Genomic DNA, 57,671 nt, shown 5'->3' with positions numbered 1-57,671 from the left:
GGCGCACAAGCCAGTTCTCCGTGCCGGGCTCCGAGAACAAGGCCGGTCATAAGCCCGCGTGCGCAGGAATCGCCTCCGGCCATAACGTTTTCAATCAGCGCGGTCTGCGGTTCTGCCTCGTAGTGGGTGACAAGGTGCACAACGCCGTGGAAGGCGCCCTTCATGCCGCACGACTGTCCGAACCGGGCAATGGCCATGCGGGCGTCTTCGTCCGCAGACATGTAGGTGAAAGCGAGCCAGTCTTCGGCGGGCAGCTGGCGGTATCCGGCCTCGGCTGCCGAATCGAGCCCTTCACGCACGGTGGCACCGTGGAGAATGGCGTATACTGCCCGTGCAAAGAACTCTGCACCGTCCGCAACCAGCTCCGAATTGTGCGTCATCAGCGTCTGGGCACGGGCGGCGGCAACAAGACCGGCAAGGTCGTTCAGATATACGGTGAACAGCGGGGCTATGCGGGCTGCTGCGGAAAAGTCGGAAGACTGCGCACCGGAGCTTTCCGGTGGCATGCCTTCTTCAAAATTGCGCAGGGTTTCGCGTGTTGCGCGGTCGAGATAGCCGTCGTAATTCTGCATGCGGGCAAGCCACGCATCACGGAAGGCATGGAGGTCGAAGCGGCCGTTGGCCGTGACGGAATCGAGGAGCACCAGCACCTGATCCCCATAATGGGAAAGATCACCTTCCCCGCGGTTGGGATGGAACTGGTTGCTCAGTTTGGGGGGCAGAAGGGTGGTGACCCTTCCGAGGGCATCTTCAATGCGTTTCTGGTCATATTCCCAGTGCGCGCCAAGCGCCAGCGAATCTGCGGCGAGCGAGGTGAGAAGGGCGGCATGTAAATGGGGCATTCGCGATCTCCGTGGTCTGGCCCGAAGTACAAAAGGGACTCAGGGCATACTGGTCTGACCGTAACGCATTATGCGTGTTATTGTCACGGAAAACCGACCCATAAGACACAAAAATCTGACCTCTCCGCTTAAAAGTGCAACATTCTTACTTTTGGCTCAGGTAAACGCCGACCAGAACCAGGCCGGAAGCAGCGTACTGCGGGGTGGTGAGTGATTCGTTCAGAAACACATGCCCCATGATGAGCGCAGCAACAGGAATGAGGTTGCCCCATGCGCTGGCCTGCCCTGCGGGCAGCTTGCTGACACCGTAATTATACAGCCCGTATGCGCCGATGGTGATGACCGTGCCAAGATAGGCGGTGCTGATTATGGCCGGTATATCAACATGCGTGGGAAGCTCGGTAAAAGGCATGAACAGCAGGGGGACAAAGAAGATTGTTCCTGCAAAACACTGGGCAGCCGTGATGAATACAGGGGGGTAGTGTGCTGAGAGGCGTTTGGCAATGATCACATAGACCGAGGCGGACGCCATGGCCAGGGCTTCCAGAGTGTTGCCGAGAAGGGGGTTGGGGGCTGTTTCCGTGGCAACGCTGCCGAGGGATAGCCATATGACACCGCCCATGGCAATGAAAAATCCTGTCCATACCCGTGCGGAAAGCCGTTCACCAAGAAAGAAGAAAGCGCCGAGAGCCACGAAAATGGGGAGTGACGAGACAATCATGCCTGCCTGCGATGCGGTGGTGTAGCGCATGGCATAGCCTTCCAGAAGAAAATAGATGCAGGGCTCGCACAGCGCCATGAGCAGCAGCGGCTTCCAGTCCTGACGGCGGATGCGTATGTTGCGCAGATAGCGCCACCCGAGAGCAAATGTGCAGCTGCCGAGGAAGAGGCGTCCGGCCATGACAACCATAGGGTGATAGGCGGTTACGGCCACCTTCATGGCGATGTAGGAGCTGCCCCAGAGGATCATGGCTGTGCACAGGGCAATGGAAGGAATCATGGCGGCATCTGGTCTGCGCATGGAACTATCATCCGTCGATATATGGTTGAGCGGGAGAGTCGGGCGGCTGCACCCGTAAAAATACCCCCGACCGTCATTCCGGAGACAGGGGCGTAAATGTGCGCAAGCGAAGGGGATGGGCGGGAAATGCAATCCTGATCGCGTAGGGTGAGCATACACTTTTGTCGTCGCATCCGTCCATCATGATTTGGCGGAATTGCCGTTTTCCGATTCTCCTGCCGACAGCCGGGAGCAACCCGATGTGGCGTTGCCTTGCGCATCGGCGTATCCTGCGGTACAGCGCCACTGCACGGTTTGTGCGAATGAAGGAAGGTGACATGCAGTTCGAGAATACGACTATCTATCTTGCTCCCCGTGGCTATGAGGAAGATCTTGCCAAGGAGCTGTCCAACGTGGTTGCGCAGCGCGGCCGCCTGTTCGTGGCAGAGGGAGCACCGCAGCAGGTGGTCTGGGCGCAGAATGTCTGGCTCGAGCCGCAGGCGATCACCATTGACTCCATCGGTGATGCTGCGCGCAAGCTCAAGGCCATTCAGCGTAACTGGTGGCTGCATAGCGCGGACCACCATCGCCGTGCCAAGCTCATACAGGACAAGCTGCCCCATGTTTCCGCCAAGCCGCTGACGTTCGGCACCCGTCCGCCGGAGGGGCAGCTCGGTTCGTGGACGTTGTGGGATGAGAATCTTGTGGTGGCATCCGCCCGTTGTTCCAGTCCCTTCCCTGACGGCGAAGTGATTTTTGTGGAAGACAAGGACGTGCCGCCCACCCGTGCCTATCTGAAGCTGTGGGAGCTGTTCACTCTTCTGGAAGTGCGCCCGCAGCCCGGTGAGCTGTGTCTTGACCTTGGCAGTTGTCCCGGCGGCTGGTCGTGGGTGCTTGCCGAGCTGGGGGCAAAGGTGTTCAGCATAGACAAATCACCGCTGGCTGACCATATCGCCCGCAACCCGAACATCAACTGGTGCAGCGGCAGTGCCTTTGCGCTGGACCCGCGCCATGCGGGTAAGGTGGACTGGCTGTTCTCCGACGTTATTTGCTACCCCGACAGGCTTCTGGAGATGGTCCGCCGCTGGATGGAGTTCGGCGAATGCCGCAACTTCGTCTGCACGGTGAAGCTGCAGGGTGATGATTACATGACTGCGGTACGTGATTTTGCCGCCATTCCCGGTTCCCGCCTGATGCACCTTTCTGCCAACAAGCATGAGCTTACGTGGGTGAAGCTGGGGTAGCCTGCCGCAGGTATAGTATCCACTTTTTGCCGGATAAGCGGCACCTTCTCCCTTACACAAATAAAACCCCCGTCCGGGATAACCTCGGACGGGGGTTTTTCATTGATTGCGTATGACGGCTATCGCTTCTTTTCGCGCTTGGTGTGGCTGGAACGGAAGCGCACGCGCACGGGGGCGTGTTCGATCTTGAACATCTTGCGCAGTGAACGTTCCATATAGCGGATGTAGGCATCCTTCATCCTGTCCGCATCGTTCACGAAGAAAACGAAGGTGGGCGGATTGGTTTCTGCCTGCGTCATGTAGAAGAATTTGGGACGCACGCGGTTCACCACGGGCGGTTGCTGTTTGGTGACAATGGCTTCCAGCGTGCGGTTGAGCAGGCCGGTGGGCACGCGCACATGGCACTCGCTCCAGATCTGCTCGGCAAGCGGGATAATACGCTTGAGGTTGGCTCTGGTCAGTGCGGAGACATACAGGATCGGAATATGCGAGCTGTAGCTCAGTGCGTCCTTATACACCTTTTTCACGGCGGCCAGTTCGTTCTGCTTCACAAGGTCAATTTTGTTGACCACAACCATGAAGGGGGTCTTGCGCTCATCAAGCAGGTCGATAAGGCGCTTGTCCTGCTGGGTCAGGCCTTCCTGCCCGTCAAGAACAAGCACGGTCACGTGGGCCTTGGTGCTGGACTTGATGGAAGAGTTGACGCTGTAGCGTTCGACGGAGTCGACAATCTTCGAGCGGCGGCGCACGCCTGCGGTGTCCACAAAGGTGTAGCGCTTGCCGTCTATGGAATAGGTCACGTCCACCGAGTCGCGGGTGGTGCCTGCAACGTCGGAAACGATCATGCGGTTGCCGCCGGTAATGGAGTTCACCAGCGAAGACTTGCCCGCGTTGGGGCGTCCCAGCATGGCAATCTTGAGGCCCGCTTCTTCTTCCTTTGCTTCCCACTCGTCTTCGGGGGGCAGCAGGCTCTGCAGGTCTTCCTCGAATCCGCGCATGTTGAAGCCGTGCTCGCCGGACATGGCAACCATGGGCAGGCCCAGCTCGTGAAATTCAGCCGTGAGCATGTCTTCCAGCTCGCCGCCGTCCACCTTGTTTACAGCCAGCAGTACCGGCAGGCCGCTTCTGCGCACGTAATCGGCAAGGCGGCGGTCAAAGGGCAGCAGGCCGTCACGGCCGTCCACCACAAGGCACAGCGCCACGCATTCGGACATGGCTTCCTGCGTCTGGCGCAGGATTTCCGCCTCGAATCCGCGCAGTTCGATGGGACCTTCGGTGGCGTCGTGGTTCTCATCCAGATGGATGCCGCCGGTATCAATGACGGTCCACGTGCGGCCGTTGCGCTTGACCGTGCCTTCCATGCGGTCGCGGGTAACGCCCGGACGGTCATGGGTTATGGCGCGATTGCTGCGGATGAGTCTGTTGAACAGGGTGGATTTGCCTACGTTGGGGCGTCCGATGAGTGCTATTTTGGGATACATTATATTTTCCGGATAAGAGGATGGGCGCAGGAATGTTGAGAAATGGCACGCCCGTTGTGGTATTGCAACGAACACAGGGTACGTTGTCCCGCGTGTTCATGCAAGTGGGGAGATGGCCTTACCCTAAACTGCGCGAGGATGCAAGCCGGAATGTGCGAGTGCTGCATACAGGCAGGTTGCCCTGTTTTGCGCAACATATTGATTTGTCATGCCCTGACGCGCTACAAGGGAAATACGAAATCCGCAGAGGAGACTGTCATGAAGCATCTGCTTTCTACCAAAGAAGTAGCCAAATATCTCGGCGTGAACGAGAAAATGGTATACGCGCTCATTTCCGAAAAAGGCTTGCCCGCCACCAAGGCCACAGGCAAATGGCTGTTTCCGTCACATCTGGTGGAACAGTGGATCGAGTCGCGTACCATGAATTACCCGCGCCGCATGGAATCGGCAGCGGTGGAGGGAGAGGTGCTCGTGGTTGCAGGCAGCAACGACATACTCCTCGACAGGATGCTCAAGGTGTTCATGGAGCGCCACTCCGATTATCTTGCTGCGTTCTGCAATCTTGGCAGTCTGGGCGGCCTCAAGGCTGTCAGGCGCGGGCAGTGCCATATTGCCACAAGCCACCTGATGGAAAATGCCGAGGGGGAATATAACTTCGCCGCTGCGGCACAGGAGCTTGATGAAAAGCCCGCCGTGGTGAACTTCTGTTACCGCGAGCAGGGCTTCGTTGTGGCAAAGGGCAATCCCCGGAGCGTTGCAGGCGCTGCCGATATCACACAGGGCCGACTGACTGTGGTGAACCGCCCCCTTGGTACCGGAACACGCCTGCTGTTTGATACCCTGCTCACGCAGGCGGGAGCCGATCCGCACACCGTGAAGGGCTATGAGAATGAAGCGGGCAGGCACATGGACGTGGGCATAGAGGTGCTTGCAGGCAGGGCGGATACGGGCATGGCCATCCGCACGGTTGCCGCGCGTCTTGATCTGGGTTTTGTGCCTGTGCAGTGGGAGCGGTTTGACCTGATAATTCCCAAGGAACATTTTTTCGACAAGCCCGTGCAGCTCTTCCTGGGCCTGCTCAATGAGCCGGAGTTCCACAAGGCAGCGGAAGAGCTTGAAGGGTACGATACTTCCCGCTCCGGCAGGGTGGTGTATCCCGGTGAGGCCGTGAAGCCCTAGTCCGCTGTTGTCACGAAGGCAAGATGCGGTTGTGCCTCTAAGGGGCTTATCAGGTTGATACCAAACCTAGTTTCTCAATAGGCGAACTCCGTTAAGCCGGGACTGAGATTAAAAACGGATTCACATCGCTTATACGAGGTGCAGGAACGTTAGGTTCCTGCCCGGCGGAGCCAAAAACAAATTTAGAATGACTTTGCCAGCAACAAGAGAAGGCCGCCCGAAAGGGCGGCCTTCTGTATGGAGGAAACGCTCCCCGCCCTGTGGGCGCAGGCTAGGGGTGGTTCTTGAATTTGTTCTGGGTGTGATCGGTTCCGGAATGACAGGGGGTGCAGTCCTGCTTGCCCTTGAGCAGCGGAGATTCCTTGCCCTTGCCGTGGCAGTCGCCACAGTATGCAACGGAATCCTGCTTGGCGAATGCGCCTTTGAACGTGCCGTCGATCTTGGCGTTCATGATTTCGATGGCCTTCATGGCCACGTCTGCTGTCAGGCGGCCGCAACGCTCGGAGCGGACCTTGGAGTTGGCGTCGATGCGGTAGACAACGTATACGCAAGCGAGTACGAACCTCTTTCGAAATGCAACGTCGTTAACCGAGCTCGTTGCTTGCACCAAAAGCTTGCCACCAGCTTCTACTTGAGCGATAATCAAACACTCTGCCACCAGGTGAAGAATAGGCTGCGGCAGGCTTGCGTGTTGCAACTATACAACATTCTTTGACGTAACAACTAGCACACAATCGACCTTGCCTGCGTATATTGACATGCGAAGGGCGGATGATATCTGGCAATTAATATTATGAATATTGTTTTAATTTCAGCGCATTATTGCAAGTCAAAGAGAAGAGCAGGGTTTCACTGGCTTGCCCAGGCTTTTTGGGAACAGGGCCACTCTGTAACGTTTGTCACAACTGGAATTAGTTGGCTTTCGTATCTGATTCACGATCATCGCCTTCAGTATAAATCGTTACGTCGAGAGGCAAACAGGCTTGTTCAGATAGAAGATCGCTATTTCAGCTACGTTTATTTTCCGCTTTGGCATCCGATTGCGATGCCTTTGTCTAGTCTTGAGCATATTGTAAAGCCTTTGTGGGACAAGTATCCGTTGTTTCCTATGGACCCCTTGTTTATTGATAAGATACATCAAGCTGATATGGTTATCTATGAAAGCATGAATGGTCTTTTTTTGTTCGATAGGCTTTCAGGGCTGAATCCTGCAGCTAAAAAGGTATACAGGGCTTCGGACGATATTCGTACGCACCGCTCCACTTCGCAGCGTCTTATAGAGATAGAAGAGTCCTTGCTTGATAAATTTGACTTGATAAGTGTTCCGCATAAAACGCTTATTGAAGGAAAATTTAAAAACTCTTCCAATGCAAAGCTCCAGTATCACGGGGTAGCGACATCGCTTTTCGACGCACCTTCTGCATCTCCATACACTCATTCTCCCAATTGCGTTTTTGTGGGTGTTTCCTTGCTGGATGAGAACTTTATTGACATTGCGAGCAGTGAATTTCCTGAGTGTACATTTACGATAATTGGTCCTTTTTCCGCTAAGATTCAGAAGGGTAACGTTAAATATACTTCAGAAATTCCATTTGAAGAAACAGTCCCTTATATAAAGCATGCAGATGTGGGTCTAATTACTCTGCAAAAAAAGAATCAGCACGCTTCTTCATTTAGCGACACGCTAAAAGTGCATCAATATAGATATGTAGGACTTCCCATAGTTGCCCCGGAGTTTATTGATATACATAGAGATAATGCTTTTTATTATACTCCTGATGACGTTGGGAGTATCGTTGAGGCGATGGAAAGTGCCCTTGGGGCGCCCAAGAGCAAGAATAGCAAGTCAGAAGTTAATGACTGGAATGCGGTTGTACGGCAAATCGTAGAGTCGGTTGCATAGGGTTGTGTTGCGTGATGTAGATATGTTCACGTTCAAAAGCGAAGACAGCTTGTTGCTACAACGTTACGTTTTTTTTATTGCAGTTTCTATAGCTCCGCTACAGATTTATACTGTTTCCATATTTGGGGTTTATTTATCCCTATCAATGCTTGCTGCGTATGTGTGCTACGCATTTGTTCCTGTATTTGGGCTTTCTTCTGCGCACAAGGTCACAATTCCCCTGTTGGCTATGTTTGCGTGGATGGTCTTGGTCCTGCCTGCGCACCAAGAGAAAGATTATTTGCTGAAGGTGATGTTTTACAATATGCCGTTCGTATCTATTTTGATATGTGGCTATTATTTAGCATCAAGCAAAGTGGAATGGCGTCTTCCATTCTATACTGCTATTGCTTTTTCCTCAATAAATGCTGTTCTCATTATCCTTTTTCGGGTTCACCATCCTGCAGAACAGTACTTTTATCATCTACCAATCGCAAAAATTTTTATTAACCCAAACAGGGTTGATTATATTTTAAGAGCAACCGAGTTGGCGAATTCATACATGGATTCTAGAAAGGCTGGGGGTGTTTTCCCCAATGCCAATTATGCTGCTGTGTTCACAGGCATTTCCTGTTTGGCAAGCTATGGCCTCTACAAGGCAACATCTAGTAAGATTCTTCTCATCGCCAGTTTGCTACTTCTCACTGCAGTGCCAGCGACAGGGTCTAAATCTGCGTATGTTGCGGCCTTGGTTATCGCCCTGTGGATGTTTATCCGTGAAAGAAGAAGTTGTCGTATTTTCATAGCCACGTGCCTTTGCGTCAGCTTGGTAATTTCGTTCACTACAGGGAATATTGTTAAGCAATTCAATGCCCCTACGGTTGTGAATGCTGCAAAGCAGTCTCAAAAAATGCTGACATACCATGCAAACAATACGGCTGCTAACTATGGTACACGGTTACAGCTCTGGAAGCATTCATACAGCCTGCTTTTACAGCGACCTCTGCTGGGAAATTCTCCTAATCAACTGGAAGAGGTTGGCGGGGTGAAATTCAGAGTCATGCAGTCTCACAACGTGTATCTGAAAATCGGGGTTTATTTCGGTATCCCTGCTCTTATTTTTGCAGTGTTGTTTCATCTAGGTATGCTTCACAGTCTATTCAGGGCGACTCAAGTCCTCTCTTCCCCGTATAAAGATTTTGCCTTTTGTACTTTTTTGTCTTTTTTTTGGATGGTAGCACAGGGGCTTGTCTCTAATGCAGAGCCGGTAGGCGAATTTCATAGTGCGGCTTTGTTGGCAGGGATGAGTGGTGTAACTTTGGGGCTAGCCTTCCCTACAACGCAGGATTAGGTTGTGAAAGTAGCTATATATAGGCACCAGTTGTTTGCAGCATCTGAGCCTTTCATTACAACACAGGCTGGCCATACGTCCGGTTTCGATCCTCTCTATGTCGGGACAGAACTTCTTGGCCAAGTTCCTGATGGCGCAGTCGCGTTTGCAGCTGCCAAATGCCGGTTTTTGCAGCGCCTTACTCGATATAATTCAGCTTTAACGTCATGGTTGCATGCCCAGCAACCAGACTTGATACATGCCCATTTTGGGATAGACGCAGTTTACGCTCTGCCTATAGCCAGGAAGCTGGGACTGCCGCTTGTTACAACTTTTCATGGAATAGATGCGACAGCGTCGACCAAAACGCTTCTCACGAGTGGGAAAATCGCTTGGTTAACATACCTTCTCAGAAGATCCGAGCTTCGTCGCGAGGGCGCTTTATTTCTCTGTGTGTCCGAGTTCATCAGGGAACGAGTGTTACGTCTTGGTTTTTCAGAATCTCGCACGGTTACTCTCTATACGGGTATTGATACTCAGCAATTTGTGAGAACCTCTCCGTATGGTGCCACCGGCCTAATTCTTCACATTGCCAGACTGGTTGAAAAGAAAGGTACAGAAGATGTTTTGCAGGCTTTTGCAAAGCTTCCAAAGCAGACGGCCTCTAGTCTTGTAATTATTGGTGATGGGCCTCTCAAGGGAGAGCTCCAAGGGCTTGCAGCGCGATTGGGGATTGCCGAGCAGACGCACTTTAAGCCCTTTTGCTCACAGGACGAAATTAAGAACTGGTTATCCAAAGCCGCCCTTTTGTGTGCCCCTAGCAAAACCGCTAAAAGTGGAGACTCAGAGGGGCTCGGTCAAGTTGTACTCGAGGCTCAGGCCATGGAGGTGCCTGTAGTTGCAACCCATCATGCAGCTTTCAATGAAGCCGTTAAGGATGGTGTGACAGGTTTTCTGGTGCCAGAAGCAGCCCCGGAGTTGCTGGCAGAGGCCATGAAGGCGGTTTTGTCCAATCCGACGAGGGCCGCTGAAATGGGTGTTGCCGGTAGAGAGTACATGCTTTCCCGCTTCGATGCGAGAGTGCAGGGCCGAATGCTCGCGACGCTATATAAAAGCATATTGAGCTAGCAGGAACTGCTCCATGCGCCGATTTTTCTTTACGTTTTTCTTTTGGGGAGTTCTCGGAAAAATTCTCGGCTTGCTGCGGGAATTGTTCATGGCGTCTATGTTCGGGACCGGAGTGGCCGCTATGGCCTGCAGGCTTAGCCTGTCCTGCGTCACTATTCCCGGAAAGCTGCTAACGTCAGAGCCGGTCACTGGCGGGTTCATGCCTTTGTTCGGGAAAGCCTGGTCTGACAAAGATGAGGCCAAAGCCGCTTGTATTTTCTGGTTTTTTTTGAGTGTTACCCTCATTTTTTCCTTATGCGTCTCTGTCTTATTACATCTTTATGCCCCGTTCTGGATACAGTCCTTGGCCCCGGGGCTTAATGGTGATGAGCATGAGCTCGCTGTTGACTTTCTGCGTATTACCTCTTTAGGTCTGCCTGCGTTCGTCATGGCCGTGACGCTTTCCATTCTTGAAATGGTCCGAGGCAATTCACTTATTGCAGCGATTCAGGCTTCTCTCCAGAGTCTTGGGCTTCTTGCCGGCATTGTTCTCTTCTCTTTTTTCAGCGAAGTCCGGCTGCTTGCCTGGGGCTTAAACGTGGGGTGGTTTAGCCATTTGCTCATAGCGCTTTACAGAACCCGCGCACTTATTCCTCCGGTTTCCATGCCAATTTTGCGATCCCGTGTGTGGATATTGGCTGGAACGTTTTTCAAAACGACTCTCCCGCTCCTTCCCGTTCCGCTGCTGGTGCAAGGCAATCTCGCGTTGGAAAGGATTGTTGCTTCCCATATGGGTGGCAAAACCATTCCTGCCCTCGATTACTCGCGGTTCATTTGCGAGACGGGTATGGCGCTGGTTGCTATGCCTTTGGGCTACGCCATTCTTAGCCATTTAAGTCACTATGATATTGAACGTCTGCGGACCCGACTGATAGAAATTATTGCCCCCATCCTGTTGGTCGGGAGTCTTTGCTCATACTGGCTTTTTGCCTCCAGCAACCTTATTGTGGAACTGCTATTCGGACGCGGAGAGTTTAGTGAGGCTGACGTTGTCCTTACGGCCTCTATACTCTCATGGTCCATATTGGGGTTGTGGGCGCATGTTGCAGGCTATGTCCTGTTGCGTGGGTTGAATATATCACTAAAGAATAGGAGTTATTCTTTTTCTCTTTTGTTATCGACAATAGTTAGCATGGTTACTAATTGGCTGTTGTGGCCTTATTACGGCCCTGCAACTCTCGGTATTTCCTATTTTTTATACTCAGTAACGTTGTTTTTTTCGACAATTACACTGTTGAGATTGTGGAATGCATTTATAATGCGTTGCCTTTATCTGCTTATTCCGTATATGGCAATCTATTTGCTGCATTCGATAAACATCGCAGATATTCAAAATGACATCGTCTTTCGGACATGTATAGTTATTGTCATGGGAAGTGTGCCATTTGCTTCGCCTAAAATACGGCGTCAGTTCCGCCTTTTGTTTGCCTCTCGGCAGTAGCTCCTTGCGCAGGGAAAGGTGTATTATGGCGCTCGTTTTGCTTCGTTGATTGGATAACTAGAGAAGGCCGCCCGAAAGGGCGGCCTTCTGTATGGAGGAAACGCTCCCCGCCCTGTGGGCGCAGCCTAGGGGTGGTTCTTGAATTTGTTCTGGGTGTGGTCGGTTCCGGAGTGACAGGGGGTGCAGTCCTGCTTGCCCTTGAGCAGCGGAGATTGCTTGCCCTTGCCGTGGCAGTCGCCACAGTATGCAACGGAATCCTGCTTGGCGAATGCGCCCTTGAACGTGCCGTCGATCTTGGCGTTCATGATTCCGATGGCCTTCATGGCCACGTCTGCTGTCAGGCGGCCGCAACGCTCGGAGCGGACCTTGGAGTTGGCGTCGATGCCGGTCTCGTAAGACCACTTGGATACGGAGACGTGACAGAGCACGGAACCGGCCACGTTGGTGGGAATGGCGTCGGGAACGCGGCTGTCGGCACCGGGGTTGTATACGGGCAGGGCGGTCTTTTCATACCAGCGGAACAGCTCGTCAACCATGGGATCGCGTTCCTTGCGGCCCCAGAACATGGCAAAGGCCGAAGCCGCACCCAGCAGGGCGCCGCATATGGTACCCCATTCGGAAATGCCGCTCTTGCCTACTTCCATCATGTGGAAGGGGAACTGATTGTAGGGCGCGCCGTATTTTTCACCCATGGTGCCGACAATGCTGTAGAATACGCCGTAGCAGCAGCCATAGCCGTTATGCCAGTATCCTTCGTGGGCATAGGGGGCGCAGGCAACGGGATCGAGCTTGTGGGGCGTCCATACCTGTCCCATGGGCAGTGTGGGGGCGGCCACTGCGGGCATGGCGGAAACAAGGGCGCCGCCGACCACGGCACCACCGAGAGCAGTCAACATCTGACGACGAGAAATACCTTTAGTCATTGCTTTTCCTTCTCCTTCCTCATGGTTCTGACCGAGCCACACGCCCGGATGCTTTGTGATATTTCAATGATTGTGCCATTTTTCACAATCTCCAATTGGCTGGAATCGTATGATTTTTTGACACAGCCCAGACGTTTTGGTGCAAAGTGAAGTGTGCACTCGCAAAGGTGAGTTTTCATATGGTGTGTCAGGAGCATGCCTTCCAGTGCGGGCGGCTGCGGGAGAAGAACGGAGGAATATGGTGTGAGGGGGCGTTTGCGTCTTGCAAACGGTCGGGCAGATGGTACAAGAATCCCGGATGGATGAAACAGATGTATGTGTCGAGCCTGTCAGTCTGTCTGGTTGCCCGCACTGGTTACCCTGTTCGGGTTGCGGATCGATACAGGCTTTTCTTGCCTTATTTCACAAAAAAGTGATATTTTGATCCTGATTTCGCAATGCATGTGCGGGAGCGATCTTCCGGACGGGGATGGCGAAGCGGGACTATAATTCAATGGAGGTTCGGTTTCATGAGCAACTATCCGGTATTCAACTGCAAGAACGGTGATGACGTTATCAAGGCCGTTAAGGAGTTTCATGTAAGCTTCGTGCAGTTCTGGTTTGTCGATATTCTCGGCAACCTGAAGAGCTTTCAGGTGACGCCGAGCGAACTTGAAGCCGCCTTTGAAGAAGGTATGGGCTTTGACGGCTCATCCATTCTCGGATTCACCCGCATTGAAGAATCCGACATGGTCGCCTATCCCGACGCAACCACCTTCCAGATCTGCTCGTGGCGTCCGCTTGAGCGGCCTGTGGCCCGCATGTTCTGCGATATCAAGAGCCCCGACGGCACCCCGTATGAAGGCGATCCGCGTTACATCCTGCGCAAGCTGGTGGAGCGTGCCGCGCAGAAGGGCTACACATATTATGTGGGACCCGAGCTGGAGTTCTTCCTGTTCGCAAGTTCCACTTCGCCGCAGCCGCTTGATTTCGGAGGCTATTTTGATGCCCCGCCGCTTGACCTCGGGAACGACGTGCGCCGTGAAATCATCTTTGCGCTGGAGCGCATGGGCATTCCGGTGGAATACTCCCACCATGAAGTCGCCCCCTCGCAGCACGAAATCGACCTGCGCTACAACGAAGCCATGAAGATGGCCGACATTGCCATGACCTACAAGGTTGTGGTCAAGGAAGTGGCCCGCAAGCACGGCTGCTACGCCACCTTCATGCCCAAGCCCATTTTCGGCGAAAACGGTTCCGGCATGCATGTGCATCAGTCGCTGTTCAAGAACGGCAAGAACGCCTTCTTCGATCCCAACGACCCGCATCACCTTTCCGGCGAAGCCCGCGCATACATTGCAGGTCTGCTCACCCACGCCAAGGAATTCACCTGCGTTACCAACCAGTGGGTAAACTCCTACAAGCGTCTGGTGCCCGGATATGAAGCTCCCGTGTACATCGCATGGGCGCAGCGCAACCGTTCTGCGCTGATCCGTGTCCCCATGTACAAGCCCGGTAAGGAAGCTGCCACCCGCATCGAACTGCGCAGCCCCGATCCGGCAGCCAATCCCTATCTCGCCTTTGCCGTTATGCTCGGTGCCGGTCTTGAAGGCATTGAAAAGGGCTATGAGCTGCCCGCCGCCGTGGAAGAGAACATCTTTGCCATGGAGAGCGAAGACCTGACCGCCAAGGGCATCGATTCTCTGCCCGGTTCGCTGTACGAAGCCGCCATGCTGATGAAGGACTCCAAGCTGGTGAAGAGCGTGCTCGGCGAGCACATGCACCGCAACCTTGTGGGCAACAAGCTCATCGAGTGGGATGGCTACCGCACCCACGTTTCTGAATACGAAATCAAGAACTACCTGCCTATTCTGTAAGCGTTGACCGCGGGCAGACAGACGAAATTGAACAGGCCGGAATCACACTGTGGTTCCGGCCTTTGTTGTGAATAAGAAACAAACGGACTTAAGCTGGGGCTGAAGTCAAAAAACATAAATGTATCGCTTATACGAGGTGCAGGAGCGCTAGGTTCCAGCCCGCCGGAGGCGAAAAATAAAAATTCTCTTCGCCAACAATCGGAAAGGCGCTCATGTTCAGTAATGCCGCATTTCCGTTAAGCCGGAACTGGGGTCCCTCCAACGGATTTGCATCGCTTACACGAGGTGCAGGAACGTTAGGTTCCTGCCCGCCGGAGGCGAATAAAAACAAAACGTTCTTCAATTGAAAGGCCGGAGACACATATGTGCCTCCGGCCTTTGTTGTTTTGTCTGGCGGGTGGGTTATTGGGCTTCAAGCTCCGTGATGAGCTTGCGCAGCTCTGCGGCCTGCTCGCTCAGCTCGTTCATGGCGGCCTCTGCGAGGCGCATGGCCTGTGCGGTGTCGTCGGATATGCGGCTCACGTCGCCCACGGAATGGTTGATCTCTTCCGTTGCGGCGGACTGCTGCTCCGCTGCGGTGGCAATGGTGCGCACCTGATCCGATGCATCCAGCGCAAGCGCCACGATGCTGCCAAGCAGGTCTTCCGCTTTGCTCACACCGGCAACGGACTTGGCCAGCACGCCTTTGTTCTGGTCCATGCTGGAAAGGGTGCTGCGCACGGCATACTGAATGGCGTTGATGGACTGCCCCACTTCCTTGGTGGCGGTCATGGTCTTTTCCGCCAGCTTGCGCACTTCGTCGGCAACCACTGCAAAGCCGCGTCCGGCGTCGCCCGCACGGGCCGCTTCAATGGCGGCGTTCAGGGCAAGCAGGTTGGTCTGGTCGGCAATGTCCTCGATGGTCTGGGCAATGGCGCCGATACCGTCGGCCTGACGGCTCAGTTCGTCCACGGAACCATGGATGGACTGGAAGCCCTTTTCCACCTCGGATACGTCGTTGAGGACTATCTTGAACTGGTCAGAACCGGCTTCGGCGGCCTTGCGCGATTCTTCTGTCAGCGTGGAGGTGTTTTCGGCATTGCGGGCAATTTCCATGACCGAGGCGCTCAGCTCCTCGATGGAGGTGGCCGTCTCGCTCACGCGGGCGGACTGTTCTTCCGCTCCACGGCTGGATTCGTCTATCTGGGCGGCAAGCTTGTCAGAGGCGGAGGAGACGATCTCCACCACGCCGCGCAGACGCTGTGCGGCCTGATGCATGCCTTCGCGCTTGGCGCTTTCAGCTCTGCGGGTGGCTTCTTCCGCCACCAGTTTGGCCTGTTCAGCCGCCTGCGCGCTTGCCTCAGCCTGTTCGGTATGGCGCTCGGCCTCGTGCATCTTCTCTTTCAGTGTTGCCACCATGGAGAACATGGAGTTTTTGAGCTTGCCGAATTCGCTGTTGTAGGTGCCTGTTATCGTCGCATCAAGATTGCCCTGCGCAACCGAGGCCGAATAGTCGGCAAGGTTGAGAATGGGGCGGATGACCATGGCGTTGAGCACCATGAGAATGACGCCGGAGAGCACCAGCAGCGCGGCAATGGCCCCGATGGTGGTCATGGTGTTGGCCTTGGCGATGGCATAGACTTCTGCAAAGAGTTCGTCGTCCGGCACCACAACGCCGAGGCCCATGCCCGTGGGGGTTACGCTGTAGTAGACGGACTGGGAGCGGCCGTTGATTTCGGTGGTGAAGTGTGTGCGCTCGCCTGCCTTGAGCTGCAGCGCTTCCGCGACCTGATTGTAGAAGGGAAGCTGACTGGTGGGCTGGGTGACGAGGTCATCCTCTGCGGGGTAGGCGGTGATGAGTCCGCTGCGGGTATCAACAGCGAAGGCCTGTGACGATTCTGTGATGCGGATGTTGCCCACGACCTCTTTGAGGTTGTTCATGTTCAGGTCGAAGGTGGACATGCCCTCTATGCGGCCGTCCGGGCTGTACATGATGCCGCCCACGGTGATCATCAGCGACTTGGTGCCGCCGGTATCCAGATAGGGTGCCGACCAGTAAACCCGCGAATCGCGGCGTTTGTTGCGGTCCCAGTTTTTGGGAATGGCCTGCGTGTACCAGTCCTGATTGTGGTAATCATATTCCGGCGTGTTGTATTCCATGGTGAATACGGTCTTGCCGCCGTCCCAGTACACATAGGGGCCGAAATATTTTTTTTCTTCTGCAAAACGGTCGGGTTCGTACCACAGGCCACAGCCTATGGCATTGGGATACTTGGAGATGATTGAGGTGAGGTAGGCCTGCACCTGCGGGGCGATGTCTGTGCCGTTTGTCTGGGCGGCTGCGCGCTGGACAAGCTGTAAACCTTCACCGCCGGAGGCGATGTTGTCTGCAACATTTTCCATTACCGCCATGTAGGTGTTGATTTTTTCAGCTTCGGTGGCGATGCGGTTTTCTATGGCAACGCGGGCCTGCTGTTCATGCTGGACCTCCATTTTGCGGATGTTGCCAAGCAACAGCACGTATCCTGCGAGCGCCACCAGGATGGTTACGGCTATGAGAAATAGAATTTTGTACCGTACCGACAGGTTCATTGTACTTCCCCTCTGCTAATGATTCATAACCCCGCTAAGTTGGCATTTTTCGCCATATATAAATGTAGCGGTGTGATTGAGCAGACAGTTGCATGGTTGAATTTGTTTGTCACGAAAATTGTAAGGTTGAAAATGTCGCTATTTGTTCAAAAAACACAGGGCAGGCTGGTGCCTGCCCTGTAAATACAAGATGCGCTGTCTGTTATTGCTCATGTGGTGAGCGCGTTGCATGCTGCTGTCAGCCTTTCCGCCCCAAAGCAACACAGGCACCCTGTGCCGGAGCATTGGGAGTGTAGATGAATTCCATGTCCTTGAAGAACACGCCGCCGCATCCCGGACGGGTTGTCCATGTTTTCAGCCAGCGGGAGATGCGTTTTTCGCTGTCCATGCTGGAGGTGTGGAAGTACTGCACAGGGCGGGTATAGACGGTTTGACGGTCTATTCGGGCAAACATGTCTGCCAGCAGGTTTATCTCCCGCCACAGCGTTACCGGAGCAGCGTCCGCGGGGGTGAAGATGTCGTATATGCGGAAGTGCGGGTTACCCTGCTGCACGGGTATGAGCACGCCGTCCAGATGGATAGGGCAGCCGAGCTCTGCTTCTGCATGCTGCAGCACCAACTGGAATTCAGGGGTGAGGTGATCCAGTCCGGACATGCTCACGCCTTCTTCTGAAATGAACTCGCCGGTGCTGCTGTCCCACAGGACACGGGAGCCCATATACCGCGCACAATGCATGGTGCCGCCCAGATGCCCGCCCCGTCCGGCAAGAAAGGCGTCCAGATCGGTGGGGTACTGCATCTGCCGCAGGGGGCTTTTGGCCATGGTAGCAATCTGCATGGTCGGCAACCTGCTCTCTAGCCCTTGGCCTTGTAGCCGATCATGCGCAGAAAGCCCTTGCGCTTTTCAATGTCTGCCTCGGTTTCCACCCCTGCGGGGCTGAAGCCGTCGATAACGCCCATGACGCCGCGGCCCTGTTCGGTTTCCGCAACCACAACCTGCAGGGGGTTTGCGGTGCAGCAGAACAGGCGGACCACTTCAGGCACGGCCATGATGGTGTTCTTGATATTGATGGGGAACATGTCGCGCATGAAAATGAAGAAGGTGTGGCCTGCGCCCACGGCCTGTGCGTTCTTTTTTGCCAGTTCAATCAGGGCTTCGTCGGTGCCGCTCCAGCGGATGAGGCAGTCGCCGGAAGCTTCGCAGAAGGCGATACCGAATTTGGCGCCGGGCACAGCGCAGGTTATGGCTTCGTGAATGTCTTCCACGGTCTTTATGAAATGGGACTGGCCGAACATGAGGTTCAGGGCATCGGGATTTTCAACGGAAACAAGCTTCAGTTCCATGTGACCTCCGTTTCGCGAGGTTGATTCGCGAGTATTGCGTTATGTCGGGGCGGCGTTTGCCGCCCTGTCATTTTTGCCCGCGAAGCCGAAAAACCGCAAGGAAAAGCCGTTGCGCGCCACTATGGGAGCCTGATTGCGAAGCTGTAGAGTGCACGGAACGAGAGCGCGCCGAATGTGCCGGAACAATGCCCTTATGTATGGGGCAGAAATGTGCGCCAGAAAAGTACAACTGAAACGAGCGCTAAATTGTGCGCTAAAACAATCGCCCGAAACGCGTGCCGAAATGTGTGTCCGAAAAGGGCCTCCGGACCAGCCCCGCTCCGGCGGGGTATTCCGGAGCGGGGCCTGCATCCTTCCTGCCTTGCCGCATGGCGGCAAGAGTTTGTCGCGCAGGCCGGATGTTACCGGATGCTGCCGGATGCAGCCGGAAGCTGTCGGATGTTACCGGATACTGTCGGAACAATGGAGTAGACGCGGTGATTATCCGGCTGAAATGTCTTGCCGTGTTTCCTGCCCGTCCTGTTCATGAAGGCTGATGAATCGTGCTGCGGCTTCCTTGCCCATGTATCGGGCAAGCATGTTGGCGGGGGCCTGCGTGAGGTCTATGAGCAGAAAGGCATCGAGTGTGCCGAAGCTGCTGTCCACATGGAACGCGCCTATTCTGCCGCCCAGCTTCAGGTAGTGCTTAAAGAGGATTGGCAGGGTGCGCCCGTCTTCCATGTCCTTTACCAGCCCGTTCAGGCCGGAGAAGGACAGGTTCTCTATATTGATATCGTGGGTCACACCTTTGGGGGGCTTCAGCTTAGGCTGCTTGCGGCCAAGGACCATGGTGGCAAGCTCCCTGTCCGTATGGTGGGTGTCGAGATACCGCATGGTCGTGGAAAGGGTGTAGTGGTTGAACACCAGCGGCAGGCTGCACGGGCCGAAGAGATAGCGCAGTTTGGGGCGGCGCAGCACGAACTGGCCTATGCCCTTCCAGAGCAGCATGAGCGGGTTGTAGTCGCGCTGGTAGTCGGGGTGCACAATGGCGCGGCCCAGTTCCACGGAATCGCCGTATTTCGCGAAGAAGGGCTTTTTCAACTTGAACAGAGATGAGCAGTACAATCCCTTGGAGCCTGCCGTGGTGGTGAGCTTGCGCACCTGCCCCAATCTGTATGCTCCGGCTATCTGCTGGTCCGCATCATTCCACAGGATGATGTGGTTGTATTCATAATCGTATGGATCAAGATCGAGATCACGACCGGAGCCTTCGCCCACGGGGCGGAAGGTGGCTTCGCGCAGGCGGCCGAGTTCGTGGAGTATGTTGGGCATCTGAAAGGCCCGTGCCTCGAAGACGGTATAGCCGTTTTCGCGCAGCAGAATCTGTTCCTGCGGTAGCTCGTCCATCTCTATGAGCAGGCTCGCCTTGGGGCGCGCAAGGGCAATGGGCATAGGCTCCGGTGCCTTGCGCACAAAGGGCAGGGCAAATATGCGGCGTTCTTCGTGCTGGCGCATGGAGTAGCTGCGTACCCGCAGGTAGTTGGTGACATCGTCTTCCGAAGCAAGGCCGTGCTGGCCTGTCAGCAGGGAGGATGGGATGATCTTGCCTACACTGAGCTTAACCGAGGAGCCCTGCTTCTTCAGCAGCTCGCGGGGCAGCAGTGCGGTGCGCGCAAGCGGATGCATGAGGCCCATGAGGTTGAACATGATGCTGTTGCGGCCATGGAAGTAGAGGGGCAGCACATCCGCCCCTGTCTTGCGGATGATCCGGGCCACGTTCCTGTTCCATTGCGGGTCCATTATGCCGCGGTGGGCGGGCTGCAGGTGCGAGACCTCGCCGGAAGGAAATACCGCAAGGCTGTTGCCTGCGCCCACGTGGCTTATGGCGCTGCGCAGCCCCCTGATGTTCTTTGTGCGGGCATCGCGGGTATTGAAGGGGTCCACATCGATGACCACGTTTTTCAGTTCGGGGATGATGCCGAGCAGCGAGTTGGCAAGAAACTGCATGTCGGGCCGCACGGGCAGCAGCGTGGCCATGAGCACCAGCCCTTCCAGCGCGCCGAAGGGGTGGTTGGAGACGACCACCAGCGGGCCTGTTTTCGGGATGCTGTCAAATCCCTCGCCTTTCAGCTTGATGCTGACATCAAGAATATCCAGTGCCTCGCGTGCGAATGCCAGCGGGCAGGTGCGCTGTGTCATGCCGCTGTAGAGCGTGAACAGCCGGTGCAGCTTGGATATGTGCAGCAGCGGCATTTTGACAGGTGCAAGCAGGCGCTTTGTGGCGGGGGGAATGAAGTCGAGGTTCAGTGTGTTTTCCTGAAAAACCTGATCCAGCATACAGAGTACCTCGTGGCGGTTTTGCGGTTGCAGGTGCCGGCCATAGGGTCTGACGGCGGTTCTCCGCCAGTATGCCTGCCCGTGTATCTGTTTGGCCGTTTGCCATTGGCAGCCGGTCCGGATCACCTGATGCGCCAGATGTAGGCTGGCAATGTGTGCATTTGGTTAAGCGGCGGTGACAGTTGAGCGGCATTGAAGGATGAAGGGAAAATGTAACCGAACCGTTGCCGGAGTAGTGTGTTTTGTCACCGGAGCGTCATGTCCGGGGGCGGTTTTCATGGCATAGACACTGCCCATCGGAAACCATTTCACCCGTGAGGAGAATGCCATGACTGACAGTCAGCGTCGCGAGATAGAACGCCATCTGGAAGATACCCTTTCCGCCCTGCGTCTTCAGGATCGTACCGGCTCCGATCAGGATATGTATTGCGCCGATGAAAATGAATTTGCCTCCCGCCTGAGCGAACTGCGCATGAACGTGGCTTTACAGGCCCGCATCCGCAAGCAGATCAGGGCGGTGGAAGAGGCCCTGCACCGCATAGACGTGGCTGATTTCGGCATATGCGCCGAGTGCGGGGAAGATATTCCCGTGCAGCGTCTCAAGATCACTCCCACGGCCACGCTGTGTGTGCATTGCCAGCAGGAGCGGGACAGTGCGCCACGTCCTGCGGGCATGATGCATCCGACAATGGGCCTGAGCGCGTAGCCCGGGCATGAGCGTGTAGATTGGAGATGCACGTGTAGATTGGGCCTTTTGCGTATCAGCAGCCGGTAATGGCGGAATATGGATGGGCAGTGCGCAGCGCTTGCATATGAACGGGCAGGAGAAGGCCGATGCCGTCTTCCTGCATTTTTAGCATTGAGCTAATGTTCAACACCCTGTATGCAAGGCATCGGAACATTGCCGCCAAGAACCTGTTGTCAGGGCTGTGAGCGGTACTTCATATCTCACCGCAATCAGCGCCGGAGCATCCGGCATCAGGATACGCATCTGTGAACCCCAAGAAAAAAGACGTCCTTCTTCCTCCGGCCCGGGCCGTTGCCCTTGAATGTGTGAACGAGATTCTGGAACACGGTCAGGATTTGCAGGCCGCGCTGGACGCAAGATTGCGGAGCGTGCGCATTTCCATGGTGGATGCCGCCCTGTGTACGGAGCTTGTTTACGGGTACATGCGCCTGAAAGACAGGATTGCCGCGCTGCTCTCCCGTTTTCTCAAGGACGATTCCAAGCTGCCGAACAAGTGCCGCATAGCGATGGGGCTTGCCGCGTATGAAATGCTGTATCTTGACCGTATCCCTGTCTACGCTTCCGTGGACTGGTGTGTGAACTACGTGAAGCGTCAGTTCTCGCAGGGGCTGGGCAAGCTGGTGAACGCCGTACTGCGCAACCTCGACCGCATGGGCGGCGAAGCGCATGACATGCAGGCCCTGACTGCTGGCATGCCGCGTTCGAAGCAGCTGGCCGTGTGGTATTCCTGCCCTGAATGGATCGTGCAGATGTGGCTTGCCGCGTATGGCGAAGAAAATACGCTCGCCTACCTGACGGCGGGAATTTCTTCTGCGCCAGTGGGCCTGCGTGTGAACCGCACCAAGCCGGGTGCCGATACTCTGATTGAAGAACTTGCGGCGCATCCCGATTGTCTCAAGCGCAATGGCTACTCGTTGCTGTTCCCTGCCGGTGCTGCGCCCGTGGGCATGAAATCCATGCTTTCGGAAGGGCAGATATCCCGTCAGTCGTTTGCCTCGCAGGAAGTGCTTGCCGTGACTGAGCCGGAAAAGTGGCAGGGTCCTGTGTGGGATTGCTGCTGCGGCCGCGGCGGCAAGACTATCGCCCTGCTTGAGGCGGGAGTGCCTGTGCGTTATGCCAGCGACACCTCCCGCGAGCGCCTGCGCGGTATGCGCGAAGAACTGGAGCGGCTCGGCATTGAACCGCCGTTCTCGCTGCTCCGTTCTGCTGCCGACCCTGTTGCTCCGGAAGTATGGGAAGAAGTGGGCGAAGTCGCATTCCGTACCATTCTTGCCGATGTGCCGTGTTCCGGTCTGGGCACGCTTTCCCGTCGGCCGGATGCCCGCTATCACCGCACACCTGAAGGCGTGCGCGACCTTATCGCCACGCAGGCGGCCATTCTTGACAATATCGCAGGCCATCTCGCTCCGGGGGGCAGGTTGATCTATGTGACCTGCACCGTGAACCCCGACGAGAACGAGCGCCAGATAGCCGCCTTCCTTGAGCGGACAGAAGGCATACGGCTGGAGCGTGAATGGCAGAGCCCGCAGGATTCGCCCTACATGGAATTTTTCTACGCGGCCATGCTGCGCAGGGCGTAGGCCGCTTCAGGCACCCCGCGCCGCTGCCCCAGTGTGGCAGGTGAGGGAGGCCGGAGAAATGGTTTTGGGGGAGCTTCAGAGAAATGAACTCATTTGAAAATAATTCTCATTATCACCTTGCCAATCGGTCAGGGGTGTTTATACTTAAAGGCATGACTAGGTTTCATTAACGAACTAATCAGGGAGGTTCTCCCATGCCCAATATGGATTACCCCGGCCCGTGCACAAATTGTGTGGGCGATAACGAATGTGTAATCGAGCATGATCTTCTCAATGACTTGATTACGTTAGAGGATGTGAAGGACGAATAAGTCCTTCCGGAACGAACGATGAAGGACCTTCAGACCGCCCCGTAGCCTCGGCTGCGGGGCGGCTTTTTTGCGTGGAGAAGGGGGGCTCTCTTGCTGCCGGAGTTGCCGGTTGTGCATAGGCATTGGCAAGCTTGGCAGGCATTGAGAGGTGGGGGGCTTGCCCGCACGTCTATGAGAACAGAAAAAGCGGTTAGCCTGTTTAAGGCTAACCGCTTGTGTTCACATGGTGGGTCGTGCGGGGCTCGAACCTGCGACTCTCTGCTTAAAAGGCAGATACTCTACCGACTGAGTTAACGACCCATGCGAGGGGGCATGTATATAGAGATCTCACTGCCCTTGTCAACCCGGAATCGGGTGGGCAGTGAAAATTTCTATCTGCCGGCCGCCATGTCGGGGGTAATCACTTCGATTCCGCCCATGTAAGGACGCAGCGCTTCGGGTATGACTATGCTGCCGTCCTCCTGCTGGTAGTTCTCCAGAATGGCCACAATGGTACGGCCCGTGGGCAGGCCGGAACCGTTCAGGGTGTGCACGAATTCGGGCTTCTTGGCACCTTCGCGCTTGAAGCGCAGGTTGGCGCGGCGGGCCTGGAAGTCGGTGCAGTTGGAGCAGGAAGAGATTTCGCGGTACTTGTCCTGACCGGGCAGCCACACTTCAATGTCATAGGTCTTGGCGGCAGAGAAGCCCATGTCGCCGGAGCACAGGGTAACCACACGGTAATGCAGGCCAAGGCGCTGCAGCAGGGCTTCCGCATGCTGGCGCATGAGTTCGAGCTGCTCGAAGGAATTGTCAGGGTGCGCAAGGCGTACCATTTCCACCTTGGTGAACTGGTGCTGGCGGATGAGCCCCTTGGTGTCCTTGCCGTAGCTGCCTGCCTCTGAGCGGAAACACTGGGTCTGCGCGGTAAAGGCGTAGGGCAGATCAGCCTCGTTGAGCTGTTCGCCGCTGAGCAGGTTGGTCAGCGGCACCTCTGCCGTGGGGATGAGGTAGAAATCTTTGTAGTTCAGCTTGAACAGGTCTTCCTCAAACTTGGGAAGCTGGCCCGTGCCGGTCATGGTGGCGCTGTTCACGATGGCGGGCGGACACATTTCGGTGTACCCGTGTTCGCGGGTCTGGATGTCGAGGAAGAAGTTCACCAGAGCGCGCTCAAGGCGGGCAGCCCAGCCCCACAGCACGGTGAAGCGCGAACCGGCCAGCTTTGCACCGCGTTCGAAATCAAGGCCGCCGAGCTGCTCTGCAATTTCCCAGTGTTCTTTGGGCTTGAAGCTGAATTCGGGCTTGGTGCCCCACTTGTGCAGCTCTGCGTTGTCGTTTTCGTCGGCCCCTTCGGGTACGGATTCATGCGGCATGTTGGGCACGGAAATCAGCCATTCGTTCACCTTGGCGACGATTTCTTCGGCTTCAACGTCCAGCGTCTTGATGCGGTCGGACAGGTTGCCCAGTTCGGCGATGCGGTCGGAAGCGTCGCCCCCGGAGCGCTTGATCTTTGCGACCTCTTCGGATGCCTTGTTGCGTTCGCCTTTCAGCGCTTCCACTTCGCTGAGCAGGGAACGGCGGCGTCCGTCCAGTGTGAGAAATTCACTCACGTCTATCTTGGAATGCCGCTTTTTCAGGGCATTGATGATGATCTCGGGGTCTCTTTGAATAAGCTTGAGGTCGAGCATGAAACGCATCTCCTTACATTGATGTGCAACTAGGGAGAATAGCTGTGCGGGCGACAAGCGTCAACATGCCGATGCGTAAAGCAATGCGCAGGGAAGCTGAAAGGGGGACGGCAAAATGCGTCCTGCCGCAGCAGATGTGCGAAAGGGGCGGGCTTGCGGTGCGCCCGCGTGTCCGGAAACGGCCGCTAGCTCTGGCCTGCCGCCAGTTCGGAAGGGGTCTGGAAGGCTTCCGGATGAAACTCGCGCAGGTAGTCCACAAGCTTTTCGTATTCGTGGAACTGGATAAGCTCCACAGGTTCATCGGGGGTATAATATCCCACCCAGACAGGAGCCAGCAGCGAGCGGGGCCACGATGAAATGGATTCATCCGCAACCCACACGTTCACCGTCATGCCTTTGTACATGGTGGGGCGTGTAAAACCGGGGTTGCCCGTGGGCGTCAGGGCCATGGCGTAGCCGAGAGCCAGCATGATGCGCTGTACCCGGTCATGCGGCGGGCCGCTGTCCGATACTTTGCGCAGTCGGGCTCGAAAGGCATCCGTAAGGGCATTGAACTGTGCTTCGGTATGCGTGTGTGCCATATGGTTCTCCGTCAGTGCCTTGTTGCACTTTCCGCAGGGCGGAAAGTGATCAGACATAAGGTGGTGTCACGCCGCAACGTATGCGGCAACAGTAAATACTTTTTTACCCATACTACAAATATGGGCGAGTAGTGACACGGTGTCAACCAGATTACCGTTGTTTTTCTTTCCGATTCATCAAAAGAGAGCTGCCGTGCGCAATGGAAAACGGGGTGCAAAGGCAACGCGCCTTTGTACCCCGTATGCTGCGGAGACGAAGAAGGGTATCAGCTGCAGGAGCAGCCATGGGAATGGCATGCATGGCCGTGCTGACGGTTCAGACGGCTGAGAACCATCTGCCGCGCCACAAGGCCGATGAGCACCAGCGCGGAGATGACGGCGATAATGCCGTGCCCCTGTTCTTCTGTAGCCTGCACCCAGTTGCTTACTGAGAATCCGAGCACGCTGTATACCTGATTGACAGCCAGCCCCAGCAATACGGACACTACGGCAATGCTGGCCACGTACACGGCGGCAACGCGCTTGCCCAGCATGCGCGAAACCACGGTTATGGTCGCGGCGTTTGTTGCAGGGCCTGCCAGAAGGAAGACCAGCGCCGCGCCCGGCGAAAGCCCCTTCAGGGCGAGAGCGGCGGCGATGGGGGTGGATGCGGTGGCACATACATACATGGGTACACCCACCACAACCATGAGAATCATGCCGAACAGGCCGTCGCCCACATATTCCTCAATAAAGGATATGGGGAGGAAGGTCGTGATGAGTGCGGCAATAAAAATACCGATGATCAGCCACTTGCCTATGTCGGCGATAAGCTCGCCAAAGGCGAACTGCATGCCCTTGCGGAAACGGTCCATGAAAGAAGCCGGACCGTCTGCCGGGGTGTCGGAAGGGGCAGAGGTCGAGCAACTGCCGCTGCTGCAACCGCATCCGTGGTCGTGTCCGCCCATGTGCACGGCCTGCGCAGGGTCAAATGCCTGCAGGGGAGCAGTGCCAAGGGGCTTGGCGGAATGTGCGGCCGGTGTGGTGGCATCTGCAGAGGGGGCTGCGGAGGGCGCGGGCTTTGCCTCATCGCGTTCCGCAGGCAGGGCATCCACCAGAAGGCCTGCGGTAATGGCGGAAATGAACGCGGCCAGCGGGCGAAGAACCGTCATTATCGGGTCCAGCAGGGCGTAGGTAACGGCGATGGAATCCACGCCTGTTTCCGGCGTCGAAATAAGAAATGAGGTCGTCGCGCCTTTGCTCGCACCCTGTGTGCGCAAACCGGCAGCAGCGGGAATGACTCCGCAGGAACACAGCGGCAGAGGAATGCCGAAAAGGGCCGCCTTGAAGACCGGTGCCCGTTTGCCCTTGCCAAGATGACGGGCGACAAAGTCTGCGGGCAGAAAGCCCTTGAGCAGGCCCGCAACAAAGAAACCGAACAGCACGTAGGGAGAGGCTTCGAGAAGAATGTCCCACACTGCGGCTAAATAGGTGGTAATGATATCCATGCTGGATGCTTCCTTCCTCCGACTGCTTCATGATGGCAGGGAGCGAATGTGGTTTACATATGAACAACTGTTCATATGTTAGCTATGACGAAAAGCTCTTCAGGTCAAGAGGCGGAAGCGGAAAAGTGGCGGACAATGGGCTCCGGTGAGTTCTTTCACCGGAGCCCCTTTTGTATCTCTCTAAATTGTCAGATGTTTTTGCAGGTGAGCCGGTCTGTATGCGGACCGGACGACAGCATCATCTGCAGCCTTATCGGTGGAAATAGATGTAGTTGCCGAGGTCGCAGTTCCAGTTGGTGTAGACCACATCCAGCTTTTCCGACCACGAATAGTTCACGGAAATGGTGCTGTTCTGCGGCACGGGTTTGTAGATGGATATCCAGTTGCGGCCGGGAACAAAGGTATATTGCTTGCCGGCCGCGAGCTGCACACCGTTCACCCGCACCCAGTTGACGGAGGCTATGACCTGCTGCGGCAGATAGACAACGGATTGTCCGGTCTGGGTGTCGCTCCAGTTTTCATTGCTTACTGTCAGGTTCATGGTTGCGGATTGTTCCTGTCGCCGGTCGAGGTCGGCCACCTGAATGACTTCTATGATGGACGTGGCGTCGGACTGCCATACGGGAGTCTCGGTGAACAGGCCGCCGTTGCCCTGATAGATGAGCAGCCTGCCGTTCAGGTCGTTGAAGCCAGGCGTGTTCCAGCGGTGGGTGAGCATGTCGAGGTTGTTGTCGCCGTCAACATCCGAGAGGCGCACGCCGCTGCCCCAGTCGCCGTATTTGGACTGCCAGTTGGGTACGCTGTTGTGCGGGGCATATTGGACAACAAAGGGGGAGAGGAAGCGATAGAGCGAGAAACCACCCCGGCCCTGACCCATGTAGCTGTTGGATGAGGCAGCAATGGAAAAGACCGGCTTTTCAAGTGACTCCGGCAAGGTCATGGAGGCGGCATAGTCAAAGCCGTTGCCGTAGTAGTTGGCGTCCACGCTCATCCAGCCGGGGGTGTTGAGAATGCCGCCCTGTCCGCCTTTCTGCATGCCCAGGTAAATGCGTATGGGGGCGGACTGGAAGATCACGTCCATGAGGCCGTCGTAGTTCACATCGGCAAAGTCCACGGCCATGGCAACAAAGCTTTCGCTGGTTGTCCATATGGCATCCCTGGAGAATTTTCCGCCGTTATTGATGTATATGCGCCCCGGCGTGACAAAGGGCGGTTCCTGTGTTCCGCCGGTTGCCGTTTTCTGAGAAGCGGCTCTGAGGCGGGCAGCCTGCGTTCCCTCATGCCGGGCGAACGCTTTGCCGCTTCCGCAGGTCTGGGTGGCAAAGCTTTCCACCTCGGGGATGGGCTCGCCGCCTGCCACGGCAAGGTCAAGATCGCCGTCGCCGTCGATGTCTCCCAATGCGCAGCCATAGGAAGGGTAGCCGGTGTCGGTGAACGAGGGATCCGCCATCAGGTAGTTGGGCGGGCCGTAATTGTAATAGACCTTCACTCCGCCGCCCTCGTATGCCAGATCTTTGCCGAGAAAGACGGAAACGGCCAGATCCGGCCATCCGTTGCCGTCAATATCGCCCACGGCAATGGTGCCGTGATGGTCCTTGTCGGCCGATACCCAGCCCGGATTGGGCGATATGTTGTTGTTGCCGTAGTTGAAATAGACAACCACGTTCTGGTTGTCCTTGTCGTTGCCGGCAGAAACCACAAGGTCGGGATACCCGTTGCGGTCAATGTCGGCGAGCACGAGACCGGTTCCCCATTGGCCTCCGTCACCCAGTGCAAAGGGGTTGGTGGCAAAGTCCGGTGTCGTGGCATACGGCACTGCCATGCCTGCCTGCCCTGTGGTTCTGGGCGTGCATCCTGCCATGGCAAGCAGGGTTGCGCAGGCAAGGGTGAAAAGTGAAACCGTGAACACGCTGTGTCTCATGGAGCCTCCTGTGGCGCAGCCGCGCCGGAAAGGGATACGCGGAACCTGTCGGAAGAACATTTGCCCAGACATAGACGAATCTATGGTTTGAGGCAATGCAGCGGCAAACAATCTGCCGTATGAGTCCGTATGCGGGGGCAGGTCTGCAGATGCGTTGCACAGGCAGGGAAGAAGCACGGCATATGCCGTTTTTCAGGCGGGAGAATGGGTCTTGCAGGGCGGACGCGAACGATTTTTCCATGCAGGTTGATATTCAAGGCACTCTGCCTGTATACTCACGCATCGACGGCGGGGAGAACATGGTTCTTCTGCCGGAACAGGAACATGCATGATTCAAAAAAGTACATATTCTGAGCAGGTTGTAGAGTACCTCAAGGACAAGATCCTGAACGGCGAAATTCAGTCCGGCCAGCGCATCAAGGAAAGCGTGGTTGCGGCGGAGCTGCAGATCAGTCGCGCCCCCGTGCGCGAAGCGCTGCTGGAACTGATGCGTGAGGGCATTGTGGTGTCGCGTCCGCAGGTCGGCAAGTCCGTGGTTTCTCTCACCGCCAAGCAGATTCTGGACAGCTACGTGCTGGGCGGCGTGCTGGAAGGCTTCGGCATTGCCCAGACCATAGAGCAGTTTTCAGAAGGGGATTTTGACCGGCTGACCGAAATCGTCGAAAAAATGGGCGAAATTGCTGCCGGTTCCCGCGATCTGAACGAACTGACCCGTCTGGACCACGAATTTCATAACACCCTGTTCGCCAAGGTGGATAACGAACTGCTGGTGGAGTTTTCCCAGCGGTCCAGCAGGCGGGTAACGCACTTTCTGCTCAGCCACCACCTGAAGGCCCTGTATGCGCCGGAAATCATCTACAAGCGCCACAAGGCACTGCTTGCAGTGCTCACGACAGGCGACGGCGCGGCCATAGAACAGCACATGCGCAACCACTATCGCGAGACCGGCGAGCTTATGGCTCAGTACGGGTCGGATGTGTTTGCGGGATAGAATGTAGTTTTCAGCTCCTTTTCATCCTCAATAAAAGGAGAGCCCCATGAGTACATGGAAAAAGATCATCTGTGTCATCATGATGATCCTCATGGCTGCCGTTGCGGTGGCTCCTCTGGCCGGTTGCAAGCACAAGGCCAAGGGCGAGTATACCGTAGGCACCGAAAAGACCGGTTAACATGCCGGTGCATCGGCCGGGCCTGGACCGTCAAGTCTGGGCCAGTCGAGTCTGGGCCAGCTGCGTCTGAATGCGTTGAGAGAGATGAAAAAAAGCCCCCCGGCCAATGCCGGGGGGCTCCTGTTTTTCTGAAGAAGAGGCTACTTGCCCGTCGTGAGCAGCGGGTCAGTTTCGGATGTTTCGGCAAAGAAGAATTCCTTGTCGTACGGGCCGAAATGCTTGTGATCGCCCAGCAGGGTGAAAAATTCGATGCGGCTGTACCGCTTGAGGCGCTCTTCGGTAACGCCCATTTCCTGATAATATTCGCTTTTGTGCATCGGATCGCGGGTGACAGTCAGGTCGTATACGGCAAGGTCGGTTTCACCCCACGCGTGCACGGTCCACACTCCGTCCACGTGTACCCATGCGTGTACTATGCTGCAGTCTTCGCATTCGCTGCCAACCTCTATGCATGCCTCAAATGATTTGGGCCGAAATTCCATGCGCTTCTCCTCCGGACTGCGTCCGTTTCTGCGTTAACGTATCGAAATGCGTCAGAAATGTCTGTTATAGCAAACCTACGTGCAGTTCAAGCGCAAGGGGGGTGCTTTGCCCGGTTGCGGATCATGCGTTGTTTCCTTTGTCCCGAAGCAGCGGACGGGCCATGAGCGCCGCTCCCAGAGCGTTGCCCACCTCATGCCGCTCGGGGAAGGTGATGGTGGTGCGCAGCCGTCTGGCCACGCCGGGCAAGAGCAGGCGCGCAGCTGCGCCGATGCCTATCATAGGCACATTCAGAGATACGTCTACGGTAATGAGTGATTGTCTGTCCCTGTTGGCAAGAAAGGCCGCAAGGCCGCCGCCCACTTCGCGGCGGGTTACATGGCGCAGAACGGTTTCTTCGATAATGCGTTCTGCATCGGCCAGAACGCTTTGCGCAAAGGCGTGCGCATCCTGTTTTCGGGGAGCACCGAGCAGTGCGGCCGCCGCTGTTGCGGCCTCTGCATCGCCAAGGTGCAGCAGGTTCAGCACGTGCAGGGCGTCTGTGGGGGTGAAGCCGGTTTCCGTTACCTTCTGCTTTCTCGCCAGTTTGACAAGCCGTTGCTCAACGGTGATTTCCGCCAGCTTCAGGCTGCGCATGAGCTGTTCGGGCGTGGCCGGGCCATGCTCCGCAAGGTGTCGCAGAATGTCGTCAGAGGCTATGTCGTCCTGCGTCAGCGCGGGGGCGGGCAGAATGCAGCGGGCGTTCAGGTCGTGGCCGAGCCATTTTTCCGGCGCGGGCAGGTTGCGCGCCATGCACAGGGGCAGCACGCGCGACGGGCCGAGGGTGAAGGTGCCATCCTTGGCGGGGCGGACAAAACTGTCGCCACCCACGCCCACCGTGAACATCTCCACGGCTTCCACGTGGGTTTCCCATTTGCCTATGGTCATACCTGCGGCATCGATGACGGGTTTGCCGGAGCGTATGAGCGTTATGTCGGTGGTGGTGCCGCCCACGTCCAGAATAAGGGCATCCTGTATGTCGGCTCCCTGCATCTGTGACTGGTGCGAGCCGAACAGGGCGGTTGCAGCGGGGCCGCTGGCAACGGTGGAAGCCGCCTGCCGGAGCGCCTCGGCCATGGGCATGGCGCGGGCATCGCCGCGTACCACATAGACGGTGCCGGTGATGTTCAGGCTCTTCAGCGCCCGTTCTATGCCGTCCAGAAAATCACTCATGACCGGCAAGAGCTGGGCGTTCAGACAGGCCGTGGTGGCACGTTCCTTCATGCCTGCCCGCATGCTTGCCTCGTGGGAGCAGAATACCGGCACTTTGCCCGCAATCTGAATAGCCTTGGCCGTGACCAGCTCATGCGCGGGGTTCATGAAGGCCATGGAGCCGCATACGGCCCATGCGTCGACCTGTCCGTGCAGTTCCTGCAGCGCATCCAGCACAAAATTGACGCCAAGCGGTTCGACCTCTTCCCCCTTGATGGTGTGGCCGCCGGGAATGAAGCGGGCTGCAACGGCGGGAACTTCCAGCCGCTGATTGAAACCGATGATGAACAGGCCCACTTCCGCCCCTTTGCCTTCCACAAGGGCGTTGGTCGCCAGGGTTGTGGAAACACTGGTCACACTCACGGCCTGCGGGGGTACCTGCGATTCGGTCATGACAGCGCCAAGAACGGCGCAAATGCCTTCGCTGAGATTGTAATGGGTGGTGGGCCGCTTGGCGGACGCGACAACCTGTCCGGTGGCCGCATCCATGATCACGGCGTCGGTATAGGTGCCTCCGGCGTCCACGCCGATTATGTACTGCTGCTGTTCACTCATGGGTATCGTTCTTCCGGTTGCATTCTTCGGGCGTATTGTCGGGGAGCAGTTGTCCGGCTGGGGGAGTGCTCCTGCGCCTTTTGCCGGGCGCTTTACGGGCTGAGATGTACCTGCCCGCCGTGGCTTTGGCAACCGGCAACCGGTAACCTGCAACAAGGGGCGCTGTCTGTTTATCTGCCGGATGTATTTACGGCAGCCCCATGCCGGGGGACAACGATTGACCTGCACAGGCCGGAGTGGGACGAACCCTGCATCATTTATTGATGAATGTAATTTAATTCATCTATCTCTATCGCCATTATCGATTGGATGCAGCGGATATGCGTTGGTACAAGGTGCAATACCCTTTCCCCGTGCCGGTATCCGGGCTGACAAGCCTGACAAACCTGACAGGCCTGACTGGCCTACTGGCGGGGAGCCGCCGATACTCGCCCACCCGTTCGTTGCCGGACGGCGGTCGCCGGAATTCTGCGGCGGGCTGGCTGGTCCGATGTGTTGCAACGGGCCGGAGCCGATGTTTTTCCGTGCTTCGGCCGATCCTGTTCTCGATGGCATGACACTGCCAATGCAATGAAGGAGTATTGCGATGAGTAACGCTGCGTACAAGGAAATGTGGGAAAAGCTGGATCTTGATATCGATGCCCACGACGGCCTGCTTGCCGTGCTGGGCAAATTTTACGGCGATATTTACATGTCCCAGCAGGGTCGCCTGAAAGGGATGGAGTATCTCGATTTCGTGCTGAGTGAAGTGCACGGGCTGCGCGTGAAGGAATTGCAGGACGCCAAGGCCGAGGGGCGCAAGATCATCGGCACCTTCTGCGTGTTTGTGCCGGAAGAGCTGACCCTTGCCGCCAACGCCGTGCACGTGGGCCTGTGTGCCGGTGCGGACGCAGGAACAGAGCAGGCAGAAAAGCTGGTACCCCGCAACACCTGCGCACTTATCAAATCCTTTATCGGTTTCAAGCTGGCACGCCTGTGTCCGTATACCGAATCCTGTGACATGGTCGTGGGCGAAACCACCTGCGACGGCAAGAAAAAGGCATATGAAGCCTTTGCCGAGCATGTGAACATGCACGTTATGGAACTGCCCCAGACCAAGAGTGCCAGCGCCCGCGAACTGTTCCGTTCCGAAGTGCTGCGCTTCAAGAGCGAGCTGGAAAGCCTGACCGGTGTGACCATAACCCCCGATAAGCTTGCCAAGGGCATCAAAATCGTCAACGACAAGCGTCGCGCATTGCAGCGTCTTTCCGCTCTGCGGGCGGCCAACCCCGCGCCCATTTCCGGACGCGATGCCCTGCTTATCAATCAGGTTTCGTTCTATGACGATCCGGTGCGCTTTACCCAGTCTGTGAACGCGCTGTGCGACGAGATGGAAGCCCGCATCGAACGCGGCGAGGGTGTGGTGCCGGAAAAGACGGCCCGTCTGCTGCTTTCCGGCTGTCCCATGGCCGTGCCGAACTGGAAGCTGCCTTATGTGATGGAAAGCTCCGGCGCGGTGATCGTGGGCGAGGAATCGTGCATCGGCACCCGCAACACCCGCGATCTGGTTGATGAGTCTGCCGATTCGCTGGACGCCATGATCGACGCCATTGTGGACCGCTATATGCGCATAGACTGTGCCTGCTTTACCCCCAATACCGAGCGCCTCGACAATGTGGTGAGCATGGCCAAGGAACTGAAGGCCGACGGCGTGGTGCATTATTCCCTCATGTTCTGCCAGCCCTATGCACACGAGGCCCTCAAGGTGGACAGCGCCCTGCGTGAAGCCGGTATTCCCATGCTTTCCATTGAAACCGACTACAGCATGGAAGACGTGGAACAGCTGAAGACCCGTATTGAAGCCTTTGTGGAAATGGTGAAATAGACCGTGCGCATTGCCGGGATAGATATCGGCTCGCGGTCCATGGAACTTGTGGTTCGCGAGCCGGATTCAGCCTCAGGCTGGACCACGACGGTGCAGCGCCGTCTGCCCACAACCTTTGACCCCGTGCGCCAGTGCCGTCTTCTGCTGGAAGACTGTATGCCGGACAGAATAGTGGCTACGGGGTACGGGCGCGCGCTGGTGCAGGATATGGATCTGGGCGTGCCTGTTGAGACCGTTACTGAAATCCGGGCGCATGCGCTCGGGGCCTGCCATCATTTCCCGCAGGCGCGCACGGTGCTGGACATAGGCGGGCAGGACACCAAGGCCATTGCCCTGCTGCCGGGAGGCAAGGTCGGCCGTTTTGAAATGAACGACCGCTGCGCCGCCGGAACCGGCAAGTTCCTTGAATACACGGCCACCGTATTCCAGATGGATGTGGCCTCGTTCGGTGCATACGCCATGCTCGGCACCGAGGCACCCGTCATCAACTCCATGTGCACGGTGTTTGCGGAAACCGAGGCCACGTCGCTCATGGCGCAGGGGGTGAAGCCGGAGAATATTGCCCTAGGCCTGCACCAGTCCATTGTCAGGCGCACGGTGAACATGCTTCGGCGGGTGGGGCTGGAGTTCCCCCTGGTCTTTGCGGGCGGGGTGGCGAACAACCCCTGCATCCGTGATCTGCTGGCCAGAGAACTGGGGGCGGATAGCGGTTCCCTGCTCATTCCGGACGAGCCGGATATGGGCGGAGCACTGGGCGCTGCCCTGTGGGGGGCAACGAGCCTCGGCTGATCCCGTTTCGTGCCTGTGCCATATTGGATAACTCATGCGGCAGACTGCGTTTTTGTAGTCTGCCGCTTTGTTGTTTGTCGTTACCTACAAAATTGTATCTTGTTGTCATCATAGTTATTTTACGCCAAGAGTGTAGCCTTGTCCGACACTGGAACAGAATGAGGTGATATTCCATGAAACGAGAAGAGTACCATGGCGCCAGCGTCATGTGCAAAGGTTTGGCGATAGCTCTGTTTATGGGATTGGGGCTGCCCCGTTCCGTTCAGGCTGCCGTGGGGGGCGTGGAAACTGCAACTCTGACAACAGGGGTGGTGGCCGTTGTTTGCTGCGTGTTGGCGCTGGCTGGCTGGCTGAAATACGTGGGGGCTTCGCGCAGAGAGGCGCGTCTGCTGGCCTGCATTGACCGTATGGCCGAGGGGCGTATTGCGGCCGGAAGTGCAAGCGTGATTGGCGCGGACGATGTGTCCGGATTGAAAAAAGAACAGATTCTATTGGTGGAACGGCTGGTTTCAGCTGTGTCCGCCCTGCGAGAAGAGGGGGGGCGGTCTGCGCGTGAGGCGGGCGAGCTGCGTGCACTGTCGGAAAAATACCGCAAGGGCATTGCAGAGACGCGTGAACTTGCCGAGCTTGCCCGCTGCAAGGGGCTGCTCAATTCATCCGAAACTCTGGACGGTTCCATCTCCGGCATCCGTGCCGCACGCGCCGAACTGCAAAAGGCAGCCCGCAGTGCCAATGAAGGCTCCGCCCGACAGCAGGAAATGGCAGGCGAGGCAACCGTTGCCATGGAGCAGATGAATGCGGCCGTGCAGCAGGTGGCGGAAGCTTCCGAGGCGGCTGCCTCGCACAGCGACACCACGCGGGCGAGGGCGCAGGAGGGAGCCGTGTCGGTGGAGCAGACCGTACAGGCCATCACCGACGTGCATGCGCAGACGCAGGCGCTGGAAAGCGTTGTGAACGGTCTTGGTGCCAAGGCGGATGCGGTTGACGAGGTCATGGAGATTATTTCCAGCATTGCGGACCAGACCAACCTTCTGGCACTGAATGCCGCCATCGAGGCTGCGCGGGCGGGGGATGCCGGACGCGGCTTTGCCGTTGTGGCCGACGAGGTGCGCAAGCTTGCGGAAAAGACCATGCAGGCCACCGGCGAAGTGGGCAGCCAGATTGCGGCCATAAAGCAGGGCGTTGCGCAGACGCGTGAAGGCATGCACCAGACTGCCGGACTTGTGGATTCCGCCACAGGCAAGGCTTCACTTTCCGGCGAGCTGCTGCGTACAATCGTTTCCCTTGCCGAAGACAGCGCAGGGCAGATTCAGTCCATAGCTGCGGCCGCAAGCCAGCAGGCAGCAAGCACGGAGCACATCAGCTCCATCATCGGGCGGGTGGATGAAATATCCGGCACCACAAGCAGGCATATGCAGGAATCGCTGACTTCGCTTGCCACGCTTTCCGGCGAGGTGGACAATCTTGCAAACCTGAACAGCGTGTTCAGGCTCATCGGCGGCGGCAAGGTGCATGAGCTGATCAATTCGCTGGTGGCATCACCCGATATTCTTTCCGGCAAGCCCGAGCGGCAGGAGCAGGCCATGCGCTCCGTCATCGGCAGGTACCGCTTCGTGGAACTGCTCTACATGACCGATGCGAAAGGCGTGCAGCCCACTGCCAACATTCCCCGGCCCGGAAGCGAGAGCAGGGACGATGCTTCGGCACGCGGCAGAGACTGGTCGTCGCGACCGTGGTTCAGCGGCCCCATGGAGACGGGCAGCCTGTACGTTTCCAGCGTGTATGTATCTGACGCCACAGGCGCGCCGTGCATCACGGTTTCCAGCCCGTTCAGGAACGCACAGGGCGATATCCTGGGCGTAGTTGCCGCGGATATTTCTATTTAGTGGTGAGTATGCCCGGAGGATAGCCTCTGCCGGACACACCGTAGATTGATATGGATTTGTGGAGGGCTGAAATCGGTACCCCAAGCGCACGGCATTGTGCGTGCGCTTTTTTTATGCTGTGACGTAATGTGTCGGGAAAATATCCATATTGAGTGAGTTGGTTCGGATAAACTGTCATTTTTTGAGTTTGCATGCCGGAGGTGCAATGGAGGTAACATACCAATGTTGTTTTCATAGTCATGCTTGGTATGGTGAATGCTACGTGGAGGTAGGTGGAAGAATACAATATAGAATGGAAGGTCGTCATGATGAAACATACTCTTCGTCTTACCTTAAGCGTACTGCTGGTCGCACTCCTCGCGATTCCTGCTTCGGCGGCTGTCGTGAACACGTGGAGTTACACGTATGATGCAGGTTTTGTTGAGCTGAACATTCCGAGTGGCGATTTCGGGCTTGCCACGTACGGGGCAAACTCCATAACGATTGAAGATGGTACCGCAGTGGACTCCTATACGCAGGCCTGGTGGGGGTCCAGTAATCCTTATCAGTTGGCCACTCCCCGAAGCGGTATTGTTCTCGGTTCTCCTGTAAGCGGCCAGATTGATACCAATTCAGCTGCCGGAGCGGCTGCTATGACAATGACCCATTACAATCGTCCCATATATGGCAGCTCTCTGACGTCCGGTACCGTGCTTGCGGCCCTTGAGCTCACTGCTCTTGACCCGGTCAACGCGCTTACCAAAGTGCTTGCAACCACGCTGAGCTTTAATTTTTATGAAACATCGAATACCGGCAATCTTCAGTCGGACGTATTCATATTGCAGAATCCTGAAGTGGGCTCCGGGATATTTGAATACGATGGGGAAACCTATACTCTTGATTTCACCGGCAGCTTTCAGCGTATCTCGGATGCCTATGTCTCGCTGCTGAATCTGAATCCTGATGTCGAGTATTACGGGTGGACAACCAGTGAGTCAGCTGTAACCGCCATTAATACCAGCTTCACCATTACCCATGTGCCTACCCCCACGCCTGAGCCTGCCACATTTGTTCTGCTGGCGCTCGGATTGGGCATGATTGGTCTGCATACGTACAGAAGGCAAAGAAACGCAGCCTGATGGTTTGGTTAACAGGAATAATGAGAACGGACTCTGGTGACAGAGTCCGTTTTCTTTTTGAGCTTAAGAAAGAGGATGATTCTGCGGTTAAGGTGCGGCTGGAACTAACATGTATGAGTGGTTGGACTATGCATCTGCATTCTGCACAAGGTGCTTGATCGGGCAAGAGTCTCAGGCTACAACACCGCGGTAAGAAGGCCCTTTCACGGGGGGCTTCTACCATTCTCCCTGCCGAGGAAACAACCGCCGAGATGAAGTGTATCGCCATTGACTACGGGACCAAGCGAACCGGCCTTGCCGCAACGGACACGGGCGGCCGCATGGCTTTTCCCCGTCGTACGCTGGTCATGACGACCAAGGACCGCTTTTTTGCGGAACTTCTCGCCTTCATTGAGGAGGAGAGCCCTGCTGCCATTGTGGTGGGGTTGCCAACTTTGCTGGACGGCACGGAAACACTGATCACCCGTCAGGTGCGTAATTTCGTGGAGCGTCTGAAGCGTCGGTGCGATTTGCCGGTCTACTACATGACCGAAGTACTGAGCTCGCACGAGGCCGAGGGAGACCTGCGCGAAGCAGGGCTGAACGAGCGCGAGATAAAGAAGGTTGTGGACCAGCAGGCAGCCGTGCGCATTCTTGAAACCTTTCTCAACCAGCCTGAGCACCAGCGCTGCATGGCAGATGGCAACGCATGAAAAAAGCGCTGACTGTCAGCATGGGCACCATTGCGGCCCTTATTCTGTTTGCCAGCCTGTTTGCGTGGCAGCAGGCCAGATCTTTTCTGGATACGGCTCCCGAGGAAGTGGGACAGGAAGTGCACATCCGCATCCGTCCCGGCATGAGCTTTGACAAAGTGGCGGCTGCGCTGCACGAGAAGCATGTCATCACCAGCGTGAGTAAGTTCCGGTTGCTGGCGCGTTACCGCAAGCTTACCGGTTCTATTCAGGCGGGTGAGTTCATCGTCAATACAGGCTGGACGCCGGATCAGGTGCTGGACATGCTCGTGAAGGGCATGCCTGTGCAGTATCGTCTGCAATTTCCTGAAGGCCTTGCGTGGTGGGATGTGGCCAAAGCCGTGGAGGCACAGGAATTTGCCCGTGCCGGTGACTTCCGGCAGGTCATTCATGATCCGGCCTTTCTGAAGGAAAACAATATCCCCTTCGATAATGCGGAAGGCTTTTTATTTCCTGAAACCTATCTCATGGACAAGCCGGAGATCATGACCCCCCGCACCGCGTGGGACACCGCCTCCCGACTTGTGAAAACCTTCTGGGCCAAGACATCTCCCCTGTGGCCCGCCGGTCCGCCCCCTGCCGAGGAGCTGCGGCGTATTCTCACCATTGCCAGCCTGGTGGAAAAAGAGACCTCTGTGCCTGAAGAACGGGCACTGGTGGCGGGTGTGTATGTGAACCGCATTCGGCGCAATATGCTGCTGCAGGCAGACCCCACCATCATCTATGGCATAGGTCCCGCCTTCAACGGCAACATCACGCGTGCCGATCTGCGTAACGCGACCAATCCCTACAATACCTATTCTCATCCCGGGCTGCCGCCCACACCCATATGTTCGCCGGGACTGGAATCCATCCGCGCGGCACTATCTCCCCAGCAACATGCATATCTGTATTTTGTGGCCAGGGGCGACGGCAGCCATCAGTTCAGCAAGACACTGCAGGAACATAATGCGGCTGTGGCCAAATACCAGTTGAGGCGTGGCCGCAGATAGTCGTTGCGGGAGTTTCTCTGCTGCAGTGAACCTTGCAGAAACTGCAGAAGTTCTGTTTTAAAACTGATGCCTGCCTTGACGTGACTTGTGGAGTATTCTACAGGTCTGGTAATGTGTTGTACTGTATTGCGATAGAGTGAGTTGGTGGGTGTTGCGATACAGTGCTCTCAGATGGGGTTGCTGTCCTTTCCTGTCAGGGGGTGGTCTTGTTGTCCGGTGCCGGATGGCGGGGCCCTATCGCTGCGCAGTCACTGCGTACGGGAGGCTCTATGCAGTTTTTGCTTCGTTCTTTGGGAATGAAGGTTCTCTTCCTTGTCACTGTGGCTTCAGTTCTTTCCTTCTCCGGCCTGTTTCTCGCGAATTCCTATAATCAGAAGGAAACGGCCTTTTATCTCATCCACGACGCGGCGGCATCTATTTCAGACATGCTGCTGAGCGCCATCGAAGATCCCATGTCCGTGGGTGACGATGCAGGCACCCGAGCCAAGTTTGCCCATATCCGGGAGGAATACGAGCATATCGACGTGTTTCTGACCGACTTCAACGGCGTGGTGAGCTACGGCACGCGGGAATCCAGCGAGCGCAAGGAGCTTGTCCGCGAGGTCAAGAGCCCGGTGCTTGCGGCCATGGTGCAGGAGGCGCTGGACAAGCCCGTGAAGCGGTTTGAGACCCTCACCCTTGAAGACAAACCGTATTTTGCCGCCACCTACACCATCGAGAATGCGGAAAGCTGCCACCACTGCCACGGGGCAAGCCGCAAGATTCTCGGTTCCATGGTCATGCTCAAGGACATCTCCGGTGAAATGGGCATGCTGCACAAGGCGCAGTATGTGGGGGCCGGTCTTTCCTTTGCGGGTATGGCGGGCCTTATTGCGGTTCTGCTGCTCTTCATGAAGTTCGGCATCGTGAACCGTATCCGCTGCATTACCGGCATCAGCCACGAGATCGAGAAGGGAAATTACTCCATCAATTTCAACGATTCCGGTACCGACGAACTGGGCAGACTGTGCGGCAACCTTGCCAAGATGGTGGCGACCATCCGCGATCAGCTGCAATATAACCAGTCGGTGCTGAACGGTATTATCGTCCCCCTTGTGGTGGTGAACAAGGAGCAGGGCATAGAGTATGCGAACTCTCCCATCAAGGCCATTCTCGGCTCAAACGGTTCCACAAGCAAAGATCATCGTCTGGACAAACTGCTGCAGGGCGGCGGCCATGACGAGGATATTGCCGGCAAGGTGCTGGCAACCGGGCGCAGTACCAGCGGCCGCATGCATTATCGCCGCAGCGACGGTGTGCACTTCCCCCTTCAGTACGAGTTTTCTCCTCTCAAGGATGCCAGTGGCGCGGTAACCGGAGCCATTGGCGTCATGATCGACCTGACGCAGGAAGAGCAGGACAAGGCCCGCATAGAAGCGAACCGCAAGAGCCTGCTGGCCGTTGCGGAGGAGGTGACTGCCATTTCCATGAACCTTGCGTCTGCGGCCCAGCAGCTCTCCGCCCAGATGAGTGAGGTGACCGGCAAGTTCGAGGAAACGGCAGGGCAGACCAGTCAGGTGGCCACCGCTATGGAAGAGATGAATGTCTCTGTGCTGGAGGTAAGCCAGAGCGCCACCACCACGGCCCAGCTTGCGGAAAAGGCCAATGACGAAGCCACGCAGGGCGGCCGGGAAATGGATTCCACCGTGCAGGAAACGCAGAATATGTCCACCCGCGCAGCAGAGCTTGCGGGCAGTCTGGATGAGCTTGCCACGAGCGCGCAGAATATCGGCAACGTCATCGGCGTTATCAACGATATTGCGGACCAGACCAACCTGCTGGCGCTGAACGCCGCCATTGAGGCCGCGCGGGCCGGAGAGGCCGGTCGCGGGTTCGCCGTGGTGGCGGACGAGGTGCGCAAGCTCGCGGAAAAGACCATGACCGCAACGCGCGAGGTTGAGCAGGCCATCGTGCATATTCAGGAAAGCACCCGCAATGCAGTTGCGGGCATGCATGAAACCCAGCAGCGCAGCGTGCGCACTGCGGAAAAGGCCGGAGATACCGGCGAGATATTCACCAAAATCATGCAGCGTTCCGAGCAGATGGCGGATATGGTGCGCTCCATTGCCACCGCTTCCGAGCAGCAGTCCGCCACGAGCGAAGAGATCAACAGAAGCATCAACTCCATAAACCATCTGTCGCAGACCATTGCAGGGCGCATACAGGAGGCTAACGAGGCCATTCGCGAGGTGGCGGGCATGGCGCACAAGCTGAGTGCCATGGTGGAACGCTTCAAGGAATAATCATGGAGAGGGCCCTTTGCGGGGCGTATTTTTGGAAAGTATCATGGCGTTGGAACAACGGGGATACGGACCTGCGGCGCTGACGACGCATGCGTCCGGGGGCTGTATTTTTCACGGCAGGATTTGTTGCGCATAACCGAGAGCGGGGGAAATATGAGCGCATCACACGTTGATCGCAGAAAACATTCGCGGCTGGAACTCAAAGCTTACGGCTTCAGACATGTGTGCCGGGTGCAGCACGGGGGCAGAAATCTGGAAGTGCATCTTATCGACATAAGCCCCGGCGGAGCCAGGATACGCTTTCTCAATGGTGCGGACACGCGTCCGGCCATACAGGCTGCAGTGTACTTTGATACCATGCTGAACATGAACGGGGTGAAGCTGAACGGGCTTGGCAGCTCGGTACGCTGGGTAAGCGGGGATGAATGCGGCCTCATGTTCGAGCGCGAGCTTGAACTCGCCGCCTCGGACCTGCAGTTGCTGCTCAATCCTGCTTAGAAGGCATCGCTGCCTGAGGACTGCTTGCGATATCAGACTCGAAAAAATTTCACTTTGGGATTGAACTGACCGCGCTAAGGATGTATGATGCCTGTGTTAGGAATTGTTACTGACAAAATATATTACTGTATTCAATCAAACATTAACGATAGCTAGGAGTCATTCATGCCTAATTTCCTTGAAGTCTACAAGTGCAAGCACTGTGGTAACATGGTTGAAGTTCTGGTCGGCGGCGGTGCCGAACTTGTATGCTGTGGCGAAGAAATGCAGCTTCAGGCCGAAGGCACTGTTGACGCAGCCAAGGAAAAGCACGTACCTGTCATCGAGAAGACCCCCAACGGCTTCAAGGTGAAGGTGGGCGCTGTTGCTCATCCCATGGAAGAGAAGCACTGGATTCAGTGGATCGAGCTGGTTGCCGACGGCGTAAGCTACACCAAGTTCCTGAAGCCCGGCGAAGCTCCGGAAGCAGAATTCTGCATCTCCGCAACCAAGGTCACTGCCCGCGAATACTGCAACCTGCACGGCCACTGGAAGGCTGAGCTGTAAGACCAAGAGAAATACGAGGACTATCCAATGCAGAAGTACGTTTGCACCATCTGTGGCTATGAATACGATCCCGCCGAAGGCGATCCCGATAACGGCGTAGCAGCCGGTACCAAGTTCGATGATATTCCCTCTGACTGGGTGTGCCCCGTGTGCGGCGCTCCCAAGAGCGAATTCGAACCTGCCTAGGCAGTGATTTGAATTGAAGACGAAAGCCCCCGCAAAGCGGGGGCTTTTTTTTGTGTCTTTCTATCCGGGTGCATCCATTCTCAAGGCAAGCTATGTTTAGGTGCCCACAGTAAACCGCTGCCGGTGGTGTCTGGGCGTTTCTATCTCGTCCAGCATGGCAACCGCATAGTCTGCAGTGCTCATGTAACTGCGCCCGGTTGAAAGCTCTATGATCAGATTGTCTTTTCCGGTTCTATAGCTCCCGGTACGTGGTCCTTCTTCCAGAAAGTTCGGCGGCGAGATGAACACCCAGTCAAAGGCGTCTTCGGATTGAAGCAGGTCTTTGATGACAGCTGTGGAGCGTGCGCCACCTTCATATTCCGGCGGGAAGAAGTAGCTGTTCATCAACGGCACTCCGGGTGCCACTTCGGCAGTTCCTGCGCCGCCCACTGCCACCAATCTCGGGACTCCCGATTGCTTGATGGCTTTGATGATGCTCCCGGTACCTTGCGCCTGGCGGGCTATGCGCGTTTCCATGGAATCCGAACGTGGAGGGGCAAATGCGTGTATGACCACATCATAGCCGGCTATTGCCTGCGCAAGAGCTGCGGTGTCGTGTACGTCAACCTTCTCTACTGCTACGGAGCCGGTCGCGGGGATATTCTTCGCGTTGCGCGTAAGGGCCAGCACTTGGTGCCCCCGCGAGACGGCCTCTCGCAATATGGGGGCGCCCACAAAACCTGTCGCACCGATAATCGCTATTTTCATGAGAACCTGCCTTGTGGTTTCAAATCCGTTTTCCAAGCGTTACTTCGCCTGGGTTTTCCCGCCCCCCTCTCAGGGGTAACACCACTTGAAGTGGCATATTGCTGCCTCCCCCCTTTCTCTCGGAGAGGGGAGGACGTCTTTCTGATATACGTCCTGTTCGGGCTCCGAAGGCAGCAATATGTCGATGGATGTGCGGGAAGTTGCGGGATGCATTCCTCGTTCAGGTCAGAGGCTGCCCCAGCTTCCCCATGGTGTTAGAACATGGTGTTGGTATTTTCCGCAGTTTGCGGCACCGGCTGAATGACATCCCAATGCTCGACGATCATGCCGTTTTGTACGCGGAAGATGTCGACAACGGCCTCGCCGGTATCCTTGGCCTTGTTAACCGAATGGATGTGCAGCCACACTATGTCGCCATCGACCGCACTGCGCACGATGCGCACCTTCGATTCGGGGTTTTCGTTGAAGAAGCTCCGGAAGTATGAAACGAACGGCTCTTTTCCGTCCGGTACAGTGGGGTTGTGCTGAATGTAGTTGTCGGCCACCACTTTCGCGGCTTCATCTACTTGATGCTTGTTGAAGAACGTGTCGTAAAATTTCAGAACCAGTACCCGGTTTGCTTCTTCCGTCTTGATGTCGCGAACAGGTTGAGCGTTGGCGGTTCCGGCCAGAGCCAGCAGCATGGCAGCGCCTGCCAGAATGGTTTGCTTCAGAGATATCATGATATCGCTCCTTGTTATGTGTTGTTTGTGCGCCGCCAGCCGTGCCGTTTGGCGTGTGGGGAGGGCGGCTCAATTAAGATGGTATTTATTTCAGACTTGGTCTATTAAGTAGACCGAAGTTGTTTTTTAGCAGAGCCTGAAATCTCGCACAAGAAGTCAGAAAAAAAGTACCAGGTCACTTTTGTGTGACCGTGTAAGAATAAGGGAGCCGTATGCCGGAGCTTGAGAACGAAATTGGTGGGGTTGAGTTTGAACAGCCGTGCCCCATACGGGACGTGCTGGACCGCATAGGCGATCAATGGAGTCTGTTGGTACTGGAAGCGCTGGAAACCAGAACCTTGCGTTTCAACGAGTTGTTGCGCGAATTAGGGGATATCTCCAAGCAGATGCTTTCCAGAACATTGAAGCATCTGGAACAGGACGGTTTCATCTTGCGCACCGTGTATCCGGAAGTGCCGCCGCGTGTGGAATATTGCCTGACAGAGCTTGGCCGCTCGTTTCTGGTTCCCATGCAGACACTGATCGGCTGGGCGGATGCCAACCACCGGGCAATCTGTGACGCGCGGGTCGAGTATGGCCGTAAGGACAAACGGTGATTTCGCCGCAAAGGTAAGGCTGCAAGCCTTCGTATCCTCTCATATGCATCGTCGGCAGAACGCCCTTGTGCGGCCTGCATATCCCTGCACGGTTTTAGTGGGCGCGGATCGTGCTGCAGCTATTATTGTAAAGCCTGTTATTTCAGAGTGTTTGCTTGTTTATGCGGTGAAAGGGGAAAAGAAATGAAAATTTTACTTGATTATGAAAATCATTTTCAATAAAACAGATTCAACGCAGCCGATAACAGCATCGCAACAGATACGCATTGGAGGGAATATGATCCGGAAATTGAGCATCACGTCTCCGCAGGCAGGGACAGGCTCTGTTCGTCGTTTTTTCAGAAACTCGCTGAAGTTCCCCGACTCACAGGGCGAGCGTACGGAAAAGGGCGGTGCCGCAGAGGCACAACCGAATCGAATTCCTTCCGAATAAATTTGGATAGTGGCAGGAAACCCTTATGGACTCTTTGTATATGCTTGGCTTTGCCGCTCTTGTGGTATCGCTTGAGATACTGGCCGCAAGCACCCTCGGTGGTTGAAAACACGTTGTTCTCCTTCACATGACCCTTCGCCGGAAGCCCACCCGGCAAAAAGGCCGCCGTGTTTCGTGCACGGCGGCCTTTCTCATATGTGAACACAAAACAGCCGGAAGGAGAGTTTCTCCTTCCGGCTGCGTCGTTCGGTTCAGCGGCGTGTTCGGTCTGAGGCGGATAGGGTCGCTAAAGAGCGCTGTCGTCCACAACGCGGACGGCATTGCCGTTCAGCGCATCGGTGGCAAGGCGTTTGAAGGTCTTTTTCCAGTCCTCGCCGTACATGTTGGCCGCAAGGTACTCAAGGGTATGCAGCACGGGGCGCTTTTCATGCATGTTGATGAAGCTCCGGGCAATGCCCACCTTGCATGAGGGGCAGCCCACCACAACGGGAGCGCCTTCCGGATACCCGGTGAGACCTGATTCCAGATTCTGCTGCTTGCGGGTGCGCAGCTTGTTGTAGATGTCGGGGTTGGTCATGGCACCCATGCCCGATTCGCCGCAGCAGCCGGGGTTGAGCACAACCTTGGCTCCGGTCATCTCTGCAAGGGCCTTCTGGTATATTCCGCCCGCCTTCACTTTGTGCACGCCGCTCCATTCCGCATGGCAGGCCGCATGATACAGCAGGGGCTGACCCTGCGCAAAGCGGGGAATCTGCAGTCCGCCTTCCTTGCCATCCTGCTCGGTGATGATCTGCACGATGTCCTTGTGCACAAGACCGGCCTTCAGGTTGGCAGGCAGCTCATACTTTTCCAGCGCTTCGCGGCAGGAACCGCAGGCCGTGGCCACGCAGGTCACGTTCAGGCCCTGCGCCGCAGCCTTGTCGAACAGCGTCTTCATGGAAATGATGTTGCGTTCGCGGTTCTGCTTGTAGATCGTGTCCTTGCCGGCCGCCAGCAGCGGATAGCCGCAGCACTGGTGCTCTTCAGGCATGATGACGGCGTAGCCTGCCTTGAGCAGCAGCATGAGCCCTGCAAGGCCTATGTTGCGGTAGAACAGCGAACCACCGCAGCCGGGGAAGTAGAACACGGCGTCCAGGGCATGCTGGGGCGCGTTGCCCGAGCGCGACTTGGGAATGAAGATGGAACCCTTCTCAAGCTTAATGGCCTCCGCAAGGCTGCGGTAGCCCATCTCGGGGCCGGGGCCGGAGAACAGCGGGTTCTCAAGGCCGGAGCGCCATGAAGCCGGAATGAACTTGAGCGCCCTGTTCTGCATCTTCTGTCCCATTGCGGCCATCTTGGCGGCCCGGGGCACGCGGGAATGGATGTCTCTGGAGAGATAATCCAGCACCTTGGACTTGATGGGGTGACCGCCAGCGCCTTCTTCATCCACAAAGGCACGCAGTTCAAGCGCCACGCTGGAAGAGTTTATCTTCACAGGGCACACGGCGGTACACTTGCCGCAGCCGGTGCAGTGTTCCATCATCTTGCGCAGCTGGGTGAGCAGGCCTTCATCCGGCTTGCCCTTGTTCACCTGCGAATAATACACAGCCTCAAGCAGTGCGCCGAGGCTCAGGTTCTTGTTGCGCGGGTGGAACTGCAGCGACTTTTCGGGGAAGAACATGGGGCACACCTGCTTGCATTTGCCGCAGCGGGTGCAGACCTGAATGTTCGTGAGCAGGCCGATGAGGCGGTCCTTGTCCGCCAGACCGGAGGCCTGGATATCCCTGATGAGCCTGTTGAAGGAGAAGGTGAAGGGCTTAACCGGCGTTTCGCGCTGGGTAAGCTTGGCAGGGTTCATGATGGAGTGGGGGTCCACTCTGCTCTTGAAGGTCTTGAGCGCCTGCATCTTCTCTTCAGACAGGAACTTGATCTTGGTAATACCTATGCCGTGCTCGCCCGTTACCTCGCCATGCATTTCCTGCGCCTTGGCCATGACCTCGTCGGCCACTTCTTCGGCGTTGTGCAGCATGACGGGGTCGTTGGAGTTCACGGGAATGTTCACGTGACAGTTGCCGTCGCCCGCATGCATGTGGTTGGCGATGATGATGCGCGTGGCCAGCATGTGGTCGTAGATTTTCTGGAAATGCCGCTTCAGGTTCGGGTGCGCTTCGGCAAGTTCGTCAAAATACGCTGCCGCACGCTCCAGCATTTCCTGATCGGAAAGCTCGGAGGTGGGAATCTTGCCCTGAGCCACCTTGGAGGCATAAGTGAATTCCCGGTTCATGGACTTGTCTTCCAGCGGCATGCCGTGCACGCGGCCCACGTCCTGCAGGGCGGCGCGGTATGCCTTGCCCATGCACTTCTGGTTCAGGGCTTCGATGAAGTCCGAGAAATCGGGAATGACGTCTATGGGAATAACGATGTCTTCGTTGATTTTGAAGCCGGAGGTGCGCCGGGCAATGGCGGAGAGCTTGTGCCGGTCTTCCCAGAAGTGCTCTGCCTCGGCTGCGTCCTTGGCCACAAAGGCGTCCACCTGATCAAAGGGTGCGCAGATTTCCACGATGTCGCGCACGCTCTTTTCCAGCGCATCTTCGTCGTTGGAGTCGAGCTGCAGAATGAGCACGGAAATGGGCGTGCCTTCGTACAGGGTGGATTTCTTCTGGTATTCAATGGCCTCAACGTATTTGACGCCGAATTCCTCAAGGGCGGAAATCTTGACCAGATCGCCCTGTGTGCGGATGGTGTTACGCAGGGCCACAACTTCCTTGATGACGAGCATGGCGTTGTGCATGGAGCGTCCGAAGAACTCCAGCACCACCACGCGGAAGTGCTTCTGCTGCGCATGGCAGATGAAGCAGCCTTCGACGATGACGCCGTCGGTGCCTTCTTTCTGCACACCGGGCAGGCCGCCGAGGAACTTGTTGGTCACGTCCTTGCCGAGGCCGGGCTTGCGGATTTCATCGCCCTTCAGGGTGATGACCGTGCGCACGCCGCCGGAAATGTCCTTCACTTCAAAGACGGCAGTTTCATCTTCCATGATCTTGTGGCGGGGGTGGTTCACACGCTCCACGTCCACGATTTCCCCTGTGGGGGTGACCATGCGGTAGGAAAGAATATTGTCCAGCGTGGTGCCGTATTCGAAAGCGAAGGGGCCGCCGGAGTTTTCCGCAATATTGCCGCCGATGGTGGATGCCGTCTTGGAGGCGGGATCCACCGTGAAAAGCAGGTTCTTGTCCGCTGCGGCCTTGATGGCGGAAGCGGTGATAACACCGGCTTCCACGGTCAGGGTCATGGCGGCGGGGTCCACATCCTTGATGCGGCTGAGCTTCTGCAGCGTCATGACCACAGTACGCTTGCGGGCGGGAATGGCACCGCCCGTACAGCCGGATGCACCGCCACGCGGGATGAGCGCGAACTTCATCTCGTTGGCAAGGCGCACCACGGCGCTCACTTCCTCGGCACTGGAGGGCGCGACCACCAGCAAAGGAAGTTCCATGCGCAGGTCGGTGGCGTCTGTGGAACATTCCACGAGCGAACCGGGGCGGGTATCTATGCGGTCTTTGGGAACCACCTGCCCGATGCGTTTGATGAGTTCTTCACGAAATGCCATGTCGGAGTCGAAGGAACTCCAGAACATGGTAAGCCCTTCGCGGAGCGTGGTGGCGTAGTGATGCGCCAGACTGGGAACAGCCTGATCGAATCGGGTCTGCACGCTCTGGCGGACGGTTTCGGCGTCGATGAATGGGTTGTATCGGACGAGAAAAAGTTCTTCGGCCAGCGCGATGGCCGTTTCACGGACGGCTTCCGGCCAGTCCTCGAACTCGTCAAGATCAATACGCAGCACCCGGTTCACTAACGATTCGGAACTAATGGATATGTGTGGACCTTTGTGCGGCATGTTCTATACTCCCAGTGTTACGGAAAAGAGAACCCTGATGTATAGTGACTTTTATCGGGGTTGGCAACCGGACTGAATGCTCACTCAGTGTGAAGAAAGGCGCATTTTTATAGAGATTTCTTGCGCAAGTCTTCGAAAAAGAGCTTCCAGCAGGGCTTGGTTTATACATAGGCTTTGTGTACTATGCCGAAAGTGGTACTGCATATTTTTTCAGGTGGTCATGATGTCTCTTGTTTCTGACAGAATAAAGCTCGTTGCAGCCCTGTGCGGGATTATGCTTACGGGCTTCATCTTACTTGGTGTGGTGAATTACAACGTCTCCCAGCGTTACATACGCGAGGAATTGGTCAATTCCTCCCTGCCCCTGCTGCGCGATACCATATATTCCGAGATTCATGCAGATCTCATGCAGCCCATTCACGTGGCATCGGTCATGGCAAACGATACCTTTCTGCGGGACTGGGTGCTGGAAGGGGAGCAGGATCCGCCCAGAGTCATAAGATACCTGCAGCGCATTCACGAGGAGTATGGATTTTTCTCCTCGTTTTTTGTGTCAACGGCAACCAGCCGGTACTATCACTTCAGGAACGTGCTCAAGGATGTGAACCCGGATAACGCCCACGACAGCTGGTTTTACGACTTTCTCGCTTCCGGCCTGACCATGCGGCTTGATGTGGACACCAACGAGGCTGCTGAGAACGAGCTGACGGTGTTCATCAACTACCGGGTGCGTGACGCAGCCTCTCGTACCATTGGTGTGACCGGCGTGGGGCTGCGCATGGCCACTCTTGCCAAGGTGTTCAGCGACTACAAGCGGCTGCACGGCAAAACAGTGTTCATGGTGGACGGCAAGGGCGTGGTGCAGGTGCACCCCGATATCACGCTGATCAGGGGTGTCTCGCTTGCGAAGATGACATCGCCGGAGGTCGCGGCAGGGGTTCTGGCCGCCAAAGAGGTGCCAGCCGACTTCGAGTTCAGGGGAGCAGATGGCGGGGTGTATCTTACCTCGCGCTATATCCCGGAAATCGATTGGTATATTATTGTGCAGCAGGCGGAGTACGATGTCATGGCCTCGGCCCGCGACAACTTCATCCGCACCGTTGCGGCGGGGGCCGTGGTGACGCTGGCCGTTCTGCTGGTGAGCCTCATGACCGTGCACCGCTATCAGAAGCGGCTTGAATCCGTTACGCTTGTGGACTCCCTGACCGGACTTCCCAACCGCCGCGCTCTTGAGCAGCGTTTCAACATACAGCTTTCACAGCTGAGCCGCGGCGGAGAAGTGTTCTCTCTGGCTGTTCTGGATCTGAATGACTTCAAGTCCATTAACGACACCTATGGGCATCTCGTGGGCGACCGCATTCTTCAGGAAGTAGGACGGTTGGCCGGCAACGTGTTCAGGGAAACCGACATGCTTGCCCGCTGGGGCGGCGATGAGTTCATGTTGCTTGTCATGGGCGGAGCGGCCAGTGCCAACAACGTTGTGCACAGGTTCAACACCGTGCTCGCACAGACGCCGCTGGCGGAAGTGAAGGGAGTTCCCCTTCGCATTCAGATGAGTTGCGGGCTGACCACGGTGCTGCCTTCTGATACACTGGATTCTGCCTATCTTCGGGCAGACAGGGCCATGTATGACGCCAAGCGCGAGCATACGCTTGAATGCAGGGTAGGGGACTGACACGGGAAAACAGCTGTTGCAATGTGACATGAATTCCTGTGGCACCTGATCGTACGGTTCCGGCAGAAGGCCGGACAGACCGGTCCATCCGTGCGGATGGACACAAGGGGTACCATGCAGCAATTCTGTTATGTCCACCGCAGCGGCACCGAGAGCAGGTTTGCCCAGTACAAGGAACTCATGGCGAGCAAGGTGCGCAACATCCTGCTTGTCTCCACGCCGTATGATGCGTGGGTGATGGAAGAAGACTGCAAACTTTCCGAGCGACTTGTCAGCGAATATCGCGGGCTCAACCTGAGCCAGCCCCCCAGCCTTACATGGGTGTCTTCTTTTGCCGAGGTGCCTGAGCAGCTGGATATGCATGCCTGCGACATGCTTATCCTCATGTCCAATTTTACCGAAGAAGACCTGCATTCCCTGAAAAAGGCGGTGAAGGAACCGCATCCGGACCTGCCGGTGGTCATGCTCACGCACCAGCGTATAGAGAATCCGGCAGAATACCGCGAATACGGGGTGGACAGATCCTTTGTCTGGACCGGCAACGCCGACCTGCTGCTTGCCATCGTCAAACTCTCCGAAGACCGGCGCAATGCCGAACGCGATACCGAATTTGCAGGGGTGCGCGTCATCATCGTGGTGGAAGATTCGCCGGACTACATATCCTCGCTGCTGCCCATTCTGTACAGAGAGCTTGTTCTGCAGGCGCAGCAGGTTATTCACGAGGGGCTCAATCAGGAACACCGTCTGCTGGCCATGCGCGCCCGTCCCAAGATTCTGGTGGCGGACAATTATGAAAGGGCCATGGAGTATTTCAGAAAGTATGAGCACTACGTGCTGGGTGTCATTTCCGACGTGCGATTTCCCATGGATGGCACCGTGGTGGCCGATGCCGGAGTGCAACTGCTGAAGCAGATACGGACCGAGAGAGCGGACATACCGCTGCTGCTCACCAGCTCGGAATCAGTAAACGCGGCACGGGCTGCTGAAGTTCCTGCCTTTTTCGTGGACAAGAATTCCCCCTTTCTGCTTGCCGAGGTGCGGCGCTTTGTATCCGAGCAGCTCGGGTTCGGTGACTTTGTCTTCCGTGATGCCGAAGGCGGTGAGATTGGCCGCGCCACCAGCATGTACGGTGTGGAAAAGATGCTCAGAACCATCCCCGATGATGTGTTTCTCGCCCACTGCAGCCGCAACGATTTTTCCCGCTGGTTTTTTGCGCGTAACGAGTTCGAGCTGGCGTGCGCCATGCGTCCGCTGACCAATGCGGACTTTACCGATGCGCTGACGCAGCGGGATTTTTTGCTCACCCTTATCCGCGACCGCATCCGCGACAGGCAGCGCGGGGTTGTGGTTTCCTTCCACGCGGCAGACTTTGATCCGGGAACGGATTTTCTCAAGATGGGCAAGGGCTCGCTGGGCGGCAAATCCCGCGGGCTGGCCTTTCTCTTCCGCCTGCTCACGCAGAATGGCTGGCTGCAGGAAAAGTATCATGATGTGCAAATTTCTCCGCCGCGCACACTGGCCGTGGGGGTGGATGGCTTTGAAGCCTTTATACGCAACAACAACCTGAAATACCTTGCCAAGACCGATGTGCCGGACGCCGAGGTTGCCCGCCTGTTTCTTGCTGGCAAGATGCCCGGCTGGCTGGAACACCACGTGCGGCTGTATCTGCGCGAGGTGAACTACCCCATCACCATCCGGTCCTCCAGCCTGCTGGAAGACGCCCAGTATCAGGCCTATGCGGGGCTGTATGCCACGTTCATGCTGCCCAACAATCATCCCGACCCGCAGGAACGGCTGCGCCAGACCCTGCGGGCCATACGGCTGGTTTTTGCATCCACCTACTATCAGGCACCCAAGGCTTTTTCGCGGCGTGTGAAGCTCAGAACCGACGAAGAGAAAATGGGCGTCGTGATTCAGGAGGTGGTGGGGCAGCAGTACGGCGAATATTTCTATCCGGCCATTTCCGGTGTGGCCCAGTCGCACAACTATTACCCCTTCGGCCGGATGGACACAGACGACGGCGTGGCATCCATTGCCATGGGGCTGGGAAAAATGGTCATGGATGGCGGCCAGATTTTGCGGTTCTCCCCCAAACATCCCCAGTTGCTGCCGCAGTTCGCCAAGGATGCGGACATGATGCGCAACTCGCAGACCGGTTTCTACAGTCTGTATATGGGAGGCGCATCCGCAGCATGGGAACCGGCGGATACGGGACCGGCTGCAGGACCATCGGCGGTGGCAGCTTCCGGAGCTGCGCCGGTATCTGTCGCAGGCGCGGGTGTTCCGGATTCCCCGGACCGTGTGGTCCTGCGCGAGGTGTATGAGGCGGAACCGGACGGGCCTATCTCGATTGTGGCAAGTTCCTATGACCCGCGAGAAGGCGTGCTGCGGGATACGGCCTCTGCCCCCGGTGCAAAGGTGCTGCTGTTCTCGCAGGTGCTGCGGCATGACTCCTTCCCCCTGCCAGGCATACTGCGCGATGTTCTTTCCATGGCGGAGCAGGCCATGGGCGGGCCGGTGGAGGTGGAATTTGCCGTGGACCTGCCTGTGAGTGAAGCGCAGCGCAGAAAGCAGGAGGAAACAGGCTACCCGAGGGGGCGCTTTGCCTTGCTGCAGTTGCGCCCCATGAGCGCAAGGGCGGAAGTGCGCAAGGTCACAGTGACGGATGAGGAGCGCCAACGTGCCTTCTGCTACTCCCGCAACGCCTTGGGCAACGCGGAGCGCAGGGATATCCGCGATATAGTGTTCGTCAGGCCGGATGCCTTTGATGCGGCGCATACGCGTGACATAGCACAGGAGATAGGGCAGATGAACCGTGTGCTGCAGGACGAAGGCCGTCCCTATCTGCTCATCGGCTTCGGGCGCTGGGGGTCTGCGGATGCATGGCTCGGCATTCCCGTGGGGTGGCAGGATATATGCGGGGTCGGGGCCATGATTGAAACCTCAACGGAGACGCTGAAGGTGGAACCTTCTCAGGGCTCGCATTTCTTCCACAATATCACTACACTGGGCATCAATTATATCATGGTGGAAGGCAAGGGCGAGGAAACTCTGGACTGGGCGTGGCTCGGCAGCCTGCCCGAAGTATCCCGGGGAACCTCTATTTCGCGTGTGCAGCTGGATGATCCGCTGCTTCTCAAGGTGGACGGCCGTTCTTCGCAATGTGTGATACTGGCCGAAAAGCAGAGCGGAGGGGCCGGCAGCGCTGTCCTGCCCGGTATTGCCGGAGAGGTTTCGGATGTCGGAGAAGCGGACGGGAATGCACCCGTCAGCAAGACCTGTAAGAGGGATGTATTCCATGTTTGAATCGGTGCGCCATAATTCCATGAAACGGGGTGAGGCTCCGGGCACGGCCATATATTCCGGAACAGATAAGGACTTTGCTCCTTCTCTGCTGTGCGTGGATTATTCCGCAGATGCCATGGTGGAACAGGTGCTGCCGTATCCCTTTGAGCTGCCCGCGCAGGCAGAAGGCATGGACAGACTGCTGCTCATGTCCGGCCTGCATGAGGCCGAACAGGTGCAGGCGCTGGCAGAGCGCTACGGCATGCACCCTCTGGCCGTGGAAGATGTCCTCAACACTGGGCACCGGCCCAGCATGGACGAATATGACGACCATGTGGTCATTTCCCTGCGCCATATAGAATACGACAGGAATGCCGTACGCCTCAGAGAGCGGCACGTGTCCATTGTCTGCCGTGAAGGGGTGGTGATCGGCTTTCTGGAAGAACGGGACAGCATATGGGAAGGACTTCTGAACCGCCTGCGCAAGGGAAAGGGGCGCATTCGCAAGTTCGGCTCCATGTATCTGGCCATTGCCATGCTGGATGTGCTGGTGGATGGGTATTTTGGCGTCATAAGTACCATAGGGGCCGATGTTGAGGCGCTGGAAGAAAGCCTTGGCGAGGATGGAGCGGATGAAGAGACGCTCATGCGCATCTACGCGTTGAAGCGGATTGTGGTTGCCCTGCGCAATGCCCTGCTGCCTGCCCAGCAGGCCCTGAGCGCGCTGCACCGTAACGAGGAAGTGGAGATAAGCGAGGATGTGGAGCCCTTCTTCGGAGACGTGAAGGGACACGCCGATCAGGTGGTGGAAGCCGTGCAGGCCCTGCACGACCTGCTGTCCGGCCTGCTTGATCTGCAGATTTCCCTTGCGGGCATGCGCATGAACAATGTGATGAAATTTCTTACGGTCATTGCCACCATATTCATTCCCCTGACCTTTATTGCAGGACTGTATGGCATGAACTTCCGGTATATGCCGGAGCTGGACTGGCGTTACGGGTATCCTGCCGCGCTTGTCATTATGCTCGCTGTGGGCGGAGTGATGCTGTATTATTTCAGAAAGAACAAATGGCTGTAGGCGCTTATGCACCGAAGCCGGACTTCAGAGCATGCATGATGCTGTTTGTTGTTCCGCACAGCCGGCGCTTGTAATACGGAAAAGGGCGGAGGATGATCCCCCGCCCTTCAGACTGCTGACAAAGTCATTTCTGATATTTTTTGGCTCCGCCGGGCAGGAACCTAACGTTCCTGCACCTCGTATAAGCGATGAAAATCCGTTTTTGGGCCTCGGTTCCGGCTTAACGGGAATACGGTTTTACTGAAAACGAGGGTTTGTCATTACCCTGAAGGGCGGAGGTGTTAATCCTCCGCCCCTGTTTTTTGAGCATCTGCGGGAGACGCGTTTGTTCCCGCAGTTTCTGCAAGGCTATCTGCCGCCTGCGAGCATGTTATCTATGAGTTCCTTGAGCCGCTGCGCCTGATTGGCCAGCTCTGCCACGGCTTCGGAGGCCTGATTCATGGCCTGCGAGGTTTCAGAGGAAATGGTGTTTACCTCTTCCACGGAATGGCTGATCTGTTCACTGGCTGCGGACTGTTCTTCCGCCGCCGTGGCGATGGTCTGCACCTGGCTGGCGACATCTTCCACAAGGTGGAGGATTTCATCAAGCGAGTGGCCTGATTCCGTGGCCAGTCGTGTGGCTTCTCCGATCGTCTTCACGGTAAGGTCCAGATTGGCTGCCGTCTGGCGGGTGCCGCTCTGAATACCCTTGATGGCGTCGCCAACTTCCTTGGTGGCGGTCATGGTCTTTTCCGCAAGTTTGCGCACTTCGTCGGCAACCACGGCAAAACCGCGCCCTGCTTCGCCGGCACGTGCGGCTTCAATGGCGGCGTTCAGTGCCAGCAGGTTGGTCTGGTCTGCAATGTCGGAAATGACGTTCATGATCTGGCCGATGCTTTCTGCCTGTTTATCAAGCTGGGTCATATCGTTTTTCACGATGGTGGACTGCTGCTGAACCTGATTGATTTCTCGTACGGCCTGCTGCACAACGCCCGATCCTGCCTGAGCCTTGAGCCGGGTTGTTTCCGCAGACTGGGAGGCGGCTGCCGCGTTGCTGGCCACTTCTATGACCGAGGCGGTCATCTGCTCCATGGCTGTGGCGGCTTCTCCGGCGCGCTGGGTCTGAATGTCGGCGCCCTTGCTCGACTGGTCGATCTGGGCGGAAAGTTCTTCGGATGCAGAGGTGACGACTTCCACCACCTGCTGCAGCTGTTCGGCTGCCTGCAGAATGGAGGCGCGGCCCGCCTCTGCCTTTTTGCCTGCTGCTTCGGCCGTGCGCATGGCTTCCTGCGCTTCGCGGGCGGCTGCATCGGCTGCTTCTGATTTGTGTGCGGCTTCTTCTATACGTTCCTTGAGGCTGGCCACCATGCTGCGGATGGCGTCGGCCAGCTTGCCGAGCTCGTCACCGCGATGTTCGGAGAGCGCAGCGTTGAGGTTGCCCTTTGCCACTGCTTCGGCAAATCCCACAACGCGGCCGAGGGGGGCAGTAATGCTGCGGGTGAGCGGCAGGGCGATGCCGATGGCAAGCGCAACCGCAAGGCCCAGACCCCAAAGCAGGATGCTGGCGGCAACGCCGAGGCTTTCGTCGGCATCTACTGCGATGGTTTCCGTCTGGCTGAGGCCTGCTTGCGAAATGGCAGCTGATGCAGCCACGACCTTGTCGGCCGTTTGAGAGCGAATGACGTTTATTTCCTCAAGCTTGCGGATGTTATCCGCAACTTTGAGCACAGCATTCTGATAGTTTCCAGCAGCCGCTCTGGCTTCCTTCAGATGCTCCACGTCAGCAGGAATATGGGTGAGGGGAAGAAGCTCTTCAAAAAGATCGCCCAGCCCCTGAAAGTTGGCGCGTGCCAGTTCAAACTGCTTCGAGTTGCGTGCCGCGAAGGCCTTGAATGCCAGAATGCGCGTCTGGTAGAGCGTATCGGAAATGGCGGTGTAAATCGTGATTTTCTTGTGGCGCTCTGTTAGAGCGTCTTGTGATGCGCCAAAGGCTATTTCCTGTGTGAGCTTGCTCTGCTGCCCCCCGAGAAGGGCGTCCATCTTGGCCGAGAAGATGCCTGCTTC

45 protein-coding genes and 1 tRNA gene (2 of these 46 cut by a window edge) are annotated in these 57,671 nt (G+C 56.6%); 26 read left to right on the top strand and 20 right to left on the bottom strand.

Features of this window, described 5'->3' with window-relative positions:
• Both HUV30_RS00455 and HUV30_RS00450 read right to left on the bottom strand, forming a co-directional pair.
• Nucleotides 1-842 carry the 5' portion of an ADP-ribosylglycohydrolase family protein gene (locus HUV30_RS00455; protein WP_174403438.1) on the bottom strand. The gene continues 64 nt to the left of window position 1, outside the view, so 842 of the gene's 906 nt are visible here — the first part of the coding sequence; it begins with the start codon at nucleotides 840-842; its stop codon lies beyond the left edge, outside the window.
• 145 nt (nucleotides 843-987) lie between these two features.
• Complete coding sequence (locus HUV30_RS00450; protein ID WP_174403437.1) at nucleotides 988-1,863, bottom strand: DMT family transporter; 876 nt, start codon at nucleotides 1,861-1,863, stop codon at nucleotides 988-990.
• A 317-nt stretch (nucleotides 1,864-2,180) separates the two neighbouring features.
• Here HUV30_RS00450 and HUV30_RS00445 point away from each other — a divergent pair, with 317 nt between their 5' ends.
• Nucleotides 2,181-3,086 (top strand): SAM-dependent methyltransferase, encoded by a 906-nt coding sequence (locus tag HUV30_RS00445; protein ID WP_174403436.1) that lies wholly within the window; start codon nucleotides 2,181-2,183, stop codon nucleotides 3,084-3,086.
• A 119-nt stretch (nucleotides 3,087-3,205) separates the two neighbouring features.
• On the opposite strand, the gene der is transcribed toward HUV30_RS00445, so the two are convergent.
• Nucleotides 3,206-4,567: a ribosome biogenesis GTPase Der gene (gene der, locus HUV30_RS00440; protein WP_174403435.1), complete on the bottom strand. Its 1,362-nt coding sequence runs from the start codon at nucleotides 4,565-4,567 to the stop codon at nucleotides 3,206-3,208.
• A 258-nt stretch (nucleotides 4,568-4,825) separates the two neighbouring features.
• On the opposite strand from der, the gene HUV30_RS00435 reads away from it, so the two are divergent.
• Nucleotides 4,826-5,746 (top strand): substrate-binding domain-containing protein, encoded by a 921-nt coding sequence (locus tag HUV30_RS00435; RefSeq protein ID WP_174403434.1) that lies wholly within the window; start codon nucleotides 4,826-4,828, stop codon nucleotides 5,744-5,746.
• 271 nt (nucleotides 5,747-6,017) lie between these two features.
• Here HUV30_RS00435 and HUV30_RS00430 read toward each other — a convergent pair whose 3' ends face one another.
• Nucleotides 6,018-6,356: a hypothetical protein gene (locus HUV30_RS00430; RefSeq protein WP_174403433.1), complete on the bottom strand. Its 339-nt coding sequence runs from the start codon at nucleotides 6,354-6,356 to the stop codon at nucleotides 6,018-6,020.
• Between the two features lie 183 nt (nucleotides 6,357-6,539).
• Between HUV30_RS00430 and HUV30_RS00425 the strand changes: the two genes are divergently transcribed.
• Genes HUV30_RS00425 through HUV30_RS00410 form a run of 4 tightly spaced genes read left to right on the top strand, consistent with a single transcriptional unit; the run spans nucleotide 6,540 to nucleotide 11,566 of the window.
• On the top strand, nucleotides 6,540-7,649 hold the full coding sequence (locus HUV30_RS00425) for a GumK N-terminal domain-containing glycosyltransferase (RefSeq protein WP_174403432.1): 1,110 nt from the start codon (nucleotides 6,540-6,542) through the stop codon (nucleotides 7,647-7,649).
• A 22-nt stretch (nucleotides 7,650-7,671) separates the two neighbouring features.
• Complete coding sequence (locus HUV30_RS00420; RefSeq protein WP_174403431.1) at nucleotides 7,672-8,979, top strand: O-antigen ligase family protein; 1,308 nt, start codon at nucleotides 7,672-7,674, stop codon at nucleotides 8,977-8,979.
• Between the two features lie 3 nt (nucleotides 8,980-8,982).
• Nucleotides 8,983-10,086 (top strand): glycosyltransferase, encoded by a 1,104-nt coding sequence (locus HUV30_RS00415; protein ID WP_174403430.1) that lies wholly within the window; start codon nucleotides 8,983-8,985, stop codon nucleotides 10,084-10,086.
• 13 nt (nucleotides 10,087-10,099) lie between these two features.
• A complete protein-coding gene (locus HUV30_RS00410) occupies nucleotides 10,100-11,566 on the top strand; it encodes a lipid II flippase MurJ (RefSeq protein ID WP_174403429.1) in 1,467 nt (488 codons plus the stop codon).
• 125 nt (nucleotides 11,567-11,691) lie between these two features.
• Here HUV30_RS00410 and HUV30_RS00405 read toward each other — a convergent pair whose 3' ends face one another.
• Nucleotides 11,692-12,489, bottom strand: coding sequence for a split-Soret cytochrome c (locus HUV30_RS00405; protein ID WP_174403428.1), 798 nt, complete (start codon nucleotides 12,487-12,489; stop codon nucleotides 11,692-11,694).
• A gap of 509 nt (nucleotides 12,490-12,998) precedes the next feature.
• On the opposite strand from HUV30_RS00405, the gene HUV30_RS00400 reads away from it, so the two are divergent.
• Nucleotides 12,999-14,345, top strand: coding sequence for a glutamine synthetase family protein (locus HUV30_RS00400; protein WP_174403427.1), 1,347 nt, complete (start codon nucleotides 12,999-13,001; stop codon nucleotides 14,343-14,345).
• A gap of 402 nt (nucleotides 14,346-14,747) precedes the next feature.
• Here the strand turns inward: HUV30_RS00400 and HUV30_RS00395 are convergent, their stop codons facing one another.
• The 4 genes from HUV30_RS00395 to HUV30_RS00380 all read right to left on the bottom strand — a co-directional run bounded on the left by HUV30_RS00395 (nucleotide 14,748) and on the right by HUV30_RS00380 (nucleotide 20,576).
• Complete coding sequence (locus tag HUV30_RS00395; RefSeq protein ID WP_174403426.1) at nucleotides 14,748-16,916, bottom strand: methyl-accepting chemotaxis protein; 2,169 nt, start codon at nucleotides 16,914-16,916, stop codon at nucleotides 14,748-14,750.
• Between the two features lie 238 nt (nucleotides 16,917-17,154).
• Nucleotides 17,155-17,754: a hypothetical protein gene (locus tag HUV30_RS00390; RefSeq protein WP_174403425.1), complete on the bottom strand. Its 600-nt coding sequence runs from the start codon at nucleotides 17,752-17,754 to the stop codon at nucleotides 17,155-17,157.
• Nucleotides 17,755-17,771: 17 nt separating this feature from the next.
• A complete protein-coding gene (locus HUV30_RS00385; protein ID WP_174403424.1) occupies nucleotides 17,772-18,260 on the bottom strand; it encodes an adenosine-specific kinase in 489 nt (162 codons plus the stop codon).
• A 480-nt stretch (nucleotides 18,261-18,740) separates the two neighbouring features.
• Nucleotides 18,741-20,576 (bottom strand): bifunctional lysophospholipid acyltransferase family protein/GNAT family N-acetyltransferase, encoded by a 1,836-nt coding sequence (locus tag HUV30_RS00380; protein WP_243452020.1) that lies wholly within the window; start codon nucleotides 20,574-20,576, stop codon nucleotides 18,741-18,743.
• A gap of 328 nt (nucleotides 20,577-20,904) precedes the next feature.
• On the opposite strand from HUV30_RS00380, the gene HUV30_RS00375 reads away from it, so the two are divergent.
• Nucleotides 20,905-21,282: a TraR/DksA family transcriptional regulator gene (locus tag HUV30_RS00375; protein WP_174403423.1), complete on the top strand. Its 378-nt coding sequence runs from the start codon at nucleotides 20,905-20,907 to the stop codon at nucleotides 21,280-21,282.
• A 287-nt stretch (nucleotides 21,283-21,569) separates the two neighbouring features.
• Nucleotides 21,570-22,904, top strand: a complete 1,335-nt coding sequence (locus HUV30_RS00370) for a transcription antitermination factor NusB (protein WP_174403422.1) — start codon at nucleotides 21,570-21,572, stop codon at nucleotides 22,902-22,904.
• Between the two features lie 535 nt (nucleotides 22,905-23,439).
• Here the strand turns inward: HUV30_RS00370 and HUV30_RS00365 are convergent.
• The 5 genes from HUV30_RS00365 to HUV30_RS00345 form a co-directional block, all read right to left on the bottom strand.
• Nucleotides 23,440-23,515 (bottom strand) — tRNA-Lys (locus HUV30_RS00365).
• Nucleotides 23,516-23,586: 71 nt separating this feature from the next.
• A complete protein-coding gene (gene serS, locus HUV30_RS00360; protein WP_174403421.1) occupies nucleotides 23,587-24,879 on the bottom strand; it encodes a serine--tRNA ligase in 1,293 nt (430 codons plus the stop codon).
• 185 nt (nucleotides 24,880-25,064) lie between these two features.
• A complete protein-coding gene (locus HUV30_RS00355; protein ID WP_174403420.1) occupies nucleotides 25,065-25,460 on the bottom strand; it encodes a hypothetical protein in 396 nt (131 codons plus the stop codon).
• Nucleotides 25,461-25,726: 266 nt separating this feature from the next.
• On the bottom strand, nucleotides 25,727-26,947 hold the full coding sequence (locus HUV30_RS00350; protein ID WP_174403419.1) for an SO_0444 family Cu/Zn efflux transporter: 1,221 nt from the start codon (nucleotides 26,945-26,947) through the stop codon (nucleotides 25,727-25,729).
• 250 nt (nucleotides 26,948-27,197) lie between these two features.
• On the bottom strand, nucleotides 27,198-28,868 hold the full coding sequence (locus HUV30_RS00345; RefSeq protein WP_174403418.1) for an FG-GAP repeat domain-containing protein: 1,671 nt from the start codon (nucleotides 28,866-28,868) through the stop codon (nucleotides 27,198-27,200).
• A 328-nt stretch (nucleotides 28,869-29,196) separates the two neighbouring features.
• Here HUV30_RS00345 and HUV30_RS00340 point away from each other — a divergent pair, with 328 nt between their 5' ends.
• Both HUV30_RS00340 and HUV30_RS18440 read left to right on the top strand, forming a co-directional pair.
• Nucleotides 29,197-29,859, top strand: a complete 663-nt coding sequence (locus HUV30_RS00340; protein WP_174403417.1) for a GntR family transcriptional regulator — start codon at nucleotides 29,197-29,199, stop codon at nucleotides 29,857-29,859.
• Between the two features lie 46 nt (nucleotides 29,860-29,905).
• Nucleotides 29,906-30,037: a hypothetical protein gene (locus HUV30_RS18440; RefSeq protein WP_269890516.1), complete on the top strand. Its 132-nt coding sequence runs from the start codon at nucleotides 29,906-29,908 to the stop codon at nucleotides 30,035-30,037.
• 140 nt (nucleotides 30,038-30,177) lie between these two features.
• Here the strand turns inward: HUV30_RS18440 and HUV30_RS00335 are convergent, their stop codons facing one another.
• Both HUV30_RS00335 and HUV30_RS00330 read right to left on the bottom strand, forming a co-directional pair.
• Nucleotides 30,178-30,519: a hypothetical protein gene (locus HUV30_RS00335; protein ID WP_174403416.1), complete on the bottom strand. Its 342-nt coding sequence runs from the start codon at nucleotides 30,517-30,519 to the stop codon at nucleotides 30,178-30,180.
• A gap of 121 nt (nucleotides 30,520-30,640) precedes the next feature.
• Nucleotides 30,641-32,323, bottom strand: a complete 1,683-nt coding sequence (locus HUV30_RS00330; protein WP_174403415.1) for a hydantoinase/oxoprolinase N-terminal domain-containing protein — start codon at nucleotides 32,321-32,323, stop codon at nucleotides 30,641-30,643.
• Nucleotides 32,324-32,909: 586 nt separating this feature from the next.
• On the opposite strand from HUV30_RS00330, the gene HUV30_RS00325 reads away from it, so the two are divergent.
• From HUV30_RS00325 to rd, 10 genes are all read left to right on the top strand, one after another.
• Entirely contained in the window at nucleotides 32,910-34,187 is a 1,278-nt protein-coding gene (locus HUV30_RS00325) for a double-cubane-cluster-containing anaerobic reductase (protein ID WP_174403414.1), read from the top strand.
• Between the two features lie 3 nt (nucleotides 34,188-34,190).
• Nucleotides 34,191-34,976, top strand: a complete 786-nt coding sequence (locus tag HUV30_RS00320; RefSeq protein WP_174403413.1) for an acyl-CoA dehydratase activase — start codon at nucleotides 34,191-34,193, stop codon at nucleotides 34,974-34,976.
• 173 nt (nucleotides 34,977-35,149) lie between these two features.
• Nucleotides 35,150-36,862, top strand: a complete 1,713-nt coding sequence (locus tag HUV30_RS00315; RefSeq protein ID WP_174403412.1) for a methyl-accepting chemotaxis protein — start codon at nucleotides 35,150-35,152, stop codon at nucleotides 36,860-36,862.
• Between the two features lie 272 nt (nucleotides 36,863-37,134).
• Complete coding sequence (locus HUV30_RS00310) at nucleotides 37,135-37,980, top strand: THxN family PEP-CTERM protein (protein ID WP_174403411.1); 846 nt, start codon at nucleotides 37,135-37,137, stop codon at nucleotides 37,978-37,980.
• A gap of 251 nt (nucleotides 37,981-38,231) precedes the next feature.
• Nucleotides 38,232-38,672: a Holliday junction resolvase RuvX gene (ruvX, locus tag HUV30_RS00305; protein ID WP_174403410.1), complete on the top strand. Its 441-nt coding sequence runs from the start codon at nucleotides 38,232-38,234 to the stop codon at nucleotides 38,670-38,672.
• On the top strand, nucleotides 38,669-39,703 hold the full coding sequence (mltG, locus tag HUV30_RS00300) for an endolytic transglycosylase MltG (RefSeq protein ID WP_174403409.1): 1,035 nt from the start codon (nucleotides 38,669-38,671) through the stop codon (nucleotides 39,701-39,703). The genes ruvX and mltG overlap by 4 nt, the downstream gene beginning before the upstream one ends.
• A 269-nt stretch (nucleotides 39,704-39,972) precedes the next feature.
• A complete protein-coding gene (locus HUV30_RS00295) occupies nucleotides 39,973-41,985 on the top strand; it encodes a methyl-accepting chemotaxis protein (RefSeq protein WP_174403408.1) in 2,013 nt (670 codons plus the stop codon).
• 153 nt (nucleotides 41,986-42,138) lie between these two features.
• Nucleotides 42,139-42,483, top strand: a complete 345-nt coding sequence (locus HUV30_RS00290; RefSeq protein ID WP_174403407.1) for a PilZ domain-containing protein — start codon at nucleotides 42,139-42,141, stop codon at nucleotides 42,481-42,483.
• 165 nt (nucleotides 42,484-42,648) lie between these two features.
• Nucleotides 42,649-43,029 (top strand): desulfoferrodoxin, encoded by a 381-nt coding sequence (locus HUV30_RS00285; RefSeq protein ID WP_174403406.1) that lies wholly within the window; start codon nucleotides 42,649-42,651, stop codon nucleotides 43,027-43,029.
• 27 nt (nucleotides 43,030-43,056) lie between these two features.
• Nucleotides 43,057-43,215, top strand: coding sequence for a rubredoxin (gene rd, locus HUV30_RS00280; RefSeq protein ID WP_174403405.1), 159 nt, complete (start codon nucleotides 43,057-43,059; stop codon nucleotides 43,213-43,215).
• A gap of 96 nt (nucleotides 43,216-43,311) precedes the next feature.
• Here the strand turns inward: rd and HUV30_RS00275 are convergent, their stop codons facing one another.
• Nucleotides 43,312-43,962, bottom strand: coding sequence for an NAD(P)-dependent oxidoreductase (locus tag HUV30_RS00275; RefSeq protein WP_174403404.1), 651 nt, complete (start codon nucleotides 43,960-43,962; stop codon nucleotides 43,312-43,314).
• A 254-nt stretch (nucleotides 43,963-44,216) separates the two neighbouring features.
• Nucleotides 44,217-44,684 (bottom strand): nuclear transport factor 2 family protein, encoded by a 468-nt coding sequence (locus HUV30_RS00270; RefSeq protein WP_174403403.1) that lies wholly within the window; start codon nucleotides 44,682-44,684, stop codon nucleotides 44,217-44,219.
• A gap of 212 nt (nucleotides 44,685-44,896) precedes the next feature.
• Between HUV30_RS00270 and HUV30_RS00265 the strand changes: the two genes are divergently transcribed.
• Both HUV30_RS00265 and HUV30_RS00260 read left to right on the top strand, forming a co-directional pair.
• Entirely contained in the window at nucleotides 44,897-45,280 is a 384-nt protein-coding gene (locus HUV30_RS00265; RefSeq protein WP_174403402.1) for a winged helix-turn-helix transcriptional regulator, read from the top strand.
• A gap of 277 nt (nucleotides 45,281-45,557) precedes the next feature.
• On the top strand, nucleotides 45,558-45,713 hold the full coding sequence (locus tag HUV30_RS00260; protein WP_174403401.1) for a hypothetical protein: 156 nt from the start codon (nucleotides 45,558-45,560) through the stop codon (nucleotides 45,711-45,713).
• A 286-nt stretch (nucleotides 45,714-45,999) separates the two neighbouring features.
• Here the strand turns inward: HUV30_RS00260 and HUV30_RS00255 are convergent, their stop codons facing one another.
• Nucleotides 46,000-49,590, bottom strand: coding sequence for an FAD-binding and (Fe-S)-binding domain-containing protein (locus HUV30_RS00255; RefSeq protein ID WP_174403400.1), 3,591 nt, complete (start codon nucleotides 49,588-49,590; stop codon nucleotides 46,000-46,002).
• Nucleotides 49,591-49,810: 220 nt separating this feature from the next.
• Here HUV30_RS00255 and HUV30_RS00250 point away from each other — a divergent pair, with 220 nt between their 5' ends.
• The 3 genes from HUV30_RS00250 to corA all read left to right on the top strand — a co-directional run bounded on the left by HUV30_RS00250 (nucleotide 49,811) and on the right by corA (nucleotide 55,628).
• A complete protein-coding gene (locus tag HUV30_RS00250; RefSeq protein WP_174403399.1) occupies nucleotides 49,811-51,265 on the top strand; it encodes a sensor domain-containing diguanylate cyclase in 1,455 nt (484 codons plus the stop codon).
• A gap of 114 nt (nucleotides 51,266-51,379) precedes the next feature.
• Nucleotides 51,380-54,571, top strand: a complete 3,192-nt coding sequence (locus HUV30_RS00245; protein WP_174403398.1) for a PEP/pyruvate-binding domain-containing protein — start codon at nucleotides 51,380-51,382, stop codon at nucleotides 54,569-54,571.
• The gene (gene corA, locus HUV30_RS00240) at nucleotides 54,564-55,628 is read left to right on the top strand and encodes a magnesium/cobalt transporter CorA (protein ID WP_174403397.1); all 1,065 of its coding nucleotides are present in this window, start codon (nucleotides 54,564-54,566) and stop codon (nucleotides 55,626-55,628) included. The genes HUV30_RS00245 and corA overlap by 8 nt, the downstream gene beginning before the upstream one ends.
• A gap of 348 nt (nucleotides 55,629-55,976) precedes the next feature.
• On the opposite strand, the gene HUV30_RS00235 is transcribed toward corA, so the two are convergent.
• Nucleotides 55,977-57,671 carry the 3' portion of a methyl-accepting chemotaxis protein gene (locus tag HUV30_RS00235; RefSeq protein WP_174403396.1) on the bottom strand. Its footprint extends 441 nt past the window's final position, so only the last 1,695 of its 2,136 coding nucleotides appear in the window; its start codon lies beyond the right edge, outside the window — the gene reads right to left on this strand; its stop codon occupies nucleotides 55,977-55,979.

Source organism: Desulfovibrio subterraneus, from assembly GCF_013340285.1.
GTDB classification, from domain to species: Bacteria; Desulfobacterota; Desulfovibrionia; order Desulfovibrionales; family Desulfovibrionaceae; genus Halodesulfovibrio; species Halodesulfovibrio subterraneus.
The sequence above is the reverse complement of the archived record's forward strand: the minus strand, read 5'-3'. Positions and strand labels throughout refer to the sequence as shown.

What these genes read in the sequence shown, in the direction of transcription:
- mltG (WP_174403409.1), top strand. Translation starts at nt 38,669, where the DNA reads ATGAAAAAAGCGCTGACTGTCAGCATGGGCACCATTGCGGCCCTTATT.
- HUV30_RS00400 (WP_174403427.1), top strand. Translation starts at nt 12,999, where the DNA reads ATGAGCAACTATCCGGTATTCAACTGCAAGAACGGTGATGACGTTATC.
- HUV30_RS00245 (WP_174403398.1), top strand. Translation starts at nt 51,380, where the DNA reads ATGCAGCAATTCTGTTATGTCCACCGCAGCGGCACCGAGAGCAGGTTT.
- HUV30_RS00345 (WP_174403418.1), bottom strand. Translation starts at nt 28,868, where the DNA reads ATGAGACACAGCGTGTTCACGGTTTCACTTTTCACCCTTGCCTGCGCA.
- HUV30_RS00340 (WP_174403417.1), top strand. Translation starts at nt 29,197, where the DNA reads ATGATTCAAAAAAGTACATATTCTGAGCAGGTTGTAGAGTACCTCAAG.
- HUV30_RS00355 (WP_174403420.1), bottom strand. Translation starts at nt 25,460, where the DNA reads ATGGCACACACGCATACCGAAGCACAGTTCAATGCCCTTACGGATGCC.
- der (WP_174403435.1), bottom strand. Translation starts at nt 4,567, where the DNA reads ATGTATCCCAAAATAGCACTCATCGGACGCCCCAACGTAGGCAAATCC.
- HUV30_RS00270 (WP_174403403.1), bottom strand. Translation starts at nt 44,684, where the DNA reads ATGATATCTCTGAAGCAAACCATTCTGGCAGGCGCTGCCATGCTGCTG.
- HUV30_RS00290 (WP_174403407.1), top strand. Translation starts at nt 42,139, where the DNA reads ATGAGCGCATCACACGTTGATCGCAGAAAACATTCGCGGCTGGAACTC.
- HUV30_RS00255 (WP_174403400.1), bottom strand. Translation starts at nt 49,590, where the DNA reads ATGCCGCACAAAGGTCCACACATATCCATTAGTTCCGAATCGTTAGTG.
- serS (WP_174403421.1), bottom strand. Translation starts at nt 24,879, where the DNA reads ATGCTCGACCTCAAGCTTATTCAAAGAGACCCCGAGATCATCATCAAT.
- HUV30_RS00250 (WP_174403399.1), top strand. Translation starts at nt 49,811, where the DNA reads ATGATGTCTCTTGTTTCTGACAGAATAAAGCTCGTTGCAGCCCTGTGC.
- HUV30_RS00410 (WP_174403429.1), top strand. Translation starts at nt 10,100, where the DNA reads ATGCGCCGATTTTTCTTTACGTTTTTCTTTTGGGGAGTTCTCGGAAAA.
- HUV30_RS00260 (WP_174403401.1), top strand. Translation starts at nt 45,558, where the DNA reads ATGATCCGGAAATTGAGCATCACGTCTCCGCAGGCAGGGACAGGCTCT.
- HUV30_RS00445 (WP_174403436.1), top strand. Translation starts at nt 2,181, where the DNA reads ATGCAGTTCGAGAATACGACTATCTATCTTGCTCCCCGTGGCTATGAG.
- HUV30_RS00385 (WP_174403424.1), bottom strand. Translation starts at nt 18,260, where the DNA reads ATGGAACTGAAGCTTGTTTCCGTTGAAAATCCCGATGCCCTGAACCTC.
- HUV30_RS18440 (WP_269890516.1), top strand. Translation starts at nt 29,906, where the DNA reads ATGAGTACATGGAAAAAGATCATCTGTGTCATCATGATGATCCTCATG.
- HUV30_RS00435 (WP_174403434.1), top strand. Translation starts at nt 4,826, where the DNA reads ATGAAGCATCTGCTTTCTACCAAAGAAGTAGCCAAATATCTCGGCGTG.
- HUV30_RS00395 (WP_174403426.1), bottom strand. Translation starts at nt 16,916, where the DNA reads ATGAACCTGTCGGTACGGTACAAAATTCTATTTCTCATAGCCGTAACC.
- rd (WP_174403405.1), top strand. Translation starts at nt 43,057, where the DNA reads ATGCAGAAGTACGTTTGCACCATCTGTGGCTATGAATACGATCCCGCC.
- HUV30_RS00295 (WP_174403408.1), top strand. Translation starts at nt 39,973, where the DNA reads ATGCAGTTTTTGCTTCGTTCTTTGGGAATGAAGGTTCTCTTCCTTGTC.
- HUV30_RS00405 (WP_174403428.1), bottom strand. Translation starts at nt 12,489, where the DNA reads ATGACTAAAGGTATTTCTCGTCGTCAGATGTTGACTGCTCTCGGTGGT.
- HUV30_RS00315 (WP_174403412.1), top strand. Translation starts at nt 35,150, where the DNA reads ATGAAACGAGAAGAGTACCATGGCGCCAGCGTCATGTGCAAAGGTTTG.
- HUV30_RS00425 (WP_174403432.1), top strand. Translation starts at nt 6,540, where the DNA reads ATGAATATTGTTTTAATTTCAGCGCATTATTGCAAGTCAAAGAGAAGA.
- HUV30_RS00265 (WP_174403402.1), top strand. Translation starts at nt 44,897, where the DNA reads ATGCCGGAGCTTGAGAACGAAATTGGTGGGGTTGAGTTTGAACAGCCG.
- ruvX (WP_174403410.1), top strand. Translation starts at nt 38,232, where the DNA reads ATGAAGTGTATCGCCATTGACTACGGGACCAAGCGAACCGGCCTTGCC.
- HUV30_RS00375 (WP_174403423.1), top strand. Translation starts at nt 20,905, where the DNA reads ATGACTGACAGTCAGCGTCGCGAGATAGAACGCCATCTGGAAGATACC.
- HUV30_RS00380 (WP_243452020.1), bottom strand. Translation starts at nt 20,576, where the DNA reads ATGCTGGATCAGGTTTTTCAGGAAAACACACTGAACCTCGACTTCATT.
- corA (WP_174403397.1), top strand. Translation starts at nt 54,564, where the DNA reads ATGTTTGAATCGGTGCGCCATAATTCCATGAAACGGGGTGAGGCTCCG.
- HUV30_RS00350 (WP_174403419.1), bottom strand. Translation starts at nt 26,947, where the DNA reads ATGGATATCATTACCACCTATTTAGCCGCAGTGTGGGACATTCTTCTC.
- HUV30_RS00330 (WP_174403415.1), bottom strand. Translation starts at nt 32,323, where the DNA reads ATGAGTGAACAGCAGCAGTACATAATCGGCGTGGACGCCGGAGGCACC.
- HUV30_RS00275 (WP_174403404.1), bottom strand. Translation starts at nt 43,962, where the DNA reads ATGAAAATAGCGATTATCGGTGCGACAGGTTTTGTGGGCGCCCCCATA.
- HUV30_RS00390 (WP_174403425.1), bottom strand. Translation starts at nt 17,754, where the DNA reads ATGCAGATTGCTACCATGGCCAAAAGCCCCCTGCGGCAGATGCAGTAC.
- HUV30_RS00325 (WP_174403414.1), top strand. Translation starts at nt 32,910, where the DNA reads ATGAGTAACGCTGCGTACAAGGAAATGTGGGAAAAGCTGGATCTTGAT.
- HUV30_RS00420 (WP_174403431.1), top strand. Translation starts at nt 7,672, where the DNA reads ATGTTCACGTTCAAAAGCGAAGACAGCTTGTTGCTACAACGTTACGTT.
- HUV30_RS00450 (WP_174403437.1), bottom strand. Translation starts at nt 1,863, where the DNA reads ATGCGCAGACCAGATGCCGCCATGATTCCTTCCATTGCCCTGTGCACA.
- HUV30_RS00285 (WP_174403406.1), top strand. Translation starts at nt 42,649, where the DNA reads ATGCCTAATTTCCTTGAAGTCTACAAGTGCAAGCACTGTGGTAACATG.
- HUV30_RS00335 (WP_174403416.1), bottom strand. Translation starts at nt 30,519, where the DNA reads ATGGAATTTCGGCCCAAATCATTTGAGGCATGCATAGAGGTTGGCAGC.